Below are 55407 nucleotides of genomic sequence, written 5' to 3'. Positions count from 1 at the left end.
ACCTGCCGCCCCTGCGCGAACGCAGCGAAGACATCCTGACCCTGGCCGACCGCTTCCTGGCGCGCTTCGTGAAGGAATATGCGCGGCCGGCGCGCGGCTTCAGCGATGAAGCCCGTGAGGCACTGCTCAACTACCGCTGGCCGGGGAACATCCGTGAGCTGCGCAACGTGGTTGAGCGGGCCAGCATCATTTGCCCGCAGGAAAAAGTTGAGATCAGCCACCTCGGCATGGCCGAGCAGCCGACTAACAATGCCCCGCGTATCGGTGCGGCGTTGAGCCTGGATGAACTGGAAAAGGCGCATATCGGCGCCGTGCTGGCCACCAGCGACACCCTGGACCAGGCGGCCCGAACCCTTGGCATTGATGCGTCGACGCTGTATCGCAAACGCAAACAATACAACCTGTGAGCTGTAGCCTATGAAGCTTGCGATGACCCTGCGCACTCGGTTGTTCCTGAGTATTTCCGCGCTGATCACCGTCGCCCTGTTGGGGTTGCTGCTGGGGTTGGTGAGCGTCATGCAAATGGCCAAGACCCAGGAATCGTTGATTCGCAGCAACTTCATCACATTGGACCTGGGGCTCAAGCTTCGGCAGACCCTCGGCGACCAGTTGATGATCATGCTCAATGAACAGCCGAATACCGCTGCGCTGGAAGACTCCAAGCAACGCTATTTCGCCCTGTTGCAGCAAGGTATCGACCACGAACAAAAGGACGCGGTAACCAGCGGTTTTACCCAGGCCAAGACCAATTACCTGAGCTTTCTCGAGGCGTTCGATGAAAAGGAGAATGCTCCGCCGCAACTGCGCAACAACGACGAGCTCACCAAACGCTTCAACATCCTGCGCAACGGCCTGATCGCCGAGCACAAGAAAGCCCTGGATAACATCAACGATACCGAACACAAGTCCCGTGAACGTGCGCTGCTGATTGCCGGCCTGCTGGGCCTGGTCGGCCTGGCGGTGCTGATCATCGGTTTCGTTACCGCCCACGGTATCGCCCGACGCTTTGGCGGGCCGATCGAAGCGCTGGCCAAGGCCGCCGACAAGATCGGCCAGGGCAACTTCGAAGTCACGCTGCCCATTTCATCCGCAGCGGAAATGAACCTGCTGACCCGACGCTTCGGCATCATGGCCGAGGCGTTGCGCCAGCATCAGGCAACCAATGTCGATGAGCTGCTGGCCGGGCAACAACGCCTGCAGGCGGTGCTCGACAGCATCGACGACGGCCTGCTGATGATCGACCGCCAGGGTCGCCTGGAACACCTTAACCCGGTGGCACAACGTCAACTCGGCTGGGACGAGAATCGCCTGGGCCAAGGCCTTGGCGACGCCCTGGGCCGCCCGGAACTGGATGAACAGCTGCAGCTGGTACTGCGCGGCGGCAATCTGGAGCGCGCACCTGAAGACCTGGAAGTAGAGGTTGAGGGTGAGCTGCGCCTGCTGACGTACAGCCTGACGCCGGTCAGCCATACCCAGGGGCACATTCTGGGCGCGGTGATGGTGCTGCATGACGTTACCGAACAGCGTGCCTTTGAACGAGTACGCAGTGAGTTTGTGTTGCGCGCGTCCCATGAATTACGCACGCCGGTGACGGGCATGCACATGGCCTTCGGCTTGTTCCGGGAACGGGCGAAGTTTCCTGCGGAGTCGCGCGAAGCGGACCTGCTGGATACGGTCAACGAGGAAATGCAGCGCCTGATGCAGTTGATCAACGACTTGCTCAACTTCTCGCGCTACCAGAATGGCTTGCAGAAACTCACCCTGGGCCCGTGTGACATCAGCGACCTGCTCGAACATGCCCGCGCCCGCTTCGCGGAGCAGGCGAATGCGCAGAACATCGAGCTGCTGGTTGAGGAACAATCCCCGCTACCGAGGTTGCATGCCGATCGAGCGCAGCTGGAAAGGGTGCTCGACAATTTGCTGGGCAATGCCCTGCGGCACACAGCCGACGGTGGGCAGATCCGCTTGCAGGCGCGTCGTCATGGCGAACGGGTGATTGTCAGCGTTGAAGACAACGGTGAAGGCATTGCCTACGGCCAGCAGGGACGAATCTTCGAACCGTTTGTGCAGGTAGGCCGCAAGAAAGGCGGCGCCGGGCTGGGCCTGGCGCTGTGCAAGGAGATCGTGCAATTGCACGGTGGCCGCATGGGGGTGTATTCGCGGCCGGGGCAGGGGACGCAGTTCTACATGGCGTTGCCCCTGTAGGACCAACGCGCCAACCGTTATTGGTGATTCAACGCCCGCAGGATCGCAGCACTTTCGGCATCCGGCGTCCCATCAAACAGCGACGCCCGGAAATGCATCTGGAACGCGGCCACCACATGCCGCGTCGCCACATCCAGCTCGCCCGTCTGCGGCGTCGGATAGCCCAGCTTCGCCAACTCTTCCTGGAACCAGGTAATGCTCGGCAGATCGGCTGCGTACTGCACCTGGTAACGGGCCACCGCCTTGGCGTCCGGCCACATGCCCAGCCCTTCATCCGCCAGGCGCTTCCAGGGGAACAACGGCCCCGGGTCCAGCTTGCGCAGCGGGGCAATGTCGCTATGGCCGATGATGTTTCGCGGGTCGATGCCGTTGCGTTTGGTGATGTCCTTGAGCAGCACCACCAGCGACTGCACCTGCGCTTCGGAATAGGGATACCAGACGCGGCCCGTCGGCAAATCCCGATAACCCGGGTTCACGATCTCGATCCCGATGGAGCTGGAGTTGAGCCAGGTGCGGCCCATCCATTCACTTTCTCCGGCATGCCAGGCGCGCTGGCTTTCATCCACGAGCTTATAGATGGTGGCCGAGGCGTTATCACCGATCAGGTAATGACTGCTGACCTGGCCATGGGTCAACAGCGCCAGGGAGCGCTCAAGGGACGCCGAGGTGTAGTGCACGACGACAAACTGCACACGATTGTCGTGGTTCACCGAAGGATGACTGGTGTCCAGGCGAGGGCCGCTCGCGCAACCGGCGAGCAGGAGAAACAGAAAGGCAGAACACAGAAGTTTCATGGCAGCAAATAGTACGCTTAAGACGATAATGCAACAGTGTAACGTACCGTTTGCTGCCAGGCGGCCAAATGCGATGTTTTAAACAAAATGGAACATTTCCGGTCAGGCCGCCTGCACCTGATTACGCCCCGCCGCCTTGGCACGATATAACGCCTCGTCAGCGCGCTTGAGCGCCAGGTCACTGCGTTCTCCCGGCTGAAACTGCGCCATGCCCATGGACACCGTAATCGTCACCGGCTCGCCCTTGAAGTGAAACGGGCAGGCTTGGATGGCTGCACGCAGGGTTTCACCCACCGCCAACGCATCGGACAGCGACGAGTTGGGCATCAGCAGTACAAACTCTTCACCGCCAAAACGCGCGATGAAGTCGTTCGGCCGCAGGCGTTTGCGAAGCACCGTGGCGATGATTTTCAGCACCTTGTCGCCCGCCAGATGACCATAGCCGTCGTTGATGCGCTTGAAGTGATCGAGGTCCAGCATGGCCAGTGACAGGTTATTTCCACGCTGGTGCCAGGCGTTGACCTCCTGCTCCAGGCGCTCGCTCCAGGCCGCGCGGTTGGGTAGTGCGGTGAGCGGATCGATCAGGGCTTTCTGGCGCTGAACCTCAAGGTGTTCACGGTAGCCCTGAGCCTCTTGCTCCATATTGGCGACCCGTTCGGCCAGGCCCTTGAGCCGTGCAGCCACCTCCTGTTCGCGCTGGTCACGCTGGTGGCGGTGTTCATCCATGGTGCCCAGCAGCCCTTCGAGATGGCTCTCCAGCACGTGCTTGAGGCTGTCGAGGTCCGCGGCGTCCTGCATGCTGGTTTGCAAACCATCCACTTGTTCGCGGATCTGGGTATCCAGCTCCCTGGCCGCCGACCGGCTGTCGGCGTGGCCGTCACTGGCGACCTGCAGGTGCCCCTGGAACGCCTCGAGACGATCGTTGAGCTGCTTGAGGTAGGCTTCAAACTCGTGCTGGCCGCTGTCGGTGATCGCCAGCATCAACACCGCCAGGTCATCGAGGATCGGCAGCAATTCGTACCAGTTCAATCCGTGGGCCAGGCGTTCACGCATGGCTTCGGCCTGGGGCCGATGGCGCTCGGGCAGCGAGAGGTCTTCCAGTAAGCCGAGCAGGGTATCTTCGATGTGCTTGGCCACCGAACTGTAAGACGGCTCGGGGGTGTCGGGCAGGGCGTAGGCTTGATCCGCTTGCAGCTCGTCTGGGTTCGGCTCTGCCTGCTCGGGCGATTCTTGCGGTTCATCGGCCAGGACCGGGGGCAGGGAAAGACTGCCGATCTCTGTCCGCTCCGGCTCACGGGCCTGCACCTCTGGCACCTCGACCATGGCGGCAAGAGCACTCTCGAGCTCAACCTCCGCTTCGATCGGTTGCTCGGGTTCTGGCGTTTCGATAATCGTAGCGGGTGCCTCGACGACAGGCGCTGTGACCGCGACGGCCGGAACAACAGGCACTGCTTCGCTGACAGCGTCGGTAGCCTCTACTGGCGATACCGGCTCAGGGGGCGACTCGATGGGGGCCGGGACCTTCGGCTGCGGTTCAAAAGCCCGCAGCGCCTGGGCCAGTTCTGCCGATTGCGCCGGCGCTTCAACTTCACCCACCGGGCTGGGCTTTGGCGCAGCAGGCGCCGGAGAAGCCGGGCGGGATGGCGTGGGCGCTTCAACCTCCGGCGTGTCGATTGCGTCCTTGGTGCCAAACAGACGCTGCAACAGCCCCGGGCTCGAACGGCTGGTTTCGCCCTCCGGCTCCAGGTTACTCAGCGCCTGCCCCTGCAGGCCGCTCAGCTCGCTCAGCAACAGCGGGATCTCCCGCGCCTGGCCAACCCGACCGTCCAGCTGCTTGGCGAAAGCCTTCAGCGGGCGACTCACGTCCCGTGGCAAGGGCAGTTTCTGCAACTGAGTGACCAGGGCCGTCAACGCGCTGCCGATCTGGTCAACCCGGGTTTCGCGGCGCTGCTCCGAATCCAGCACGGCCTTTTCCAGGCGCGGCAGCAATGCAGCGAGGGCGGCGTCCATGTCGTCGGTGCGCACCACATCGCGCATTTCCTTCATGCATTGGTCAACCGCCCGGTCGGTCCCTTCTGCCGCCAGGGTGCTGCGCACCAGCCCTCGGCGCAGCAGGTCGAGGCGGGCGGCCCAGCGACGCTCGAGCTTTTCTTGTTGCTCGACGCTTTTAAGGTATTTCTCTTTCCAACGCTGGGCGTCGTCGCTCATGCAAGGGGTCCGCGAGGGCCGGGGCTCAACGCGGGCAATGCATCAGCCGTGAGCGAACCCGGCAGACGAATCTCTACCGCGACGGGCAGGTGATCGGAGATGGGCTGCGCCAGTACCTGCACACTTTCGAGTGTCAGGGTCGGGCTGAGCAGGATGTGATCAAGACAACGTTGCGGTCGCCAGCTGGGAAAGGTGGCTTCGACTTGCGGCGCCAGCAACCCAAGGTCGCGCAACGGGGAATTCTGTAGCAGGTCTGTGGCATGGGTGTTCATGTCACCCATCAGCACCTGGTGTTTGTAGCCGCCAATCAACTCACGGATGTAGGCCAACTGCATGGTTCGGGTTCGAGCCCCCAGTGCGAGGTGCATCATCACCACGACCAATGCTTCCGGCCCTTCGCCGAATCGTACGAGAATTGCACCGCGGCCTTTCGGGCCAGGCAACGGGTGGTCCTCGATCGCCCACGGTTTCAGACGGCTGAGCACACCATTGCTGTGCTGGCCGAGTTTGCCGAGGTTGCGATTGAGTTGTTGATACCAGTAGGGAAAGGCACCGAGTTGCGCAAGGTGTTCGACCTGGTTGATGTAGCCGGAACGCAGGCTGCCACCATCGGCCTCCTGCAGAGCTACCAGGTCGAAGTCACCCAGCAGGTCGCCGATCTTTTGCAGATTGCCGGCACGCCCATTGTGGGGCAGCAGGTGCTGCCAGCCACGGGTCAGGTAATGCCGGTATTTCTCGGTACTGATACCCACCTGGATATTGAAACTGAGCAGGCGCAACCGACTGTCAGCCGGCAGGCCCGTGGATTCCAGGTGATGTTCGTTGACCTTCGGGTCATGCAGGCCAACGACACGTTCAGTACCCCAGCGACGCATGACGGGCCCCTTACTTGGCTGCGCGCTCTTTGGCGATCAATTGGTCGGCCACGTTCAGCGCCTGCTCTTCGCCGCCGGCACTGCCGATGTCAAAGCGGTATTTGCCGTTGACGATCAGCGTCGGTACGCCTTGCACGCCGTATTTCTGGGCCAGTTCCTTGTATTGGGCCATCTTGCCCTTCACAGCGAACGAGTTGAATGTCTCCAGGAACTTGGTTTTGTCGACGCCTTGGGTGGCGACGAAATCGGCCATGTCTTCAGGCTTCACAAGGCGCTTGCCTTCTTTCTGGATGGCATTGAAGACAGCCGCGTGAACCTTGTGTTCTACACCCATGGTGTCCAGGGTAATGAACAGCTGGCCGTGGGCGTCCCATGGGCCGCCGAACAGGGCAGGAATACGTTTGAAGTTCACGTCCTCAGGCAGCTTCTCGACCCACGGATTGATGACTGGCTCAAAAGCGTAGCAATGCGGGCAGCCATACCAGAACAGCTCCACCACTTCGATCTTGCCCGGTACGGAAACCGGCACAGGATTGGCCAGCTCAACGTAGGTTTTACCGGCTTCAAGCGGCACATTATCGGCAGCTTGTGCGGTCATGCCGAAAAGGCTGGCAGTGACGAGAGCGGCGCTGAGGATCAGATTACGCATGCTTTACTCCTGGACAAATAAAGTCGCCTCACGCGACCTTTGTTGTGACAGGTCTACGCGGGCATGAGTTCGTTAGTGTAACGGCACCGGCCACAAAAAAGGGCAGCCTGGGCCACCCTTTTTATGCTTGCATCGACGGATTAATCGAGCGTTAACGTAGCCGGGGCACTTAGTGCAGGCCCTGGATGTATTGGGACACGGCTTCGATGTCCTTGTTGCTGAGTTTCGCGGCGATGCTCTGCATGATCTTGGTATCGCCGTCGTTGGTGCGATTGCCTTCGCGGAAGTCTGTCAGCTGTTTGCCGATGTACTGGGCATGCTGGCCGCTCAAGTGCGGGAAGCCAGCGGCAGCAAGGCCTGCGCCGTTAGGCGAGTGGCAGCCGAGGCAGGAAGGCATGCCTTTTTCCAGGTTGCCGCCGCGGAACAATTCTTCACCGCGGGCCACCAGTTTCGGATCAGCAGCTCCCACACTGCCTTTCTGGCTGGCAAAATACGCCGCGATATCCGCCAGGTCCTGATCGCTGAGGTTGGTCAACAAGCCGGTCATTTCCAGGACCGTACGCTTGCCGTCCTTGATGTCGTGCATCTGCTTGGTCAGGTAACGCTCACCCTGGCCGGCCAGTTTTGGAAAGTTAGGCGCCGGGCTATTACCGTCCGGTCCATGGCAAGCACCACATACGGCGGCTTTCGCCTGGCCAGCAGTGGCGTCGCCTGCGGCATGGGCAACACCGGTGATGCCCAGGGTCAACAGCAGACTCACGATCAGTTTGTTCATCAGCTAATCCAACTACGGCTAAGGGTTAAAGAGTTATGGACCGGGTTCACTCACCATCAACTGAATGACGGCATGGTAATCCTCGGTACTGCAGTCCATGCACAAACCACGCGGCGGCATCGCCTTGAAACCCTGGGTCACGTGTTGCACCAGCGTGTCCATACCTTGAGCCAATCTTGGCTTCCAGGCTGCCTGGTCACCCCGTCCAGGGGCGTTGGGCAGCTGTCCGGCATGGCAGGCCCCGCAAAAGCGGTTGTACACAGCCTCCGGTTCCTGTGTAGCCTGCGCACTGTAAAGTGGCATCAAGAAACCGAAGGCCAGCAGCCACTTGGTCATACATCGACCTTTTCAGGGTTTGAGAGCGTTTTGCGTTCTAATGCGCAATAAAGGTCTATCGCTCCCGTGAACTTCATCCTTCGCTGGGACAAAGCACACACAAAATCTGCGGCATTATATACTGGCGCTACTGAAACGGAAACGACACCGCTTGCCGCACCTATTCCCGGCACCGCCCACATCGGAAAACTCATGCAACTCAAGAATCCCATCCTCGGCCTGTGCCAACAGTCCACCTTCATGCTCAGCGCCGCCAAAGTCGACCAATGCCCCGATGACGAAGGCTTCGAAGTCGCATTCGCCGGCCGTTCCAACGCCGGCAAATCCAGCGCGCTGAACACCCTGACCCACGCCAGCCTGGCCCGCACCTCGAAAACCCCGGGGCGCACACAGCTCCTCAACTTCTTCAAGCTAGACGATGATCGGCGTCTGGTCGACCTGCCGGGCTACGGTTATGCAAAAGTACCTATCCCGCTGAAGCTGCACTGGCAGCGTCACCTCGAAGCGTATCTGGGTGGCCGGGAGAGTTTGAAGGGTTTGATTCTGATGATGGACATCCGTCATCCAATGACCGACTTCGACCTGTTGATGCTCGATTGGGCCGTCGCCAGCGGCATGCCGATGCACGTCCTGCTGACCAAGGCCGACAAACTGACCTACGGCGCAGCGAAAAACACCCTGCTCAAAGTGCAGGCAGAAATCCGAAAGGGTTGGGGTGATGCGGTGACTATCCAGTTGTTCTCGGCGCCAAAACGCATGGGCCTGGAAGATGCCTACACTGTATTGGCAGGTTGGATGGAACTGGCTGACAAGGGTTCGGAAGCCGCCGAGTAAAAACTCGGGGCAAAAAAAACCCCGGACTTCGTATGGGGAGGGGAAGTTCGGGGTCCAAGTTCCGGACCGCTAGGGCGGGGTCCAGATATCTGCCAACACTTAACACAACATAGGAGCATTGAAGGGCTTCACCACCCATTCAGTAACTCTGAGTAGCAATTCACGGGTTAAGTTCCGGCACGTTCAAAAAACTATTGGAAATAACCCGCCGCGTTTTCCGATCTAAAGCGCTGCCGCGGCATGATGCCGCGGCCCAGGCCCCAGGCTTAGTGCGCTTCGTCCCAGTTGTCGCCCACGCCGACGTCTACCACCAGCGGCACATCCAGCTTTGCCGCCTCGCTCATGTGTTCACGAATCCTCGCGCTGACTTCAGCCACCAGGTCCTCACGTACCTCCAGCACCAATTCATCGTGCACTTGAAGGATGACCTTGGCGTCCAGGCCCGAGTCCGTCAGCCAGTTGTCGACCTTGACCATGGCCTTCTTGATGATATCGGCCGCAGTGCCCTGCATCGGCGCGTTGATTGCCGTACGCTCGGCGCCAGCACGCTCCTGAGGCTTGTTGGAATTGATCTCCGGCAGGTACAGGCGGCGCCCGAACAGGGTTTCCACATAACCCTGATCAGCCGCCTGGGCACGGGTGCGCTCCATGTACTCGCGCACCCCCGGGTAACGGGCGAAGTACACATCGATGTAAGCCTTGGCAGTCTTGGTGTCGACGCCGATGTCCTTGCCCAGCTTTTGGGCGCCCATGCCGTAGATCAGGCCAAAGTTGATCGCCTTGGCACTGCGACGCTGATTGGACGTGACCTCAGCCAACTCAACCTTGAACACCTCGGCCGCCGTGGCGGTGTGCACGTCCAGGTCGTCGCGGAACGCATTCAGCAAGCCTTCGTCCTTGGACAAATGCGCCATGATGCGCAGCTCGATCTGCGAATAGTCCGCCGCCAGCAGCTTGTAGCCCTTGGGCGCGACAAATGCCTGGCGGATACGCCGGCCTTCAGCGGTACGCACCGGAATGTTCTGCAGGTTTGGATCGCTGGAGGACAGGCGCCCGGTTGCTGCTACGGCCTGGTGATAGGAGGTGTGCACGCGACCGGTGCGCGGGTTGATCTGCTCCGGCAAACGGTCGGTGTAGGTGCTTTTCAACTTGCTCATGCTGCGGTACTGCATCAGCACTTTCGGCAGTGGGTAGTCATCTTCAGCCAATTTGGCCAAGACTTCCTCGGCCGTCGAGGCCTGGCCCTTGCCGGTCTTCTTCAACACCGGCAACCCGAGTTTCTCGTAGAGAATCGCACCCAACTGCTTGGGCGAGCCCAGGTTGAATTCCTCGCCGGCGATTTCATACGCCTGGCGCTCGAGGTCTACCATCTTGTTGCCCAGCTCGATGCTCTGGATGCCCAGCAAGGCGGCATCCACCAGGGCGCCCTGACGCTCAATGCGCGCCAGCACGGGCACCAGCGGCATCTCGATGTCGGACAATACGCTGGCCAGGGAAGGAATAGCGGCAAGCTGCTTGTGCAGTTCCTGGTGCAAACGCAGGGTCACATCCGCGTCTTCCGCCGCGTAAGGGCCGGCTTGCTCCAGGGCAATCTGGTCAAAGGTCAGCTGCTTGGCGCCTTTGCCGGCGATGTCCTGGAAGCTGACGGTGTCGTGGTCCAGGTACTTCTTCGCCAGGCTGTCCATGTCGTGGCGCGTCGCCACGGAGTTCAGCACATAGGATTCAAGCATGGTGTCGAAGGCAATGCCGCGCACGGTGATGCCGTGTGCCGGGTCACCACCGATGGCGCAGTTGGCCAGGATGTTCATGTCGAACTTGGCGTGCTGGCCGACCTTGAGTTTTTCCGGGTCTTCGAGCAACGGCTTCAGGGCCAGCAGCACGGTGTCCCGATCCAGCTGTTCCGGCGCGCCGATGTAGGAGTGGGTCAGCGGAATGTAGGCTGCTTCATGGGCCTGCACGGCAAACGACACACCCACCAGTTGCGCTTTCTGGGCGTCGATCCCGGTGGTCTCGGTATCAAAGGCGAACAGCTTGGCGTCGTTGAGCTTCTTCAGCCAGACATCGAACTGGGCCTGGGTGAGGATGGTTTCGTACACCGGCTCCACAGAAACCGGCGCGACCACCTCAACCGCTGCCTCGGCGACCGCGGCCGAAGGAGCAGCGCTCAACTCGACGCGCTTGGCATCGCGTTGAATCTCGTCAATCCAGCTCTTGAACTCCAGCAGCGTGTACAGCTCCAGCAGCTTCTCGCGATCCGGCTCGATCAGGTGCAAATCATCCAGGCCCACGTCCAGCGGCACGTCGATCTTGATCGTTGCCAGCTCGTAGGACAGGAACGCACTCGCCTTATGCTCTTCCAGTTTGGCGACCAGGGTCTTGGCACCACGAATCGGCAAGGTCGGCACGATATCGAGCTGCTCGTAGAGCTCCTTCAAGCCGCCGTTGACGCCTACCAACAGGCCGGAAGCCGTCTTCGGACCAATGCCCGGAACGCCCGGGATGTTGTCGGACGAATCGCCCATCAACGCCAGGTAATCGATGATCTGCTCCGGAGCGACACCGAATTTCTCCTTCACGCCCTCAACGTCCATGGCGCTACCGGTCATGGTGTTGACCAAGGTAATGTGCCCGTCGACCAGCTGCGCCATGTCCTTGTCGCCGGTGGAAATCACCACCGGACGGTCGGCGGCCGCGCTGCTGCGGGCCAGGGTGCCGATCACGTCGTCCGCTTCGACGCCTTCGACGCACAGCAGCGGGAAGCCCAGGGCGATCACGCTCTGGTGCAGCGGCTCGATCTGCACGCGCATATCATCGGGCATGCTCGCGCGGTTGGCCTTGTATTCGGCGTACAGCTCATCGCGAAATGTCCCGCCCTTGGCGTCGAACACCACCGCGAACGGACTGTTCGGGTATTGCTTGCGCAGGCTTTTGAGCATGTTCAACACGCCCTTGACCGCGCCGGTAGGCAGGCCTTTGGAAGTGGTGAGCGGCGGCAGCGCGTGAAAGGCGCGGTACAGGTAAGAAGAACCGTCCACCAGGACGAGGGGGGCTTGGCTCATGAGCAGGATCAACCTTTTCGGCGGGTCAGGCGCTAGAATAGCCGGACCAATGACGACAAAGGGACAAGGTTATCATGCGTACAGTAAATCGCCTGTTGTTGACCGGCTTGATTGCACTCACTCCGATGGTGGCCATGGCGGCAGATACTGCCCCTTCGGGCGACCCGGAAGTCACCATTCGCACGGAAGGCGACAAGACCATTCAGGAATACCGCCAGAATGGTTTCCTGTACGCGATCAAGGTGACCCAGAAAGGCTTTCCGCCTTACTTCCTGGTGCGCGCGGACGGAACCGATGCGAACTTCATCCGCTCTGACCAGCCGGATATGCTGATCCCGTCATGGAAGATCTTCGAATGGAAATGATTTCTTAACTTTAATCGGCGCTGCTCCCCGCAGCGCCCGTAACGGCAGTTTTAACCATGTCTGTGTTCACCCCCCTGGCTCGGCCCGAGCTGGAAACCTTTCTTGCCCCTTACGGGCTCGGCCGCCTGCTTGATTTCCAGGGGATTGCCGCTGGTAGTGAAAACACCAATTTCTTCATCAGCCTGGAACAGGGCGAATTTGTCCTGACCCTGGTCGAACGCGGCCCCGTGCAGGAAATGCCGTTCTTCATCGAACTGCTGGACGTGCTCCATGACGCCGACCTGCCAGTGCCTTACGCCCTGCGTACCACCGACGGCGTGGCCTTGCGCGAGTTGGCGGGCAAACCGGCGCTGTTGCAACCGCGCCTGGCGGGCAAGCACATCAAGGACGCCAACGCCCAGCATTGCGTGCAAGTGGGCGAATTGCTCGGGCACCTGCACTTGGCCACCCAAGGCGAGAAGGTGTTGGAACGCAAGACCGATCGCGGGCTGGACTGGATGCTCAGCGAAGGCGCGCAACTGATTTCGCACCTCGACACAGAACAACAGCGCCTGCTGCAAGCCGCGCTGGATGAGATCGAGGCGCACAAGGCGCAGATCCTCACGCTGCCCCGGGCAAACATCCACGCCGACCTGTTTCGCGACAACGCGATGTTCGAAGGCACGCACCTGACCGGGCTGATCGACTTCTACAACGCCTGCTCGGGGCCGATGCTGTACGACGTGGCGATCGCCCTGAACGACTGGTGCTCGGACGCCGACGGCGTGATCGACGGCCAACGGGCGCGGGCGTTGCTGGGGGCTTATGCGGGCTTGCGGCCGTTCACCGCCAAGGAAGCAGAGCTGTGGCCGACCATGCTGCGTGTGGCCTGTGTGCGGTTCTGGCTGTCACGCCTGATTGCGGCGGAATCGTTCGCCGGGCAGGACGTGCTGATTCACGACCCGCGCGAGTTTCAGGTGCGCCTGGCGCAACGCCAGCAGGTCAAGACCCCGCTGCCGTTCGCGCTGTAAAGATCGTACGCGATCAAAATGTGGGAGCGGGCTTGCTCGCGAATGTGGAGTTTCAGTCACCAGATGCGCTGACTGATCCACCGCATTCGCGAGCAAGCCCGCTCCCACAGTGGTTATGCGGCGTCTGTCAGAGCGACTCCAGGCACCCAGCCAGGTCATTCCCCAGCTTCTCCAGCACCTGCTCATACCCCTGGGCGGAGGCCGGCGTGTAGCCGCCCAACGCATCCAGCTCCGCCAGCTTCACCGGCAAACCCGCCACCAGCGTTTCCGCAAGGCGCGGGCGCAACGGCGGCTCGCTGAACACACAAGTCTTGCCCACTTCCTGCAAACGCGTACGCATCGCTGCCACATGCTGGGCGCCCGGCTGCACTTCTGCGGCCACGCTGAACACTCCGGTGTGCTTGAGCCCGTAGGCATCTTCGAAGTAATCGAAGGCTTCATGGAACACGAAGTACGGCTTGCCGGCGACGTCCGCCATACGTGCCTTCAAGCGCGCGTCCAGTGCATCCATACGGCCATCAAAGGCCTTCACGTTGCTCTGGTAACGCTCGGCGTTCGCCGGGTCGGCAGCGCTGAGGTCCGCCGCCATGCGGTTCGCAATCACCCGGGCGTTGACCGTCGACAGCCACAAATGCGCATCCAGGCTGCCCGGGCGATGGTCATGATCATGTTCGTCGGCATCTTCAGCATGGGAGTGGCTATCTTCGGCGAACCGACGCAGTTTCATTCCCGGAAGGTCCTGCACCGCCACCGTCGGCAAGCTGCGGCCTTTCAAGACACGCGGCAGAAAGCTTTCCATGTCCGGGCCGATCCAATACAGCAGGTCCACCGACTGCACGCGCCGTACGTCGGAAGGGCGCAACGCATAGTTATGCGGCGAAGCGCCCGGCGGCAGCAATACCTCGGGAATCGCCACGCCATCCTGCACAGCAGCAGCAATCAGTTGTAACGGTTTGATACTGGTCAGCACCCGAACCTCCGCCTGAGCGGCACCGGCAAGCAGCAAACTGGTGACAAATACGACAAAAACGGGAAAAAGTCTGGACACGATGACCACTCAAGGAGGCAGGAACAGGTAACATAATAACGTCTCTCACAAATATCTGTCGCCGCTCATGCCTAAAACACCGCTTGCCAGCCGTCCCCATGACCACTCTCACTGCGTGCACAGCGCACTGTCAGAGGCCGACGCACTGTGCGCGCGCCAAGGGCTGCGCCTGACCGCCCTGCGTCGCCGGGTGCTGGAGCTGGTGTGGCAAAGCCACAAGCCGCTGGGTGCCTACGACATCCTCGGCGTGCTCAGCGAGCAGGACGGCCGCCGCGCCGCGCCGCCCACGGTGTACCGCGCGCTGGACTTCCTGCTGGACAACGGCCTGGTGCACCGCATCTCATCGCTCAACGCCTTTGTCGGCTGTAACCACCCGGAACACGCGCACCAGGGCCAGTTCCTGATTTGCCGCGAGTGCCACGCCGCCATCGAACTTGAGCAAAAAAGCATCAGCGACAGCATCATCAAGAGCGCCGGCGACGTCGGCTTCAAGGTCGAAGGGCAAACCGTCGAAGTCGTCGGTGTGTGCTCGGGCTGCCAGGGGGCTTGATGAGCACTGCGTTAATCCGCCTGGAGCAGGTCGGGGTCACGTTCGCCGGGCAAAACGTGCTGGACAACATCGCCCTGAGCGTCGAGCCAGGTCAGATCGTCACGCTGATCGGCCCCAACGGTGCCGGCAAGACCACCCTGGTGCGCGCCGTACTCGGCCTGCTCAAGCCCGACAGCGGCAGCGTGTGGCGCAAGCCGAGGCTGCGGGTCGGCTACATGCCGCAGAAGCTGCATGTGGACCCGACCTTGCCCCTCTCGGTGCTGCGCTTCCTGCGCCTGGTGCCCGGTGTCGACCGTGCCCGTGCACAGTCCGCCCTCAAGGAAGTGGGCGCCGAACAGGTGATCGACAGCCCGGTGCAAAGCATCTCCGGCGGCGAAATGCAGCGAGTGCTGCTGGCCCGCGCCCTGCTGCGCGAGCCGGAATTGCTGGTACTGGATGAACCCGTACAGGGCGTCGACGTCGCCGGCCAGGCCGAGCTGTACAGCCTGATCACCCGCCTGCGGGACCGCCATGGCTGCGGCGTGCTGATGGTCTCCCACGATCTGCACCTGGTGATGAGCACCACCGACCAGGTGGTGTGCCTCAATCGCCACGTGTGCTGCTCCGGCCACCCGGAACAGGTCAGCGGTGACCCGGCTTTCGTCGAGCTGTTCGGCAAGAACGCCCAGAGCCTGGCGATCTACCACCACCATCACGACCACGCCCATGACCTGCATGGCGCCGTAGTCGATGACTCCACCGCATCCCACACCCACGTTCATGGAGATAGCTGCAAGCATGGCTGATTTTCTGCTCTACGCCCTGCTGGCAGGCTTGGCTCTGGCGCTGGTGGCGGGCCCACTGGGCTCGTTCGTGGTCTGGCGGCGCATGGCCTATTTTGGCGACACCCTGTCCCACGCTGCGCTGCTGGGCGTGGCCATGGGATTTCTGCTGGATGTGAGCCCGACCATTGCCGTCACCGTCGGCTGCCTGCTGCTGGCTGTGCTGCTGGTGACCCTGCAACAGCGTCAGCCTCTGGCCTCCGATACCCTGCTGGGCATCCTGGCCCCAAGCACCTTGTCCCTGGGCCTGGTGGTGCTGAGCTTCATGCATGAAGTGCGCATCGACCTGATGGCCTACCTGTTCGGCGACCTGCTGGCGATCAGCCCCACCGACCTGGCGTGGATTCTAGGCGGCAGCGCGGCAGTGCTGGTGCTGCTGGTGACGCTGTGGCGCCCGCTGCTGGCGATCACCGTTCACGAAGAACTGGCCACCGTCGAAGGCTTGCCCGTGGCGGCGCTGCGCATGACCCTGATGCTGCTGATCGCCGTGGTGATCGCTGTCGCGATGAAGATTGTCGGCGTATTGTTGATCACATCGCTGCTGATCATCCCGGCTGCTGCGGCCCAGCGTCACGCCCGCTCGCCGGAGCAAATGGCGCTCGGCGCCAGCCTTCTGGGGATGCTCGCGGTGTGTGGTGGCCTGGCGCTGTCCTGGTTCAAGGACACCCCGGCCGGGCCGTCGATTGTGGTCACGGCGGCCGCCCTGTTTCTGCTGAGTTTTGTCCTGCCCCGTCGTGGGGTGTAGACTTGCTCGCTTTTTGCGCAATTAGAGAGTCGCAGGAATGAAGCTGTTCAACGCCCGTTATCTGCTCCTTGCCGCATTTTCCTTGCTGCTGGGCGCCTGCCAAAGCACCCCGCCCGCCGCCCCCCAGGCGCCGGACGCACGTGCTGCGGCCATCGCACAGCTGGAGCAAAACCTCGCCAGCAGTGAACTGGCCACCGCCGAAGACGAGCTGGCCGCCTTGCAGGCCCAGTCGCCCAACGACCCGGCGCTGGAGCCTTATCAGCGCCAACTGGCCGAAGCCTATTTGCAGCGCAGCCAGATCGTCCTGCAAAAGGGTGATGTCAACGCTGCCGCGACGGCCCTGAGCCGCGCACGGGCATTGATGCCCAAGGCTCCGGCGCTGACCGGTGGCGTCAACAGTGCGATCGCCCATGCCCGTAAAGTCGAACTGGACAAAGCCGAGGCCGCCCTGAAAGCCGCCGAAGCCAAGCCGCCGGCCAAGGTCATCGACCCGGCAGCGCCAAGCACTACGGTTGCGCTGAACCTCACCGATATCGAGGCGCTGCGCCATCAACTGGATGAGATCGCCACCGATGTGGTGAATTACCAGTGCGATGTGAGCATCCAGGCACCGCGCACCGAAGATTACCCATGGCTGGCCACGTTGCTGACCAAACGGGTGAAGCGCATCGATTCGGGGTATGACCTGAAGATTCACCGGCAGATCCTGAAGAAGGTTCCGGCGCAGGTCGTGCTGATTCCGCGTAAGACTGAATAACGCCATTCGCGAGCAAGCCCGCTCCCACATTTAACCGAGTTCCAACTTTGGAATGCGGTCAAATGTGGGAGCGGGCTTGCTCGCGAAAGCGATCTAACAAACAACCGATACCTTAAGCCGGAACAGCTTTAGCCTTCGGCTCCCGATCCCAGACCCGATGCTGGGCAATCGCCGCAAAGAACGCCTTAAACGCCTTCGCGTCGCCGCCCACAATCAAGCCCGCATCCGCCTCAAGCTTCAGCACATCCAGCAACTGCTTCGCCTCACCGGCCAGGGCAATTGCTTTCAAGTGCTTGTAGGCCTCCAGCAGGTAATGCAACGCCACACCATCAGCGCTCAACGCCTGAACCGACTTGGCGCCACCCGGCACAAACACCGCATCGAACGCCACCGAAGGCAAGCCTTCCATGGAAGCATCCACCGGCAGGCTCTTGCCATCCGCCGTCGTTACCGGCGCCGAGGTAGGCCCCAGCAACTTCGCATGCGCACCTGCGGCCTCAAGCGCCTTCTTCAAGGCATCAATCGCCGCACCATCAACACCGCTCGCCGCCAGAATCGCCACCTTGCGGGTCTTGATATCACCCGACAGCAAATTGGCCTGGCTCAACGCTGGCGAGCGTTCCGGAGACGTCTTGCGCTCTGGCACCGTACCTTTAGTCGGTGCTGGCAAGCCCAGGTTCTGCGCCACACGCTTGGCCAGTTCCAAGTCGATGTTGGCGAGGATCTCGTTCACCTGGCGAGCGCGAATAAACTCACGCTCCACCTTGCCCAGTTCAAAACTGTAGGCGGCGATGATGTGCTCCTGCTCGTGCTTGCTCATGCTGCGGAAAAACAAGCGCGCCTGGGAGAAGTGATCACCGAACGACTCGCTGCGCTCTCGGATCTTGTGGGCATCAATGCGCTCCGGATACGTCTCAAAACCACCGTCCTGCGCCGCAGGCGGAGTTTCTTTCGGCCAGCCGCCATCAATCGAGTTCGGCTCGTAGGACGCGCGGCCCTTGTCGATGGTGGTGCGGTGCATGGCATCGCGCTGGCCATTATGGAACGGCGCTACCGGACGGTTGATCGGCAACTCGTGAAAGTTCGGCCCGCCGAGTCGGCTGATCTGCGTATCGGTGTAGGAAAACAGACGGCCTTGCAGCAGCGGGTCATTGGAAAAGTCGATGCCCGGCACGATATGCCCCGGGCAGAACGCCACTTGCTCGGTCTCGGCAAAGTAGTTGTCCGGGTTGCGGTTGAGCACCATCTTGCCCAGCGGCGTGATAGGCACCAGCTCTTCGGGGATCAGCTTGGTCGGGTCGAGAATATCGAAGTCGAACTTATGCTCGTCTTCTTCGGCGATGATCTGCACGCCCAATTCCCATTCCGGGTAATCGCCACTTTCAATGGATTCCCACAGGTCACGACGGTGGAAGTCCGTGTCTTTGCCCGCCAGCTTCTGCGCCTCGTCCCACACCAGGGAGCAGGTGCCGACGGTAGGCCGCCAGTGGAATTTGACGAAGTTGGATTTGCCCTCGGCATTCACCAGGCGGAAGGTGTGCACGCCAAACCCCTGCATGGTTCGCAGGCTTTTCGGGATCGCCCGGTCAGACATGGCCCAGATCACCATGTGCGCCGACTCCGGCTGCAGCGAGACAAAATCCCAGAACGTATCGTGGGCTGAGCCGCCGGTAGGAATCTCGTTGTGGGGCTCAGGTTTTACCGCATGCACGAAGTCAGGAAACTTGATCGCGTCCTGAATGAAAAACACCGGCATGTTGTTACCCACCAAGTCGAAGTTGCCCTCGTCGGTGAAGAACTTCACGGCAAAGCCACGCACGTCACGCACGGTATCGCCGGAGCCGCGTGGGCCCTGAACCGTGGAAAAGCGCGCAAATACCGGGGTTTTATGTTCCGGGTTACGCAGGAACCCGGCCTTGGTCAGCGCCGAATGATTTTCATAGGTCTGGAAATAGCCGTGGGCACCGGTACCCCGGGCATGGACGATGCGTTCCGGGATCCGCTCATGGTCAAAGTGCGTGATTTTTTCACGCATGATGAAGTCTTCCAGCAGCGAAGGACCACGGGAGCCGACCTTCAAGCTGTTCTGGTTATCGGAAACCTTCACGCCCTGATTGGTGCGCAGCGCCTGGCCCGTCGCGTCGGAGCGGAATGTTTCCAGGCTTTGCAGCTTGGCGTTGGTGTTGCCACGGTCCAGAGTGTCGGTACCCGCAAGTTCGCTCTTGGGCGGGGTAACTGGCTTTTTAGTACTCATCAGACAAAAACTCCTCGTTTGCGTAGGCCAGAGCTATCCCCGGCTCTTCTTGAGCAAAACCCCAGGCACGGCACCTGGGAGTTTCGAGTTGCTTATGTAGTGACTGACACGGTTTTGTACCGTTCCTTTTTTATGACCTTTGATCGCGTTATTGCCAAATCGCTGGTCGGATGAGAAATAAATGCTAAGAAACGCTATACGGACAGGCTAAAATGCGCGCCCGGCTAACCGCTGATCCCTTTTTAATGCGCCCCACAAGGTTCGCTACGTGATCGAGTTTCATAACGTCCATAAAACCTACCGGGTCGCCGGTAAGGATATCCCCGCACTGCATCCCACCAACCTGCGCGTCGAAAATGGCCAGGTGTTTGGTCTGATCGGCCATTCCGGTGCGGGAAAAAGTACTTTGCTGCGTCTGATCAACCGCCTGGAGCAACCCAGCGGCGGCCAGATCAAGGTCGATGACGAAGAAGTCACCGCCCTCGACGCCAACGGCCTGCGCCGTTTCCGGCAACAGGTCGGGATGATCTTCCAGCACTTCAACCTGCTGGCATCCAAGACCGTTGCCGACAACGTGGCGCTGCCGCTGACCCTCGCGGGCGAACTTTCCCGCAAGGAAATCGACCTGCGCGTGGCCGAATTGCTGGCCCGGGTCGGCCTGTCCGACCATGCCAAGAAGTACCCGGCGCAGTTGTCGGGGGGCCAGAAGCAGCGCGTCGGCATCGCCCGCGCCCTGGCCACCAAGCCGAAAATCCTGCTGTGCGACGAAGCCACCAGCGCCCTCGACCCGCAGACCACGGCCTCGGTCCTGCAACTGCTGGCCGAGATCAACCGCGAGCTGAAGCTGACCATCGTGCTGATCACTCATGAAATGGACGTGATCCGCCGCGTGTGCGACCACGTGGCCGTGATGGACGCCGGCGTGATCGTCGAGCAAGGCACCGTCGCCGACGTATTCCTGCACCCCAAGCACCCGACCACCAAGCGCTTCGTGCAGGAATCCGAGCAAGTCGACGAAGGCGAACAGCGTGATGACTTCGCCCATGTACCGGGGCGCATCGTGCGACTGACGTTCCAGGGCGAAGCGACCTACGCGCCGCTGCTGGGTACCGTCGCCCGCGACACGGGTGTGGACTACAGCATCCTCGCCGGTCGTATCGACCGCATCAAAGACATTCCCTACGGGCAACTGACCCTCGCCGTCACCGGCGGTGACATGGAGGCCGCCTTCGCCGCCTTCACCGCGGCAGACGTCCATATGGAGGTGCTGCGCTAATGGAAATCCTCTTGAGCTTTTTCTCGAACATCGACTGGTCGGAAATCCTGCTCGCCACCGGCGACACCATGACCATGCTGTTCGGCTCGCTGCTGTTCACCGTATTGCTGGGCTTGCCGTTGGGCGTGCTGCTGTTCCTGTGCAGCCCGCGTCAGCTGTTCGAACAAAAGAATGTTTATGCGCTGTTGTCGCTGGTGGTGAACATCCTGCGTTCGCTGCCGTTCATTATCCTGTTGATCGTAATGATCCCGTTCACGGTGCTGATCACCGGCACCTCGCTGGGTGTTGCCGGTGCAATTCCGCCACTGGTGGTGGGTGCCACGCCGTTCTTTGCGCGCCTGGTGGAAACCGCGCTGCGTGAAGTGGACCGCGGGATTATCGAAGCGACCCAGGCCATGGGCGCGACCACTCGCCAGATCATTACCAACGCGTTGCTGCCCGAAGCCCGCCCCGGCATCTTCGCGGCGATTACGGTGACGGCGATTACACTGGTTTCCTACACGGCCATGGCCGGTGTAGTGGGCGCCGGTGGCCTGGGTGACTTGGCGATCCGCTTCGGTTATCAGCGCTTCCAGACCGACGTGATGGTGGTCACCGTGGTGCTGCTGCTGATCCTGGTACAAATTCTGCAAACCGTCGGCGACAAGCTGGTGGTGCACTTTTCTCGAAAATAACGGCTATTGCCGGCGTTAAGCCGGCCAATTCCCGAACAAGGAGCTTGTTGAATGAAAAAACTACTGGTTGCTTTCGCCGCCGTTGCCGCGTTCTCCGCCCACGCCGCCGAAACCCTCACCGTGGCCGCGTCCCCGGTGCCGCACGCTGAAATCCTCGAATTCGTGAAGCCGGCTCTGGCCAAGGAAGGCGTGGACCTGCAGGTCAAAGTCTTCACCGACTACGTTCAGCCAAACGTACAGGTGGCCGAAAAGCGCCTGGACGCCAACTTCTTCCAGCACCAGCCGTACCTGGATGAGTTCAACAAAGCCAAGGGCACTCATCTGGTGAGCGTTGGCGCTGTGCACCTGGAGCCTCTGGGCGCGTACTCCAGCAAGTACAAGAAGCTGGAAGACCTGCCAAGCGGCGCCAACGTCGTGATCCCGAACGACGCCACCAACGGCGGCCGTGCGCTGTTGCTGCTGGCCAAGCACAACCTGATCACCCTGAAGGACCCGACCAACATCCTGTCGACCATCAAGGACATCACTGAAAACCCGAAAGGTCTGAAATTCCGCGAACTGGAAGCCGCCACCCTGCCGCGCGTGCTGACCCAGGTCGACCTGGCGCTGATCAACACCAACTACGCCCTGGAAGCCAAGCTGGACCCGTCCAAGGACGCACTGGTGATTGAAGGCAACGACTCGCCTTACGTGAACATCCTGGTGACCCGCGAAGACAACAAGGATTCGGACGCGGTGAAGAAGCTGGTAGCAGCCCTGCACACCCCGGAAGTGAAAGCGTTCATTCTTGAGAAGTACAAAGGCGCGATCCTGCCGGCGTTCTGATCCAAGGCCGAAACCCCGATCGAAAAAGCGGACGCAGAGCGTCCAGTGCGGCATTCCCACGCAGAGCGTGGGAACGATCCAAACCAATGTGGGAGCGGGCTTGCTCGCGAAGGCGGTGGTTCAGTCGATACATCTGTTGACTGACACACCGCCTTCGCGAGCAAGCCCGCTCCCACATTTGATTTGTGTCGCTCAGAAAATGGTCGGCAGGCTTATTTACGCTGCAACAACCCCGGGAACTGCGCTACCAGCTTCTGGTTGTTCAACGGCGCCCGGATAAACCCGCGTTGCGTTCCATCCGGCCCGATCAGCGCAAGGTTGCCGCTGTGGTCGACGGTGTAGTTGGGCTTGCTGGTGTCTGCCGGAATAAACGGAATGCTCACCGCATTCGAAACCTTCTGCACATCGTCCACATTCGCACCGGTCAAGCCCTCGAACTGTGGATCGAAGTAGCCCAGGTACTGCTTGAGCTGCGCCGGTGTATCGCGGTTCGGGTCAACGCTGACCAAAATCACCTGCAACTTATCCACAACGTCCTTGGGCAGCTCGCTCTTGATCTGCCGCAGCTGGGCGAGGGTGGTCGGACAGATGTCCGGGCAGAAGGTGTAGCCGAAGAACAGCACGCTCCACTTGCCTTTCAGCTCGTTGACCACCACCGGCTGGCCGTCCTGGTTGGTCATGGTCACCGGTGGCAACTGACGGCTTTGCGGCAGCAGGATGATGCCGGCATCGATCAAGGCCGTCGGGTCGCCCTGGCCTTTGCCACTCAGGACTTTGTTGACGGTCAGGCCCATGATCAACGCGACAATGGCCACCAGAATGAAGACAGTTTTTTGAGTTCGAGTCATAGGTTCAACAATAGGTAATGGTCTACGAGCAGGGCGATAAACAGCATGAACAGGTACCCGATAGAGTACTTGAAGGTGTTGATCGCCGCGTGCGGCCGACTGCCACGGTACAGCACCCAGGCCCATTGCAGAAAGCGCCCGCCCAGAACCAGTGCGCACACCAGGTACAGCATGCCGCTCATGTGGATGACATAGGGCATCAGGCTGACCGCCAGCAAGGCGAAGGTGTAGAGCAGGATATGCACCTTGGTGTAGTGCTCGCCGTGGGTCACGGGCAGCATCGGGATGTCGGCCTTGGCGTATTCCTCCTTGCGGTGAATCGCCAGGGCCCAGAAGTGCGGCGGGGTCCAGGCGAAGATGATCAGCACCAGCAGCAACGGCTCGGCGCTGACGTGGCCAGTGACGGCAACCCAACCTAGCAACGGCGGCGCGGCGCCAGCCAGCCCACCGATGACGATGTTCTGCGGCGTCGCACGCTTGAGAAAACCGGTGTAGATCACCGCATAACCCAACAGCGAGGCCAGGGTCAGCCAGGCGGCCAGCGGATTGGTAAACGCCAGCAGCAGCGCCAGCCCGGCCACCGCCAGCACCATCGCAAAAACAAGCGCCGCCACAGGCGATACGCGCCCTTCCGCCAGCGGGCGTTTATGGGTGCGCGCCATCAAAGCATCGATGCGCCGGTCCACCACATGGTTGACCGCCGCCGCGCCGCCGGCACACAGCGCGATCCCCAGGTTGCCGAAAATCAGCACCGGCCACGGTACCCCGGCGCGGGTGGCGAGGAACATGCCCACCAGCGAGGTGATGAGCATCAGCACCACCACTTTTGGCTTGGTCAGCTCCAGATAGTCACGCCAGATCGCCTGGCTGTGACGCTCGCTGATCAAGGTCGCCATGGCATCTCTCCTTTAATGGTTATGAGGCCCGACACATGTTTACGCGGGCTGAAGCGCCAGCCGAACGGCAACTGATGTCGCACCCGAACCAGGCTGGTGCGGGCGTGGTAATTGACCAGCACCAGCGTCAGCAGCAACGCCGCGCCGCCGGCGTTATGCGCGACCGCAACCGGCAGCGGCAGGTGGAAGTACACGTTACTCAGGCCCAGGCAGAGTTGCGCCGCCAGGGCGATCAGCAGCAGGCCCGCCAGGCGGGTCATGCCGACCACCTTGAGCTGCCAGGCCAGGCCCAGCAACACGACAGTGACCAGCAGCGCGCCAATCCGGTGGGTGAGGTGAATCGCCGTGCGCGCATCACTGTCCAGTTGCCCGCCGAGGTAATTGGGGCCGATATGCTGGGTCAGGTGAAAGCCATTGGCGAAATCCGCCGCCGGCCACCATTGCCCGTGACAGGTCGGCAGGTCGATACACGCCACGGCTGCGTAGTTGGAGCTGACCCATCCACCCAGCGCGATCTGGCCGATCACCAGCACCAGCCCGGCCGTGGCCCAATACTGCAAACGCCTGGGCACGATCAGCGCCGGCAATACGCCGGACAATCGCAGCGTCAGTAAGAACAGCAGGCTCAACGTCGCAAACCCGCCCAATAAATGCCCGGTGACCACTTGCGGCCAGAGCTTCAGCGTCACCGTCCACATGCCAAACGCTGCCTGGGCGAACACCACCGCCAACAGGAACAACGGCAGTTTCAACGGCTGGCCCGGATGATGCCGATGGGTCCAGGCGCGCGCCGCCAGCAGCACGATCAACAGCCCGAGGGTGCCGGCGAAGTAACGGTGGGTCATCTCGTTCCAGCCCTTGTCCGCCTCGACCGGCGTGTCCGGGTAATGCAGTTCGGCATGGGCCAGCTGGGCTTCGCTTTTCGGCACGCTGATAAAGCCATAGCAACCCGGCCAGTCCGGGCAACCAAGACCCGCGTGGGTGAGGCGGGTATAGGCGCCCAGCAGCACCACGATCAGGGCCAGCAGGGTGGCAAACAGCGCGAGGCGAAATCCAGGTTTGGCCATGACGGTGTCCTTATCCGATGTTCGACAGTTTCAGCAGCAGGCGCAGGTCGTTGAGCAGGTCCTTGCCCTTGACCCGGGCGTCGTAGCGCAGCACCAGGTTGCCGTGGGGGTCGACGATCCACAGCTGGGCATCGCCGCTGCCTTGGGCGGCGGCGTCTTTGTTGAAGGTCGACAGGTCCAGGGAATAGCGTTGCAGTTGCGGGTATTCGGCCTTGAGTTTGGCGTCATACGCGGTGCTGACCGGCTGCGCACTGGCCAGGGCGTGGCTGGCGCGGGAGGCATCACGGCCCAGGCCGATCTGGAGTTGGCGTGCGAGGTACACCAGTTGCTGGCAGTCGGCGGCGCAGGCGGTGGGCGCGGTGACCAGCAGTTGCCAGCGGTCTTCGTCAGCCTGCACGCCAATGTCGGCACGGGTCTGGCCATTGCCGATCATCTCGCCGTGGTAACTGCGGCTGTCCGGCACCCAGAACTGCAATTTGTACATAAAGGTGGCGAGCACCATCGGGCCGACCACCATCAGCAGGATCAGGATCAGTTGCCAACGGCCCTTGCGCCGATTGGGCGCTGCCGGCGTGTCAGACATGTTGAGTGGATTCATGGCCGCTCCCATGGCGCTTCTCCTTTTTTGTGTTGTGCCATCCGAGGTAGAGGTAAAGGCCGAACAGCGCCACCGCCATGGCGAACCACTGCACGGCGTAGCCCAGGTGTTTTTCCGGGCCCATGGCGACCACGGGCCAGCTGGTTTCGTAGGTGGCCGGGCCCGCTTCAGCCCGCACTTCATAGGCGAATCCGCTGCGACCCAACTCGGTCCACAGCGCTGCGGGATGCAGCGCGGTCAACAATCGTGGCCACTGTGCGCCCGCCGGATCGGCATGCAACTGGAAGGTCTCGCCAGGCGCCACATAGACCCAGGCGTCGAGATTCAACAGTTGTTCGGGAGTGGTGAAAACCGGCGGTGCACGGCGGTCCGGCCAGGGCAGCCAGCCACGATTGAGCAACAGCCACTCGCCGCTGGCCTGATCATGGAAAGGTTGCAGTAGCTCCACACCGACCTTGCCGTCGCGAAAGCGGTTATCCAGCAACACGCTGTGCTCGGCATCGAACTGCCCGCGCAAATGCACACGACGGAACGCCGGATCTTCGGTGGCCTGCAGTTGCGTACTGCTCATGGGCTCGGCAGCGCGGCGCTCGGCGTAAGTGTCCAGCAGCGCCTGTTTTTCGTGACCGCGAGACAGCTGCCAAAAGCCGAGAAATACCAGTAACGGCAGCAGCACGAGTACCACCAGCGTCGGCGCAATACCGGGGCGAAAGGGTTTCATGGCATTGCCGCAGAGGTCGGTGCTGCGCTGGCTATACTGAATCTCATTGCTCGCCCCCTCCAAAAAAGAGCCCCGGAGCCCACCATGCTCAAAGCAGCCATTGCCCTGATGCTGATTGCTACCGTCGTGAGCCTGTTCAGTGGCTTGTTCTTCTTGGTCAAGGACGAGGGCAACTCCAACCGCCTCGTCACTGCCTTGACCGTGCGTGTGGTGCTGGCCGTGATCACCCTGGGGTTGATCACCTGGGGTTTCTTCAGCGGCCAACTGGTATCTCATGCGCCCTGGTGAAACACCTCAAAGAACGTAAACGAAGAAAAACAGCCCGATCCACACCACGTCCACAAAGTGCCAATACCAACTGGCCGCCTCGAACCCGAACTGGTGTTCGTTGTTGAAATGCCCCTTCAGGATGCGCATCAGCATCACAAACAAAATGATCGTGCCGATGGTCACGTGGGCACCGTGGAAGCCGGTGAGCATGAAGAAGGTCGCGCCGTACACGCCGGAACCCAGGGTCAGGCCCAACTCCTTATAGGCATGGATGTATTCCTCGGCCTGGAACCCGAGAAACGCCCAACCCAGCAACACGGTGATCGCCAGCCAGATCTTCAGTGCGCCGCGATGGCCTTTGCGCAAGGCATGGTGGGCGATAGTGATGGTCACGCTGGAGCTGACCAGCAAGATCGTGTTGATCAGCGGCAAGCCCCACGGGCTGATGGTGCCCTTGGGCGCCGGAAACATTTTCGGGTCAGGATTGTTCAGCAGCGGCCAGGCAAATTCGAAGTTCGGCCACAGCATGTGCGCGATGCCCTTGTGGCCTTCGCCCGCCAGCCACGGCGCCGACATGTGCCGCACATAAAACAGCGCACCGAAAAACGCGATGAAGAACATCACTTCGGAAAAGATGAACCAGGTCATGCCCCAGCGAAAGGAGCGGTCCATCTGCGAACTGTACAAACCGGCGCGACTTTCCTTGATCACCGCGCCGAACCAGCCAAACATCATGTAGGCCAGCAGCAAACCACCGACGAAAAAGATCAGCGGGCCGTGGGATTCCGGGCGTGCGGCCTTCAAATCGTTGAACCAGGTCGCCAATCCGAACACCGTGATCAGCATCCCCAACGTAGCAATTATGGGCCATTTGCTTTGCGCTGGTACGTAGTACGTATCATGAGTCGACATGTATTCGTTCTCCTAATCGAGCCCGCAAGCAACGCCTAGCCGCCGGTATGGACAGCCACGGGCGGTTGGCGCGCGGTGATATCGAACAGCGTGTACGCCAGGGTCAAATGCTTCACATCCTTGGGCATGTCGCGGTCGACAATGAAGCGCACCGGCATCTCTATGCGCTGACCTGGCTGTAGCACTTGCTGGGTGAAGCAAAAACACTCGGTCTTGTGGAAGTACATCGCCGCCTCGGCCGGCGAAATGCTCGGCACCGCCTGGGCGGTCATCGCCTTGTCGGTGGGGTTGTAGGCCACGAACAGCATCTCGGTGACTGCGCCGGGATTGACCACCACCTCGTCGGCCTTGGAGTGGAATTCCCAGACCATATCGATGGCATTGGTGGACAGGAACTGCACCCGCACCTGCCGCGTCGGGTCCACCACCTGCTCGCCTTCGTACTGCCCGGCGGTCTTGCCATTGATGCCGAACGCCTTGCACATCACGTCGTAGATCGGCACCAGGGCAAACCCGAAGGCGAACATCGCCACCACCAGGATCAGCAGGCGCGTGACCAGGCGCTTGATAGGCACGGACTCAAGCATGGCGGCCACCTGCGAATGAATGTTCTGCGAATGGCCTTTCTGTGGGAGCTGGGTTGCCTGCGATGCTGGCAACTCGGTCTTTCAGGTACACCGAAGTGATGCCATCGCAGGCAAGCCAGCTCCCACAGGATAGGGAGGTGTTCATTTGACCTCCGGTGGCGTGGTGAAGGTGTGGTACGGCGCGGGCGAAGGAATGCTCCACTCCAGCCCTTCGGCGCCATCCCACGGCTTGGCCGGCGCAGGCGGGCCGCCACGGATGCACTTGATGACGATGAACAGGAAGAAGATCTGCGTCGCGCCAAAGGTGAAGGCACCGATGGAAGAGACCATGTTGAAGTCGGCGAACTGCAGGTTGTAGTCCGGCACCCGACGCGGCATGCCGGCAAGCCCTACGAAGTGCATCGGGAAGAACGCCATGTTCATCCCCACGAACGACAGCCAGAAGTGCAGCTTGCCCAGGGTTTCGTCGTACATGTGGCCGGTCCATTTCGGCAGCCAGTAGTAGGCCGAGGCGAAGATCCCGAAGATCGCCCCAGGCACCAGTACGTAATGGAAGTGCGCCACCACGAAGTAGGTGTCGTGGTACTGGAAGTCCGCCGGGGCGATGGCCAGCATCAGCCCGGAGAAACCGCCGATGGTGAACAGAATCACGAAGGCCACCGCGAACAGCATCGGCGTCTCGAAGGTCAGCGAGCCTTGCCACATGGTGCTGACCCAGTTGAACACTTTCACGCCCGTGGGCACCGCGATCAGCAGCGTGGCGTACATGAAGAACAGCTCGCCCACCAGCGGGATGCCCACCACGAACATGTGGTGCGCCCACACGATGAACGACAGGAACGCGATGCTCGCCGTGGCGTACACCATCGAGGTGTAGCCGAACAGCGGCTTGCGCGAGAAGGTCGGGATGATCGAGCTGACGGCACCGAACGCCGGCAGGATCATGATGTACACCTCGGGGTGGCCGAAGAACCAGAACACATGCTGGAACAGCACCGGGTCACCGCCACCGGCGGCACTGAAGAAGCTGGTGCCGAAGTGGATGTCCATCAGCATCATGGTCACGCAGCCCGCCAGCACCGGCATCACCGCGATCAGCAGGAAGGCTGTGATCAGCCAGGTCCAGACGAACAGCGGCATTTTCATCAACGTCATGCCGGGAGCGCGCAGGTTGAGGATGGTGGCGACCACGTTGATCGCGCCCATGATCGAACTGATGCCCATCAAGTGGATGGCGAAGATGAAGAACGTCACGCTTTCCGGCGCGTAGGTGGTGGAGAGCGGGGCGTAGAAGGTCCAGCCGAAGTTCGGCCCGCCGCCGGGCATGAACAGGGTGGAAACCAGCATCAGGAACGCCGCCGGCAACAGCCAGAAACTGAAGTTGTTCATGCGCGGCAGGGCCATGTCGGGCGCGCCGATCATCAACGGGATCATCCAGTTGGCCAGGCCGACAAACGCTGGCATCACCGCACCGAACACCATCACCAGGCCGTGCATGGTGGTCATCTGATTGAAGAACGCCGGCTCGACGATCTGCAAACCCGGCTGGAACAGCTCGGCACGGATCACCATGGCAAACGAGCCACCAAGCAGGAACATGCAGAAGCTGAACCACAGGTACATCGTGCCGATGTCTTTGTGGTTGGTGGTCAGTACCCAACGCATCAGGCCCTTGGCGGGGCCGTGAGCGTGGTCACCGGCATGACCGTGGTCATCGATCACAGCGCTCATGGCCTTTCTCCTGCGAACGAGTGGGCGGGACGGTTCAGGGAATATGCAATGAAGGAAGTCATTTGCTTTCCGCCTGTTTCAGAGCCAGCACGTCTTTAGGCGTGACCATGTCGCCTTTGTTGTTGCCCCAGGCGTTACGTTCATAGGTCACGACCGCCGCGATATCGACTTCCGACAGTTGCTTGCCGAACGCCGCCATGGCGGTGCCGGGCTTGCCGAAATACACGCGGTGCAGGTGGTCTTCCTTGGGCCCGGTGGCAATCGGCGAGCCCTTGAGCGCCGGGAACATCGGCGGCAGGCCCTGGCCTTCGGCCTGGTGACAGGCGACGCAGGTGGTGTGGTAGATCTTGTCGCCACGGGCCACCAGCTCATCCAGGGTCCATTCCTTGGAGGTCAGCTCCTTGAGCTTGGCCGCCTCTTCCTTACGCTCGCCGAGCCAGGTGTCGTAGTCGGCCTTGGATTTGACCTCCACCACGATGGGCATGAAGCCGTGGTCCTTGCCGCACAGTTCGGCGCACTGGCCGCGATAGATGCCGGGCTTTTCGATGCGGGTCCAGGCCTCGTTGACGAAGCCGGGAATCGCATCACGCTTCACCGCAAACGCCGGCACCCACCAGGAGTGAATCACGTCCGCAGCGGTCACCAGGAAACGCACCTTGGCACCCACCGGCAGCACCAGCGGCTGGTCGACTTCCAACAGGTAATGCTCGCCTTTGACGGCCTGGTTATGGATCTGCTCGGCGGGCGTGGCCAGGTTGCTGAAGAACTCGACATCCTGGCCCAGGTATTTGTAATGCCACTTCCACTGGTAGCCGGTGACCTGGATATCGATATCCGACTCAGTGCTGTCGTAGATGTTGATCAGCGTCTTGGTGGCCGGAATGGCCATCGCCACCAGGATCAGCAAGGGCACCACGGTCCAGAGAATCTCCACCGTCGTACTCTCGTGGAACTTGGCTGCCACCTGTCCCGTGGAGCGCCGGTGAACGATCATCGACCAGAACATCGCGCCAAACACGACGATGCCAATCGCCACACAAATCCAGAAAATGGTCATGTGCAGGTCAAACACGGCGTGACTGACTTCAGTGGCCCCTGGCGCCATATTCGTTGTCCAGGCGGCTTGCGCCTGGCCGAATACTGACCACAACAGGAGGCCCATCCAAACATGTGGATGTCGCGTCATTGCGGGTTCCCCTTATCATTCTTGTTATCCCGCCGGTTTGCACCTGCGGCCAAGGGAGCGGCTTCCATACTGCTTACAACCGCCAGGCCTTGCCTGCTCATGCAGTCGGGCGTCATCAGCTAATTGCGTACAAAATCGAGTATAGACAGCGACCGCCACCCCGCAATGTGATCGGGCAAATGAACGAAAATGAGGAAACGGACCACACAACAGGACCGGTGGCGCGCGTTATCCGACGAACGATGGCAATTTGATATAACGCCAGCGCATAACCATGAAATAATTATGACAAATGCGTCTTAGGCTCTCGTATAAACGAGCTACCTTATGCTCTCCCTATTTCCTACGCCTGCATCACTGGAGCTTTCATGAACACCGCCGCATTGCGCGAGCAGATTTCCCGTGCCCATCAACACGAATCCAGCACTGGCCAGCTTGCTCAGCAGCTGGAAGTTCAGTTACCGCACCTGCACCCGGCGATTTCCGTGCCTGACGTCGACGCCAAGGGCGTGATGACGCGTTTTGTAAGCGCCTACATCGACCAGGTCCCCGATCTGCTGGACGCGGCCAACGATGTCGCCCGCGAAGCCGGTATTGAAAGCCAGATCAAACCGGTGCTGAAAATCGCCGAGCATTTCTTCCTGCAGCCGCCGGCGATCCTGGCCGGGCATGAAGGCCTGGACGGTTTGCTGGATGAGGCTTACCTGGCGCATCGCCTGGTGGAAGAGGTCAACGATCTGTATATCAAGCACTTCGGCCAGCCGTTGATTCCGCTGGATACCACTGTGGCGAACGTGATTGCCCACCAATTGATCGGCGAGGTGTTTGCCAATCAGCTGGATGAGGCGGTGCACCACGCGGTGGATGAGATGCTTAACGAGGAGAGTTTTGCGCTGGAGTCGGTCGAAGCCTACCGCGACAAGCTCAAGAGCCCGGACACGGAAGCGGCTTGGAAGCGCTGGCCGTGCCTGTCGCGGCAGTTGGGCGTGGGTCTTGAGCTGGACCAGCCAGCTTAGATTTGCCGGCTTGCAAAGATCCAATGTGGGAGCGGGCTTGCTCGCGAAAGCGGTGTATCAGAAACACATTCAGTGACTGACACTGCGCCTTCGCGAGCAAGCCCGCTCCCACATTTTGATCCGGTTTCGTCAGCCAACAGACGGCGCCGAGCCTATTCCGGTCGTCGTTCTTACCCGTCCTTCCAACCTGCGCTTCAACCCCCGCGCCTCGATCATCAGCTTCGAGCCCTTGGCCGCATTGGCCCGACCCCATTCCTCCAATAGCTCAAGGCAGGAGTGGTCGATATAACTCAGGTTACTGAGCGGCACATGCAAGGTGGTCCCGGCGGGTACCGTCGACAGCACCTGGGTCAATGCAGGCACCTTGAGAAAGGTCCCGGCCCCCGTCAATCGCAGCTCCATCTCGCCCTCCTGCGGCAGGTCGATCAGGCTTATCTTCAAGCGTGAGGCCTTGAACGCCAGCTTCACCAGCGTCACCCCGAAGCCCACCAACACACCCGTCAGCAGGTCGGTAAAGATGATCGCCAGCGCCGTCGCCGCGTAGGTAAACATCGGCATTCGCCCGTAGCGCGCCAGGCCACGAAACGCCTTCATGTCCACGAGCTTGATCCCGGTGTACACCAGCACACCCGCCAGGCTTGCCACCGGAATGCTTTGCAGCACACTGGACAGCAACAGCACGAACGCCAGCAGCCACAAGCCGTGGAACATCGCCGACAAACGCGTGGTAGCGCCGGCCTGGACGTTGGCCGAACTGCGCACGATCACACCGGTCATCGGCAGGGCGCCGACCAGGCCACACAGCATGTTGCCCACACCTTGTGCCGACAATTCCTTGTCGAAGTCGGAACGCTGGCCACTGTGCATACGGTCGACTGCCGCCGCCGAAAGCAGCGTTTCAGCGCTGGCGATAAATGCCACGGCGAAGGCCGCGATCAACAGATTGGGATCCGCCAGGTTCAACAGGTCGCTGGGGCGCAGCCAATCGATGGCATCCGCGAGATTTTCCGGCACCTCCACCCGCTTGACCTGCAACGCCAGCACCAGGCTGGTGGCTGTCGCCAGACCCACGCCGAGCAGGGCGCCGGGGACGAAGCGCAGCTTTTGCGGGCGGAACTTGTCCCACAGCCACATCACCATAATCGTCGACAGCCCGAGCAAACCGGCCTGCCAGCCGAGCCCGCCGCCCAATGTGGGGATCGCCTGGATCAGTGCCGCAGGGAAGCCGGCGAGGTTATCCAGCCCCGAGGGCTTTGGCACACCGTCGAGCATCACGTGTACCTGCGACAGGACAATCAGCACCCCGATCCCCGCCAGCATCCCGTACACCACTGCAGGCGCAGTCACGCGAAACCAGCAGCCCAGGCGCAAACGCCCAGCCACCAATTGCAGGAAGCCCGCCAGCAACAGGATCGGCCCGAGCATGGCCATGCCATGCTGGCGAACCAGCTCGAACACCAACACCGCCAAACCTGCCGCCGGACCGCTGACTTGCAACGGCGACCCCGCCAGCCAACCGACCACCAGGCCACCGATGATCCCGGTGATCAAGCCTTTGGCCGGAGGCATTCCGGACGCGATGGCGATCCCCATGCACAGCGGCAGGGCGACCAGAAACACAACCACGGAAGCCAGCAGCTCCCGTGGCAGCACAGCTTTCAATTGAGCAGCACGCATAATGACTCTCCCGAGGCATTCGCCGGGCGTGGCAAAGCCTGGCTGCTCGAATGGCAGCCATCGCGTTACCCGACAGGGGATTGTTTTAGAAGCGCGCTTTAGGCGTCGCGGATGGAATCGGCTGGGTACCGTTCAAGGGCAGGAACGCTGCCTGATCCGCATCGTAGGCCCTGATTTCGCTGGTCTCGATGTCGTAGACCCAGCCATGGATAAACAAATGCCCGTTGGCCATGCGCGAGGCCACGGAGGGATGAGTGCGCAGGTGCTGCAGTTGGGCGATCACGTTTTCTTCGGTCAGCACGTGCATGCTTTCGTGTTCGTTGGCGCAATCGCAGTTGTCCTGGACCATGGTCTTGGCGACCTCGGCGTGGCGCAGCCAGGCCTTTACCGTGGGCATTTTTTCCAGGCTTTGGGGGTTGAGCACCGCGCGCATGGCGCCGCAGTCGGAGTGGCCGCAAATGATGATGTGCTGCACACCAAGGGCCAGTACGGCGTACTCGATAGCCGTGGAAACACCGCCGTTCATCTGCCCATAAGGGGGCACGACGTTACCGACGTTACGGGTCACGAACAAATCCCCAGGGGAGCTTTGGGTGATCAGCTCGGGAACGATGCGCGAGTCGGCACAGGTAATGAACATCGCCCGCGGGCTCTGGGCCGTGGCGAGTTTTTTGAAGAGCTCTTCCTGCTGGGGGAAGATCTCGTTATGGAAATGCAAAAAGCCTTCAACGATGTGCTGCAGCGCTGCATCGGCGGATTCCGCCTCGTGAGGGGCTGAAGCCGACGCAGCCAACGGCTGTTTATCCTTGTCACTCATAATTCATCCTCTTGGTTGGAGCAGGGGAGTTTTCCAGTGCGGCCGGCGCCCGAACTGAAACGCCGACTCATTAGTCACTCGATGAACAAGGTACCCGCCGAAACTTAACTCAAACTGAATGAACCGCTCTAGATCAGGGCTTTCAGTGATATCAAAACGCGACTATTGCTACAGAAAAGTACGCTTATCCAGCAGTTTACAATAAAGCCATCTGTCTGCCCGGCGGACAAAACGCCGTGCAGTCCAGATTAAACCCTTCCCGTCGGTTGAGCCCCAATCGTTTGATCGCCTTGGCGAAACGTTGCGCCAGCAAATCGGCAAACGGCCCTTCGCCACGCATGCGTACACCGAAGCGGCTGTCGTAGACCTCACCGCCGCGCACCTGCCGCACCAGGCTCATCACATGGGCCGCGCGCTGCGGGTAATGGGCCGCCAGCCATTCCTCAAACAGCGGCGCCACCTCCAGAGGCAAACGCAGCATCATGTACGCCGCGCTCTGTGCCCCCGCGGCATGAGCTTCGGCCAGCAGGCTTTCCAGCTCGCTGTCGTTGATCATCGGGATCATCGGCGAACACAACACGCCTACCGGTATCCCCGCCTCACGCATCACCCGGATCGCCCGCAGCCGGGCCTTGGGTGCAGCCGTGCGCGGTTCGAGGATGCGCTTGAGTTCGTCGTCCAGGCTGGTGAGGCTGATCATCACCGCCACCAGCCGCTGCTGCGCCAACTCGGTCAGCAGGTCGAGGTCCCGCAGGATCAGCGAGCCCTTGGTAATGATCGTCACCGGATGACGGTAGCGCAGCAGAACTTCGAGGGTTTGCCGGGTGATCTTGTACTCGCGCTCGATGGGCTGGTACGGGTCGGTGTTGGAGCCCAGGTTGATCGGCGCGCAGGTGTAGCCCGGTTTCGACAGTTGCTGCTCAAGCACGTCGGCGGCGTTGGTCTTGGCGATCAGCTTGGTTTCGAAGTCCAGCCCCGGCGACAGGTCCCAATACGCGTGGCTGGGCCGCGCATAGCAGTAGATACAACCATGCTCGCAGCCGCGATACGGGTTGATCGCCCGGTCAAACGGGATATCCGGCGAGCTGTTGCGGGTAATGATGGTTTTCGCGGTTTCGATACGGACTTCGGTGCCCTGGGTCTGTGGCACTTCCTGATACCAACCGTCGTCTTCCGCCACGCTGACGGTGGGCGCAAAACGGTTGTGCAGGTTGGTGGCCGTGCCGCGCCCGCGAGGCGGCAAAGGGACATTCATAGTCAGACCTCATAAACTGTATCCATATACAGTATTCGAGAAGATCGCTTTTCACCAGCACCACTGGGCGGCGCGGTCTAGCATCGACCTTCGCACGAACGGAATGACACCTTCCTACATGTAACCAAACAAGAAATAAATCGCGACATATGTGACATGGATAAAGTTATTAACACATCGCTATGATCACAACTTAACTCATTACCACCTACAGGATATTTATGTCTCAGGATGAACTACGCTTTACATGCGAAGACTTTGAAAAAGATAACAGCCCGGAAGTATTAATGGAGCGCTTTACCGACGGTAAACTGTCCTACGCCATGTATGCCTCTTCCTCCAACAGGGACGGGCACTACGACACCACCTCCACCACCACCGACCTGGATAACGACGGCGACTTCGATGAACAGGACAAGACCATCTTCCTGAACATGGCGAATAGCTTTGTAAAAACCTGCGCCCCTCGATAATTAATCGGCTAGTTGCCAGGCTTATATATAAAACTATAAACCTGGCAACTGACACTACTTCTCTGAAGTTTGATCAGCTTCGGTAGTTACTGCATCTTTTCGCAAGTCTTTCACTTGCGAAGCCTTTACAGGCTCTCCCTTATTACCCCAACTGCCCCGAACGAAACTGACCACATCCGCCACTTCCTGATCCGACAGCCGCCAGGCAAACGCCGGCATGGTGAAAGTCGAAGGTGCCGTATGCGTCGCCGGCAACGTGCCGCCGTTCAACACGATGTTGATCAACGAGGTCGCATCCGCCGTCTGTAGCACCGGGTTGCCCGCCAGCGCCGGGAACACGCGGGTGTAGCCGTGGCCGTCGGTACGGTGGCACGCCGCGCAGTTGTCGATGTACACCGAGGCACCCGGCTTGCTGTCATCACCCTTCCACAGCGCATCGGCGACCTGCTTTTCGTATTGGTGCGGCTGATCCTTGGGATCCACCGCCGGCAAGCTCTTGAGGTAACGGGCGATAGCCGTCAGATCCTCTTCCGACATGTACTGCATGCTGTGGACCACAACGTCGCTCATGCCGCCAAACACCGCGCTGCGATCACTGCGCCCGGTCTTGAGGAATTGCACCAGTTGGTCCTCGCTCCAGCTACCCAGGCCGTCCTTGTGGTCGCCCCGCAGGCTTTTGGCAATCCAGCCTTCCAGCGGCGCACTGCCGGACAGGAAAGCGCTGCCATCCGACGCACTCAGGGATTTTTCCTGCATGGTCAGGGCCCGTGGTGTGTGGCAAGCGCCGCAGTGGCCGAGGCCTTCCACCAGATACGCGCCACGGCTGATCACCGGATCGGCGCCCGCCTGGGCCTGGTAGTCCTCGACCTTGGGCGCAAACATCCAGCGCCATCCGGCCAACGGCCAGCGCATGCTCAACGGCCAGGGAATGTCGCTGTCCTTGTTCACCTGCGCCACCGGCTCCACGCCCTTCATGAAGTACGCGTACAGCGCCTGCATGTCGCTTTCGCTGACCCGCGCGTAGGACGGGTAGGGCATCGCCGGGTAAAGCGTACTACCGTTCTTGGCGACGCCATGGCGCACGGCCTGGTCGAAGTCTTCGAAGCTGTAGTCGCCCAGGCCGGTTTTGTCCGGGGTGATGTTGGTGGAGTAGATGGTGCCGATCGGGGTTTCCATCGGCAGGCCACCGGCGAACGGCTTGCCGCCCTTGGCGGTGTGGCAGGCCACGCAGTCACCGGCGCGAGCCAGGTATTCACCCTGTTTGACCAGATCGGTTTCAGCCGCACTCACCGAGCAGCTGCTGAACAAAGCCAGGGACGCGATAACAAATGCTTTCATGGTCATCGCTCCTTATGCCTGAACCAGTGGGCCGGGGTTTTTCAGGTACTGCTCGCGAATTGCCCGCGCCGACCAGTAGGTCAATGCCGCCACCAGGCCCGTAGGGTTGTAGCCCAAGCCTTGTGGGAACGCGGAAGCGCCCGGGACAAACACGTTGTGTACGTCCCAGCACTGCAGGTAGCGGTTCAAGGCACTGGTTTTCGGGTCGGTGCCCATGATCGCGCCACCGTTGAGGTGGGTGGTCTGGTAAGACGCGGTGTTGAAGTGCTCGCCCACCTTTTTGCCCAGCAAGGCAATCGCCTTGGGGTTCATCGCTTCGGCGATCTTGCTCATTTTTTCGACCATGAAGCGGTTCATCTTGATGTCGTTTTCCTGCCAGTCGAAGGTCATGCGCAGCAGCGGCAGGCCGTAGGCATCGCGGTAAACCGGGTCCAGGTCGAGGTAGTTGCCACGGTAGGATTGGTGGGCGCCATGGGCATCCATCGACACCTGGTGAGTGTAGTAATCAGCCGTGGCGCGCTTCCACGCACTGCCCCAGGCCGGCGTGCCCGGCGGGTTGGAGGTGCCCGCAATCGGCCGGCTGCCCGCCTGGTTGACCCACATCGGCGAGCCGCCCACAAAGCCGTGCGGCCCATGGTCGAAGTTGTCGGCGTTGAAGTCATCGACCGCCACGCCATTGCCGCCGGCACCGATGAAGTTGTTGGTGTGCACGTCCTTGTCGAAGAACGCCTTGATGGTGGCCATGTTCTGGTAGGCGAAGTTGCGGCCCACCACGCCCTCACCGGAGATCGGGTCGTAGGGTTTGCCGATGCCCGACAGCAGCATCAGGCGCACGTTGTTGAACTGGAAGGAACCGAGGATCACCAGGTCCGCCGGCTGCTCGCATTCCCGCCCCTGGGCGTCGACATACGTCACGCCGGTCGCCTTGCTCCTGGTGCTGTCGAGATTGACCTTCAGCACGTGGGAATTGGGCCGCAGTTCGAACTTGGGTTCCTGGCGCAAGGCCGGCAGGATGTTCACGTTCGGCGAAGCCTTGGAATACATGTAGCAGACATAACCGCTGCAGAAGCCGCAGAAGTTGCACGGGCCCATCTGGGCGCCGTAAGGGTTGGTGTACGGCCCCGATGTATTCGCGGAAGGCAGGTTGTAGGGCTTGTACCCCACGGCCGTGGCGGCCTTCTGGAACAGCTGTGCAGAGACGGTGTTCTTCTGCGATTCCAGCGGGAAGTGATTGGAGCGATCCGGTGCGTAAGGGTTGCCGCCCTTGCCTTCGCCCACCAACTGGCCCTTCACCGTCCAGGCTTGCCCGGAGGTGCCGAAGACTTTTTCGGCATAGTCGAAGAATGGTTCCAGCTCTTCATAGCTGACGCCGAAATCCTGGATGGTCATGTCCTTGGGAATGAAGTTTTTCCCGTAGCGCTCTTCGTAATGGCTGCGCATGCGCAACTCGATCGGGTCCACCCGAAAGTGCACGCCGGACCAGTGCAGGCCTGCACCGCCGACACCGTTGCCAGGCAGGAAAGCGCCCAGTTGGCGGTTGGGCATCGCCACGTCATTCACGCTATGGCGAATGGTCACGGTTTCCTTGGAGATGTCCTGGAAGAGCTTTTTACGCACGCTGTAGGTCAGTTCGTCGATGACCTGGGGATAGTTGCCGTCCGGGTAGGTGTCCTGCATCGGGCCGCGCTCCAGCGCTACCACGTTGAGGCCTGCTTCCGTCAGCTCCTTGGCCATGATCGCGCCGGTCCAGCCGAAGCCGACAATCACTGCATCCACTTTCTTCATGATGGTCGCCACGTTTACGCCCTCTCGCCACGGATCGAAACAGCCGGGAAGGGGTATTGCTCGTTGCGTTCAACCCAATCCATGAAATCGGCGCGGGCGCCGGGGAAGCCGATCATGGTCCAGCCGACCATGCCTTTGTTGCCACCGTGGACCGGGTCGCAAAAGAACCCTTCCTTGGTGTTTTGCAGCAACAGATTGAAGAAAATCTTCGGCGGGACGCTGTCGAACTGCGCGTCGCCGGCCTCCAGGCGCTGCAACAACTTTTCCTGGGTAGCGCTGTCTTGCTCGGCAAATAGCTTACCGTTCATCGCTTTCGACCAGGCATCCGTGGCAGCGATGCCCAGGCGATAGATCTCCTTGGGCACCAATTTGCTCTGCCAGCCCATTTCAGGCGGCGCGTCGGCATTGAACGGGCCTTGCATGAACCACAGGGCACCCGCCGCGTACGGCGTGTTCATCTGACGGTCGATGTATTCCGGCGCGCCGGCTTCCAGGGCGCCTGGGCCCTGGTCGTCCGCCGGGATCAGGCGCGCAACGGCCGCGTTGATAAAGGCCCATTCCTCGCCAGTGAAATAGCTCGGCTCATAGGCCTTGCTGCTGACGGGCGCCTTCTCCGGGCTGGCTTGAGCCGGTTCGGGAACCGCCATCAGCATCGAACCGCCCAGGCCCGTGCTGGCGACAGTGACCACGGGGATCAAGGTCAAGGATTTGCGTAAAAACTCACGCCGGGGGTTGTCTTGATCTTGATCAGACATGGTGGCACCTCATCATGTGGTCACGGATTTATCAGCCGCTTCGAGGAACGACTTATAGTTTTGGCAGTAAATGGGATCCAAAGGACCCAAGGGGATAGAACACAGCAGCAATCAATAGTTACAAAGGATAGCAGGCTAAGGATTGGGGAAAATCGTTTCAGCGCGAAAAAATCTGCCCGGAGCCGGCTTATTCACGATTCTTTGACGAGTACCTCACACGGCATTGACCCCCTGTAGGCGAATCTGGGCCCCATCAGCCCCTTCCCTATTCGGTTACATCGCGCATGTTCAAGAATCAATTGCTGCCTGCCGTCAGCCTCGTGTTCATGGCGCTGTTCACCACCGCACCGTCCCAGGCCGAAGAGCTCACGCCCATTCGTTCGTTGGAATGGGCCCAGCCGGTGGGCAATCAATACAACCTGTATCAAATGACGCCCACGCTCTATCGCAGCGCGCTGCCGGATAGCGGTGCTGTTCCTGTATTGGAAAAGCTCAAGATCGGTACGGTGATCAACTTTCTGCCCGAGTCCGATGCCAAGTGGCTGAAATCACCCGGTATCAACCAGGTGCAATTGTCCTATCGCACCAACCATGTCGATGACGCCGATGTGCTCGCAGCGTTGCGTGCGATTCAGGATGCCGAAGCCAACGGCCCGGTGCTGATGCACTGCAAACACGGCTCCGACCGCACTGGCCTGGTGGCGGCGATGTATCGGGTGGTGATTCAGGGATGGAGCAAGGAAGATGCGCTGAACGAAATGACCTTGGGCGGCTTTGGCGCCAGTAGCGGCTTCAAGGACGGTGTTCGCTACATGATGAGGGCCGATGTCGACAAGTTACGCACCGCACTGGCCAACGGCGAATGCAGCACCAGCGCCTTTGCGCTGTGCTCGATGAAAAGCTGGCTGAATACCGCGGAAAACGCCAAAGACCCGGCCGAGGAAAAAACCGCCTGGGTGGTCGCTCCCTGAGCCATCAACCCAGGGAGCGCTTCACGATCAGTCTTTCTTCAGCTTCGGATTAGGGAAGAACTGCACCGCTTGCACCTTGGGGTCCGGTGCTTTCAACGCCGACGTATTGACCCGCGTACCCAATTCCTTGGGCACTGACAGACCTTGTTCATTCAGCGTGTCGGAATAGCCGCAAGCCACGCATTCGCGGTGCGGAACATCGTCCTCGCTCCACATCATCAACTTGTCCGGCTCGCTGCACGCCGGGCAGACTGCCCCGGCGATAAAGCGTTTTTTGGTTTTCACAGGTGCTTCACTCATGCTGCCGCGTCCTCACTCAGGCCGCTGTGGCGCAAGAGTGCGTCAATCGACGGCGCCCGTCCGCGGAAATCGACGAACAGCACCATCGGTGCCTGGGAACCGCCACGGGCCAGGATCGCCTCGCGGAACGCTCGGCCAGTCTCGGCATTGAGTACGCCATCTTCTTCGAACTTGGAAAAGGCATCGGCCGACAGCACTTCCGCCCACTTGTAGCTGTAGTAACCCGCGGCGTAACCGCCAGCGAAGATATGCGCGAAGCTGTTGGGGAAGCGGTTGTAGGCGGGCGGACGCATCACCGACACCTCATCACGCACACCTTCCAGCACCTGCAGCACGCTGCGGCCATCGCCGTGGGTGGCGTGCAGCTCGAAGTCGAACAGCGAGAACTCCAACTGGCGAACCATCATCAGGCCGGACTGGAAGTTCTTCGCCGCGAGCATTTTTTCCAGCAGGTCCTGAGGCAGCGGCTCACCGGTTTCATAGTGACCGGAAATCAGCGCCAGGCCTTCCGGCTCCCAGCACCAGTTCTCCATGAACTGGCTCGGCAACTCCACCGCATCCCAGGCCACGCCGTTGATGCCGGACACGCCGGCGTGCTCGACACGGGTCAACAGGTGGTGCAGGCCGTGGCCGAATTCGTGGAACAGCGTGGTCACTTCATTGTGGGTCAGCAGGGCAGGCTTGCCGCTGTCGGCCGGGGTGAAGTTGCACACCAGGTTGGCCACCGGGCTTTGCAGCACGCCATCAACCGTGCGGCGACGGTCACGGGCGCCGTCCATCCAGGCACCCCCACGCTTGTTGGCGCGGGCATACAGGTCGAAGAAGAAGCGGCCGACGTGCTGGCCGTTTTCCTTGATTTCGAACAGGCGAACATCCGGGTGCCAGGTGTCGAAGCCTTTCTGCTCGGCGATCTCGATGCCATACAGGCGTTGCACGATGGCGAACAGGCCGCTGAGTACCTTGTCGATCGGGAAGTAGGCGCGCAGGGCTTCCTGGGAAACGCTGTAACGCTGCTCACGCAGTTTTTCGCCGTAGAAACCGCTGTCCCAGCTTTGCAGGTCCGCGCAGCCTTGTTCGGCGGCATAGGCCTTGAGCTGTTGCAGGTCCTGGGTGGCAAACGGCTTGCTGCGCTTGGCCAGGTCACGCAGGAAGCTCAGCACCTGGTCGCTGGACTCGGCCATTTTGGTGGCCAGGCTCAGCTCGGAGAACGAGGCGAAGCCCAGCAGTTGCGCCAGCTCCTGACGCAGGTCGAGGATCTGTTCCATGACCGGGCCATTATCATTCTGACCGGCATTCGGGCCTTGGTCCGACGCGCGGGTGCAGTAGGCTGCGTAGATTTCTTCACGCAGGGCGCGGTCGTGGGCGTAGGTCATCACCGCGTAGTAGCTTGGGAATTCCAGGGTGATCAGCCAGCCGTCGAGGCCCTTGGCCTGGGCAGCCGCAGCCATTTGCGCCTTGGAGGAATCGGTCAGGCCGGCAAGGGTTGCTTCGTCAGTGACGTGCTTGGTCCAGGCCTGGGTGGCATCGAGCAATTGGTTGGAGAACTTGCTGCCCAGTTCGGAGAGCTTGCTCTGCACTTCGGCATAACGCTTTTGCTGCTCAGGCGGCAAATCGATACCCGACAGACGGAAGTCCCGCAGGGAGTGTTCCAGAATCGTTTTTTGCGCCACGTCGAAGCCGGCGGCTTCCGGGCTGTTGGCCAGGGCGTCGAAGGCCTGGAACAACTCGCGGTTCTGGCCCATCTCGGTGGAGTAGGCGCTCAGTGCCGGCAGGCACGCCTCGTAGGCTTCTCGCAGTTCGGCGCTGTTGCACACGGCATTCAGGTGGCTGACCGGGCTCCAGGCGGCACCCAGGCGGTCATTGAGTTCGTCCATGGCCAGGACCAGCCCGGCCCAGGTCGGATTTTTACCCTGGCTTTGCAGGATGCCTTCGATGGCGACGCGGTTGTCGGCGAGGATCTGTTCAATGGCCGGCTGTACGTGCTCGGCACGGATCGCCGAGAACGGCGGCAGGTCGTAGGACTGCAGAAGAGGGTTGTTCGCGCTCACGGTTGGCACCTTGGCTGAAGAAACATGTAAGAACAAAGATGGGGCCATCTTAATTACAATCAACGCCCACCGCAGCTATCAGCAGAAGAGAGAGAGCCTATCGTGACCCTTCGCACCTACCAGAATCACACGCCGGCCCTGGCCGCCGGGGCTTTCGTCGATGCATCGGCGGTGGTGATCGGCGACGTCGAAATCGGCACCGACAGCTCGGTATGGCCGCTGACGGTGATCCGCGGCGACATGCACCGCATCCGCATCGGTGCGCGCACCAGCGTGCAGGACGGCTGCGTGCTGCACATTACCCACGCAGGCCCCTTCAATCCTGATGGTTTCCCGCTGCTGATCGGCGACGATGTGACCATTGCCCACAAGGTCATGCTGCATGGCTGCACGGTAGGCAGCCGGGTCCTGATCGGCATGGGCAGCATTGTGATGGACGGCGCCGTGGTGGAAGACGAGGTGATCATCGGCGCCGGCAGCCTGGTGCCGCCGGGCAAGAAACTTGAAAGCGGTTTTTTGTATGTTGGCAGCCCGGTTAAACAAATCCGCCCGCTGACTGACAAGGAACGCGCATTTTTCACCTACAGCGCCGCGAACTACGTAAAGCTCAAAGACCTGCACCTGGCCGAAGGCTTCGACCAATGACAAGGACACCCATGCATTACCAGACCGTTTTGTTCGACCTCGATGGCACCCTCACCGACCCGCGCGAAGGCATCACCCGCTCGATCCAGTACGCCCTCGCCAAACTGGGGATCGATGAGCCGGACCTGACCAAACTTGAGCACTTCATCGGCCCGCCGCTGCTGCAAGCGTTCATGCAGTTTTATGACTTCGACGAAGCCAAGGCCTGGGAGGCGGTGAATTTCTACCGCGAGCGCTTCAAGGTCACCGGCCTGTACGAAAACCGCGTGTTCGACGGCGTGATGCCGCTGCTTGAGGAATTGAATGGCCAGGGCCGCCAGCTGTATGTGGCCACGTCCAAGCCTTGGGTATTTGCCCGGGAAATCGCCCGGCATTTTGATTTCGCCAAGCACTTCAAGGTGATCTACGGCAGCGAGCTGGACGGCACCCGCACCAACAAGGTCGAGCTGATTGCCCACCTGATGGCGCAAGAAAGCCTGGACCCGGCCAGCACCTTGATGATTGGCGACCGCAAGCACGACCTGATCGGGGCCCGCAGCAATGGGCTGGATTCGGCGGCGGTGGGTTATGGGTTTGGCAGCCATGAAGAGCTGAGTGCCGAGGCGCCGACCTGGCATTTTGAAACATTGGCCGAGCTGCATCAGGCGTTTTTGCAACGGCCTTGAATGCGCTATCGCAGGCAAGCCAGCTCCCACATTTGATCACGGTCGGCCAAGACAACTCAGTCAAATGTGGGAGCCGGGCTTGCCCGCGATGAGGCCCTACCGGCCAACCACTTGCCCGGATCCCTCCAACGCCCTCAGGGCCGCCTTGCGCTGATCCACCGGCAACCCGCCCAGCTTCTCCACCGCGACAAAAAACCTCGCCCAATCCCCGCCTTCCTGCCGGAACAGTGCGGCGAACGCCGGTACCCCCTGGTCATACAGGCCAAACGGCAGCAACCTTGCGTTGTTCATCGGCAGGTTGACCCAGGCGTCATAACGCTTGTCGCCACCCCACTGGCTATCGCGCATGTGCCGGTAGTCACTGCGCAGGCGCTCGAATTCAGCGGCCTTGGCCTGGCGCATGGCATCTGCCGCCAGCGGCTGCGCATACAACTGCTCCAGGCGTTTGCGGGTATCGAGCACCAGCCGGGTGAACTGGTCGCGCTGTTTCAGCGCCGACTCGCTGGCAGGCGGCAAGCCTTGGGCGGCGCGCCATTGCCGGGTACCTTCCTGCTCGACGAAGGTGGCGTACGACTCGTTGAACTCGGTGTCGTCCTTCACATAAAACCGCTGGTGCGCCAGCTCATGAAAAATCAGCGTGGCCAGGCGCTCGTCCCCCCAGCTCATCATCGAACTCATGATCGGGTCGTTGAACCAGCCGAGGGTGGAATAGGCCTCCACGCCGCCAATCGACACATCCATCCCTTGCTGCTTCAACAAAGCCGCCTGGCCGCGTGCGGCGCCCTGGTTGTAGTAGCCGCGATAGGCCACGCAACCGGCAATCGGGAAGCAGTGGGTTTGCGGGGACAGGGAAAATTCAGGCGTGGCGAACACGTTCCAGACCACGTAAGGACGGCCGATATCGGCATACAGCCGGTAACTCTGGTTATCCGGCAGGTGCAGGTGTTCGCTGGCGAAGGTGCGGGCTTTCTGCGATTGCGCCAAGTGCTCGCGCAGCACCTGTGGCCGGGACGGGTCGGCGACGACCGCGGAGACCGGCTCCCGGGCACGCAGCAATTGCCATTGGCCGTCTGCCAGTTGGCTGTAATAACTGACGCTGGAACAGCCACTGAGCAACAGCAGCATCAAGCCGGGAAGCAAACGCCTGACCATTAAAACCTCTCGCCGGTAACCATCCCGCCAGACTATCTCGCCTGTGGGGAATTTTTCCATGGCGTGGCGTGTTTATACTCATAGGGAGCGTGCTGCCGAACGCAGCCGTTCAAAAAACCATTCCTACAGTTGAGTGCTTAACATGCGTCAGCTACTGCTTCCCGTCGCCGCGATTTTTCTCAGTGCCTGTGCGTCGACGCCACTACCGCCGGTTGATCCACACCAGGCCTGGGTCGACTTCGCTACCCCGACACCCGGCGCCAAGCTGGTAATGGCGCAACGCCTGGACGGGAAAAACCTGAACGACGGGCGCTTCTTCCAGGTGCCGCCTGGCAGCCATGAGCTGATGGTACGTTTTGATTTCGAGGTGCCTACCGGCGGCAGTTTCGGCGGGTTTGGCCAAACCACTGACCGTACCTGCTTCATGACCCTGCAATACGACCGTTTCGAGGCGGGCCAGCGCTATCGCCTGGAAGGGCGCTCACTGGGCTACAACCCGAATATCCGGCTGTACAACAAAGCGGGTCAATTGCTGGCCGAAGAACGTAGCGTCAACTGCATCTGATCAGTCGTTGTTCTTCTGGTAGACGATGGCTTTGGTGCCATTCTCACAGCTGCCGACAACCATGGCGCTGTCGTGCTTGTCAGCTTCTTCCTTGGTGACGATTTCGAGGGTGTAGGACGGAACGGCATTCGCCTGGATTTTGACCTCGATCTCCTTCCTGAGCTCTTCACAATCTTTTGGCGCCGCCAGCGCCGACGTGGCCAGTGCACAGCAGATAACCGCCAAGGCAATACGTTTCATGTGTGAAGCTCCCTGAATGCACGCGCACGGGTGTGCGCTGAGTCTGCAATCGGCTATTCGACCATACCTGAACGTGTAGGAGCGAGCTTGCTCGCGAAAAACGTCAACGATAACGCGTGCCGCCTGGAAGAGCGCGGCGCCTTTGAGCGCTTCGCGAGCAAGCTCGCTCCTACAAGGGTCGATCAATTAACGAGGGTGCCATCCAGGGTAATGGTTGCATTCAGTACCTTGGACACGGGGCATCCTTCCTTGGCCTTTTTGCTCAGCTCATCGAACTGCGCCTGGCTGGCGCCCGGGATCTTCGCCTTGAGGGTCAGGTGCACGGCAGTAATCGCAAAGCCACCGTCCACTTGGTCCAGGGTCACTTCGGCCTGGGTGTCGATGCTGTCGGCCTTGAGCCCGGCATCGCCGAGAATCATGGAAAACGCCATGGAGAAACAACCGGCATGGGCTGCGCCGATCAGTTCTTCAGGGTTGGTGCCCTTGCCACCTTCGAAACGGGCCTTGAAGCCGTAAGGCGCTTCACGCAGAACGCCGGTTTCGGTGGAAATGGAACCCAGGCCAGTCTTCAGGTCGCCTTCCCAATGCGCGGATGCTTTTTTAACAATACTCATAGCGGTCTCCTCGAACGGTGGTTTTGCGTCAGTAAGGGTTCTGAGGATAGACGCCACGGCAAAGTTCATCTTGTCGGAGAAACCTAGCGATTAAGTAGGAAATTTCACCATCGCTATTGAATCTCGGGTATATGCCCTCATTGCATAGGACATGCACATGAAGCGGCAGGTTTTGGTTCGTCTAAGAAGCCTGCGCCCCCATTGGAGAAGCAGGCTTATGAAATCGCTGTCCGACGTAAAGTTCTCGACCCTCGACCTCGTGCCCGTGCGCGCCAACGGCAGCCCGGCGCAGTCGCTGCGCAATTCCCTGGACCTGGCCCAGCACGTGGAAAAATTCGGCTACAACCGTTTCTGGGTCGCCGAACACCACAATATGGACGGCATCGCCAGCTCGGCGACCTCGGTATTGCTGGGTTACCTGGCCGGTGGCACCTCGACGATCCGTGTCGGTTCCGGTGGCGTGATGCTGCCCAACCACGCACCGTTGGTGATCGCCGAGCAGTTCGGCACCCTGGAAAGCCTGTACCCGGGCCGCATCGACCTGGGCCTTGGCCGCGCACCGGGTTCCGACCAGATGACCGCCCGCGCGCTGCGCCGTGAACGCTCCGGCAGCGCCGATGATTTCCCGGAAGACGTGGCAGAACTGATGGCCTACCTTGGCCCGCGCACCCCGGACCAGCGCGTGATCGCCGTACCCGGCACGGGCACCAATGTGCCTGTGTGGCTGCTGGGCTCCAGCCTGTTCAGTGCGCAGCTGGCAGGCGAGCGCGGTTTGCCTTACGCCTTTGCCTCACATTTCGCACCGCGCCTGATGCATGAAGCGATTCGCGTCTATCGCAACCACTTCAAGCCTTCGGCCGTGCTGGACAAGCCCTACGTGATGCTCGGCATCCCGCTGGTGGCCGCCGACACCGATGAGCAAGCCGATTACCTGGCCACCTCGGTGTACCAGCGAATTCTCGCTTTGATGCGTGGGCAAAGCCTGGTGCAGCGCCCGCCGGTCAAAACCATGGACGGCCTGTGGCTGCCCCATGAGAAAGACGCCGTGGGCAGTTTCCTCGGCCTGGCCATGGTGGGCAGCCCGCAGAAGATCCGCGCCAAGCTGGAAGTGCTGGTGGAGCAGACCGGCGCGGATGAGCTGATCTTCACCTGTGACCTGTACGAGCATGCCGACCGGATTCATTCCTACGAGCTGCTGGCGCAGGTCATGAAGGGCTGAATCCAGGAGTGAGGCGGGACGCAGAGCATCCCAGGCTTCATTCCCACGCGGAGCGAGGGATCGCAGGCATAAAAAAACCGACGCACTCGCGTCGGTTTTTTACGTCTGCAACACGGGATCACCCGCGCTTGTAGGCGATTTCCTTGGTACCGGCTTCACAGCTGCCGACAACCGTGTGGTCACTAGGTGCAGCACCTTTGTCCACGATTTCCAGGGAGTAGCCCGAAGCGCCTTTAGCGTCGATTTTCGCCGCAATCTCGCTTTTCAGCTCTTCACAAGGCTTGCCCGCCGCCAGGGCCGTGCCCGCAATGCTCAACAAACCTACCGCCAACAAAAAGTTCTTCATCCGTCACTTCCTTGGGTTGATCGAAAGGAAGCACGCCGACGCTCGTCACGTCGACGTGCCTAAAGGTTGTAGCGGAGTTTATGGCAATCGGCCAGCGCGCAAGTTCAACCGGCTCAATCAACTACTGGCAATTCGGAACCCTACCTTGAGGGTGACCTGGAAATGCGCAGCCTTGCCGTCCTTGATGTGGCCACGGGTCTCGGTCACTTCAAACCACTCCAAGTGCTTGATGCTCTTGCTGGCTTCAGCCAGGGCATTGTTGATGGCCTCCTCGATGCTGGTCGCGGAAGAGCCCACCAGTTCGACTTTCTTGTAGGTGTGATGATCACTCATAAGTTTTTCTCCTGGGGTCGTTAATCAAGACTAGCAGTGAATTCTCGTACTGCTTCTGGCGGCTATTGCGATGTGAAAGTTCAGATTTACTGCACTTTCTGAAACCGCCGCAGTCGGAAACAACACACGCCACTCAATCACTCCAGGAGAGCCCACATGGCCAACACCTCTTTACGCAAAGCGTCATTGGAAAGCATGGAAGCCGAGATTTCGAGCCTGCTCAAATCTTTGGAAAGCCTCAAGGACGATGCGTCTGACGAGTCGCGCAAAACCCTGAAGGCCCTGAAAAGCAATGCCGAGAACGCCCTCAAGCATTCCCGCCACCTGATCAGCGATGCCTACGAAGAAAGCAAAGTCAAAATCCGCGAAACCGGTGTTGCAACACGGGACTACGCGCAAGAGCATCCATGGACTACCGCCGGTGTTGCCGTCGGCGCGCTGGGTCTGCTGGCGGCTTACTTGCTGTGCAAACGCGGCGACTAAACGTCTTGGCGCGCAAGCTCAGCCTTGAGCCACTGCGCCAGTTGCCCGGCGCGCCCATCTGCGGCGCGCTTGGGTAGCCACAACGCCAGTTGCGCCGGGGTTTCACTGAAACCCCACGGCGCAACCAGGCGACCCGCTCGCAGGTCCTCTGCCACCAGCGGCTCAGGCGCAATTGCTACCCCCAGCCCGGCCACCGCCGCCTCCAGCAAATAATACAAATGCTCAAACCCCTGACCGTACTTCAACGCGCCAGCGTCGATCCCATGGTGCTGCGCCCAGCTGGGCCAGGCTTGCGGGCGTGAGGTAGTGTGCAACAGGGCCTCATTCAGCAGCGCCTCGGGAGGCGCCTGGCGCAATCGCTCGTAATGGGCAAAACGCGGGCTCATGACCGGGCCGATGCGTTCGCTGGCCAATTCGTACACCTGCATATCCGCCGGCCATGGAGGTTCGGCGAACACCAGCAGCGCGTCCAGGCCGGGGCGGCGTGGGTCAAGATCGCCTTCACCCGCCGACAGATGCAGGCGCAAATCCGGCAACTCGGCGTTCAGGCGCCCCAGACGCGGAATAAACCAGCGCGCCAGCAGGCTGCCGGAGCAGCCGAGCACAAACGGCGCATCGGCACTGCTTTGCGTGAGCTCGGCGCAGGTGTCCCTCAGTCGCTCGAAGGCCTCGAAACTCGCATCCCGCAGACGAATGCCGGCATCTGTGAGTTTGAGGCCGCGCCCGTCCTTGGCGAACAGGCTGACGCCGAGGTGTTCTTCCAACACCTTGAGCTGCCGGCTGACCGCACCATGGGTCACGTGCAGTTGCTCAGCGGCCTGGCTAACGCTGTTCAGGCGCGCAGTCGCCTCAAAAGCGCGCAAGGCATTCAGCGGTGGGAGGTCTCGGCTCATCTGTGAGTTTTCCTGACAGGTTGTGGCGATCTTATCGGTTTTCACGGGGAAGCGTCAGGGGTAGAGTGACCGTCATTGCCTCTTACACATTTTCTACCTGGAGCGTCCCATGACTCAGACCCAGACCGATTTACGCAACGGCCCGGATGCCAATGGCCTGTTTGGTTCGTTCGGCGGCCGCTACGTGGCGGAAACCCTGATGCCGTTGATCCTTGACCTGGCCCGCGAATACGAAGCGGCCAAGATCGATCCGGCCTTCAACGAAGAACTGGCCTACTTCCAGCGCGACTACGTCGGACGCCCAAGCCCGCTGTACTTCGCCGAGCGCCTGACCGAGTTCTGCGGTGGCGCCAAGATCTACCTCAAGCGCGAAGAGCTGAACCACACCGGCGCCCACAAGATCAATAACTGCATCGGCCAGATCCTGCTGGCGCGGCGCATGGGTAAAAAACGCATCATCGCCGAGACCGGCGCCGGCATGCACGGTGTGGCCACTGCCACCGTCGCCGCGCGTTTCGGCCTGCAATGCGTGATCTACATGGGCACCACCGACATCGAGCGCCAGCAGGCCAACGTATTTCGCATGAAGCTGCTGGGCGCTGAAGTGATCCCGGTAGTCGCCGGTACCGGCACCCTGAAAGACGCGATGAACGAAGCGCTGCGTGACTGGGTCACCAACGTCGACAGCACCTTCTACCTGATCGGCACCGTGGCCGGCCCGCACCCGTACCCGGCGATGGTTCGCGACTTCCAGGCCGTGATCGGCAAGGAAACCCGTACCCAGCTGCAGGCCCAGGAAGGCCGTCTGCCCGACAGCCTGGTGGCGTGCATCGGCGGCGGTTCCAATGCCATGGGCCTGTTCCATCCGTTCCTGGATGACACCAGCGTCGAAATCATCGGCGTTGAAGCGGCCGGCTACGGCATCGAGACCGGCAAACACGCGGCCAGCCTCAACGGCGGCGTACCGGGTGTGCTCCACGGCAACCGTACCTTCCTGTTGCAGGACGACGATGGCCAGATCATCGACGCCCACTCGATCTCCGCGGGCCTCGACTACCCGGGCATCGGCCCTGAACACGCCTGGTTGCACGACATCGGCCGCGTCCAGTACACCTCGGTGACCGACGACGAAGCCCTCGACGCCTTTCACAAATGCTGCCGCCTGGAAGGGATTATTCCTGCACTGGAAAGCGCCCACGCCTTGGCCGAAGTGTTCAAGCGCGCGCCGACCTTGCCGAAAGATCACCTGATGGTGGTCAACCTGTCCGGCCGTGGCGACAAAGACATGCAAACCGTGATGCACCACATGGAACAGTCCAAGCAGGAGAAACACTAAATGAGCCGCCTGCAAACACGTTTTGCGCAACTGAAAGAACAAAACCGCGCCGCCCTGGTGACCTTCGTCACCGCTGGCGACCCGGGCTATGACACCTCGCTGGCGATCCTCAAGGGCTTGCCGGCGGCCGGCGCCGATGTGATCGAACTGGGCATGCCGTTCACTGACCCGATGGCTGACGGCCCGGCCATTCAACTGGCCAACATCCGCGCGCTGACCGCCAAGCAGAACCTCACGAAAACCCTGCAAATGGTTCGCGAGTTCCGCGAGGGCAACAGCGACACGCCGCTGGTGCTGATGGGCTACTTCAACCCGATCCACATGTACGGCGTGCCACGCTTCATCAGCGATGCGAAAGAAGCCGGCGTCGACGGCCTGATCGTGGTCGACATGCCGCCGGAACATAACGGCGAGCTGTGCGACCCGGCCCAGGCTGCCGGTATCGACTTTATCCGCCTGACCACGCCGACCACCGACGACGCGCGCCTGCCGACCGTGCTCAACGGCAGCTCAGGGTTTGTGTACTACGTGTCGGTGGCCGGTGTGACCGGTGCCGGTGCCGCGACCCTGGAACACGTCGAAGAGGCCGTGACCCGTCTGCGTCGGCATACCGACCTGCCGATCAGCATCGGTTTCGGCATCCGCACCCCGGAGCAGGCCGCTGCAATCGCCCGCCTGGCAGACGGTGTGGTGGTGGGGTCGGCACTGATCGACCACATCGCCAACGCCAGCAATGATCAACAGGCCATCGACGGTGTATTGACCCTGTGCTCGGCGCTGTCGGAAGGTGTACGCAACGCCCGTAAGTAAGCGGCTCGTAAGCGGTAGGTAAAGTTCCTGATACAGAGGAATCATGCTGGCAAATCAGCACCTAAGCTAACAAGACCAAGGGATTTCGAACTCGGTTCGAAATCCCTTTTTTGTTCGTGCAGTACTGAGGAAACAGCCACATGAAAATCCCCAAACGTTTGATTGCAGGTGTAGGCGTGCTGGTGCTTGGCGCCAGCGCCCTGGTCCAAGCTGCGCCCTATGATCAGGGTGGCGGACCTGACCGTGGTGGCCCACAGGGCCAGCACGATCAACGTGGCGATGACCATCGCGGGCCGCAGGACAACCACCGTGGTGGGCCGCCTCAGGACTTTGGTCCTGTGAGACAGGTCATCCGCGACAACCATGGCGACTTCCGCCGTGGCGCGCCGCCGCCTCCCGGCATCCACCTGGTGCGCGGCCAGCGCCTGCCGCCAAACTACTATGGTGAGCGTCTGGACCCACGGGCGCTGGGCCATCTGCCGCAATACCCTGGTTATGAATGGCGCCGTTCGGGTGGGGACATCGTCTTGATCGCCGTTGGCACCAGCATCGTGTATCAGATTCTGGATGGCGCGCTGTACTAGAGCCGCACTGCTTTTTTGGTGAGGGAGCTTGCTCCCGCTGGGCTGCGCAGCGGCCCCAAAATCCTGGGAGCGCTGCGCACTCCAGCGGGAGCAAGCTCCCTCGCCACAGCAAGCTCCCTCGCCGCAGTAGTCGCCTAAATCTCGATACGCTCGACCTTGCCGACCAGCAAGATGTAGGACAACGCCCCCAACAACGCCAGCACCGCAATGTACGTAATCGCCGGTGCAAACGAATCTCCTGTCGCCAGAAAGCCAATCACGATCGGCGTGGTAATCGCCGACAGATTGCCGATGAAGTTGAACACCCCTCCGGTCAGCCCCAGCAGCCTTGCCGGCGCCAGGGTCGACACCAGCGACCAGGTGATCGACGCCAGGCCATTGCCGAAAAACGCCACCGCCAGAAACGCAATCACCCACGCCGTGGAATCAACAAAGTTGGCGCCGATGATCGCCGTGGAAATCAACAGCCCGCCAATGATCGGCAACTTGCGCGCAAACCCCACGGACGCTCCCCGGCGAATCAGCCAATCGGAAAACAGCCCCGAACACAGCACCCCGACAAACGCCGCCAGAAACGGCAGCGACGCCAGCAGGCCGGACTTGATGAAGTCCATGCCGCGATATTTCACCAGGTAGGTCGGAAACCACGTCAGGAAAAACCACAACGTGGAATTCAGGCAGAACTGCCCCAGGTAGATCCCCCACAGTTTGCGCTTGCTCAACACGATGCCGAGGTCGACCCAGCTGAACGGCGCCTTGGCCGCCTGCGCCTGGATGTCCACCAACCCGCCGCCTTCGCGGATCAGCTCGATTTCCGCCGCATTCGCGCCTTTGAAATCCCGTGGCTCGCGGTACACCGCGTACCAGATCAACGCCCACACAATGCCCACGCCGCCGGTGGCGACAAACACCATGTGCCAGCCAAAGGTGTGTTGCAGCCAGGCCAACACCGGCGTGAGAAACGCCAGCCCGACAAACTGCCCGGAGGTATAAACACCAATCGCCGTGGCCCGCTCACGCTCAGGGAACCAGGTGGTCACCACGCGGCTGTTGATCGGGTAAGCCGGGGCTTCCAGGGCACCGACCGCCATGCGCAACACGAACAGCGCGATGAAGCTGGCGGCGAAACCGAGCATCACCGTGGCCACCGACCACAGCAGCAGGGCGACGCTGTAGAGAATGCGCGGCGGCACCCGGTCCACCAGCCAGCCGCCGGGAATCTGCATGGCCGCGTAGGTCCAGCCGAACGCGGAGAAGATCAGCCCGACATGCACCGGGTCGATCCCCAGCTCGCTGGTCAGGGCCGGAGCGGCAATCGACAGGTTGCTGCGGTCCAGGTAGTTGATCACCACGGTGATGAACAGCAGCACCATGATGAAGAAACGCTTTCGGCTGGGCGTGACTAAAGAAGCCTGCCCGGTGAAGGACTCGGATTGCATGGGGGTTGCCTCTTCTTATGGTTATTGAGGACAGGTCTTACTGAAGAAACCGAATCAAATGTGGGAGCGGGCTTGCTCGCGAAAGCGGTCTACCAGCAGCGGAGGTGTTGACTGACACTCCGCCTTCGCGAGCAAGCCCGCTCCCACATTGATCGGGTTTTCATCTCAAATTCGCGGTGTTTACCACTCCGCGAAGCTGCCGTCGGCATGCCGCCAGATCGGATTGCGCCAGCGATGCCCGATGGCCGCGCGTTCGATCACGTATTCCTCGTTGATCTCGATGCCCAGGCCTGGCCCGTTGGGGATTTTCACAAAGCCCTGGTCGTAGTCGAAAACACCCGGATCGCGCACGTAATCCAGCAGGTCATTGCTCTCGTTGTAGTGAATGCCCAGGCTCTGTTCCTGGATGAACGCGTTGTAGCAAACCGCATCCAGCTGCAGGCACGCTGCCAGGGCAATCGGGCCGAGCGGGCAGTGCAGGGCAAGGGCCACGTCGTAGGCTTCGGCCATGTTGGCAATCTTGCGGGTTTCGGTGATACCGCCGGCGTGGGAAGCATCCGGCTGGATGATGTCGACGTAGCCTTCGCTGAGCACGCGCTTGAAGTCCCAGCGCGAGAACAGGCGCTCGCCGAGGGCAATCGGGGTGCTGGTGAGCGGCGCCAGCTCTTTCAGCGCTTCGTAGTTTTCGCTGAGCACCGGCTCTTCGATAAACATCAGTTTGTAGGGGTCGAGTTCCTTCATCAGCACCTTGGCCATGGGTTTGTGCACCCGG

58 protein-coding genes (2 of these 58 running past the window's edge) are annotated in these 55407 nt (G+C 60.9%); 24 read left to right on the top strand and 34 right to left on the bottom strand.

Annotated elements, in window-relative coordinates; translation table 11 throughout:
* On the top strand, positions 1–407 hold the 3' portion of the coding sequence (gene algB, locus HX869_RS07900) for a sigma-54-dependent response regulator transcription factor AlgB (protein ID WP_003214793.1). 940 nt of this gene lie to the left of the window's left edge; only the last 407 of its 1347 coding nucleotides appear in the window; its start codon lies off the left edge, out of view; its stop codon occupies positions 405–407.
* 10 nt (positions 408–417) lie between these two features.
* Positions 418–2205 (top strand): KinB sensor domain-containing domain, encoded by a 1788-nt coding sequence (locus tag HX869_RS07895; RefSeq protein WP_008439641.1) that lies wholly within the window; start codon positions 418–420, stop codon positions 2203–2205.
* A gap of 17 nt (positions 2206–2222) precedes the next feature.
* Here the strand turns inward: HX869_RS07895 and HX869_RS07890 are convergent, their stop codons facing one another.
* The 6 genes from HX869_RS07890 to HX869_RS07865 form a co-directional block, all read right to left on the bottom strand.
* A complete protein-coding gene (locus HX869_RS07890) occupies positions 2223–2999 on the bottom strand; it encodes an N-acetylmuramoyl-L-alanine amidase (RefSeq protein WP_008439640.1) in 777 nt (258 codons plus the stop codon).
* Positions 3000–3101: 102 nt separating this feature from the next.
* Complete coding sequence (locus tag HX869_RS07885) at positions 3102–5207, bottom strand: GGDEF domain-containing protein (RefSeq protein WP_178902950.1); 2106 nt, start codon at positions 5205–5207, stop codon at positions 3102–3104.
* A complete protein-coding gene (locus HX869_RS07880; RefSeq protein WP_087694547.1) occupies positions 5204–6082 on the bottom strand; it encodes an endonuclease/exonuclease/phosphatase family protein in 879 nt (292 codons plus the stop codon). The genes HX869_RS07885 and HX869_RS07880 overlap by 4 nt, the downstream gene beginning before the upstream one ends.
* 10 nt (positions 6083–6092) lie before the next feature.
* The gene (locus HX869_RS07875; RefSeq protein WP_087694548.1) at positions 6093–6731 is read right to left on the bottom strand and encodes a thiol:disulfide interchange protein DsbA/DsbL; all 639 of its coding nucleotides are present in this window, start codon (positions 6729–6731) and stop codon (positions 6093–6095) included.
* A gap of 169 nt (positions 6732–6900) precedes the next feature.
* Positions 6901–7506 (bottom strand): cytochrome c4, encoded by a 606-nt coding sequence (locus tag HX869_RS07870; RefSeq protein WP_003214807.1) that lies wholly within the window; start codon positions 7504–7506, stop codon positions 6901–6903.
* A 33-nt stretch (positions 7507–7539) separates the two neighbouring features.
* A complete protein-coding gene (locus HX869_RS07865; RefSeq protein WP_003214809.1) occupies positions 7540–7842 on the bottom strand; it encodes a cytochrome c5 family protein in 303 nt (100 codons plus the stop codon).
* A 192-nt stretch (positions 7843–8034) separates the two neighbouring features.
* Here HX869_RS07865 and yihA point away from each other — a divergent pair, with 192 nt between their 5' ends.
* On the top strand, positions 8035–8676 hold the full coding sequence (gene yihA, locus HX869_RS07860) for a ribosome biogenesis GTP-binding protein YihA/YsxC (protein WP_003214811.1): 642 nt from the start codon (positions 8035–8037) through the stop codon (positions 8674–8676).
* A gap of 266 nt (positions 8677–8942) precedes the next feature.
* On the opposite strand, the gene polA is transcribed toward yihA, so the two are convergent.
* Entirely contained in the window at positions 8943–11735 is a 2793-nt protein-coding gene (polA, locus tag HX869_RS07855) for a DNA polymerase I (protein WP_178902949.1), read from the bottom strand.
* Between the two features lie 74 nt (positions 11736–11809).
* On the opposite strand from polA, the gene HX869_RS07850 reads away from it, so the two are divergent.
* On the top strand, positions 11810–12100 hold the full coding sequence (locus HX869_RS07850; protein ID WP_003214814.1) for a DUF2782 domain-containing protein: 291 nt from the start codon (positions 11810–11812) through the stop codon (positions 12098–12100).
* A 56-nt stretch (positions 12101–12156) separates the two neighbouring features.
* Positions 12157–13110 (top strand): homoserine kinase, encoded by a 954-nt coding sequence (locus HX869_RS07845; RefSeq protein WP_008439633.1) that lies wholly within the window; start codon positions 12157–12159, stop codon positions 13108–13110.
* Positions 13111–13237: 127 nt separating this feature from the next.
* On the opposite strand, the gene HX869_RS07840 is transcribed toward HX869_RS07845, so the two are convergent.
* The gene (locus HX869_RS07840; protein ID WP_008439631.1) at positions 13238–14167 is read right to left on the bottom strand and encodes a zinc ABC transporter substrate-binding protein; all 930 of its coding nucleotides are present in this window, start codon (positions 14165–14167) and stop codon (positions 13238–13240) included.
* Between the two features lie 58 nt (positions 14168–14225).
* Between HX869_RS07840 and HX869_RS07835 the strand changes: the two genes are divergently transcribed.
* Genes HX869_RS07835 through HX869_RS07820 form a run of 4 tightly spaced genes read left to right on the top strand, consistent with a single transcriptional unit; the run spans position 14226 to position 17031 of the window.
* Positions 14226–14708 carry a Fur family transcriptional regulator gene (locus HX869_RS07835; RefSeq protein ID WP_003214819.1) on the top strand — a complete coding sequence of 161 codons (483 nt, stop codon included), beginning with the start codon at positions 14226–14228 and terminating at the stop codon, positions 14706–14708.
* On the top strand, positions 14708–15493 hold the full coding sequence (gene znuC, locus HX869_RS07830; protein WP_008439630.1) for a zinc ABC transporter ATP-binding protein ZnuC: 786 nt from the start codon (positions 14708–14710) through the stop codon (positions 15491–15493). The genes HX869_RS07835 and znuC overlap by 1 nt, the downstream gene beginning before the upstream one ends.
* Positions 15486–16274, top strand: a complete 789-nt coding sequence (gene znuB, locus HX869_RS07825; protein WP_003214823.1) for a zinc ABC transporter permease subunit ZnuB — start codon at positions 15486–15488, stop codon at positions 16272–16274. Before znuC ends, znuB begins: the two co-directional genes overlap by 8 nt.
* Before the next feature lie 37 nt (positions 16275–16311).
* Entirely contained in the window at positions 16312–17031 is a 720-nt protein-coding gene (locus HX869_RS07820) for a PA5502 family lipoprotein (protein ID WP_003214825.1), read from the top strand.
* Between the two features lie 112 nt (positions 17032–17143).
* On the opposite strand, the gene katE is transcribed toward HX869_RS07820, so the two are convergent.
* Positions 17144–19285: a catalase HPII gene (katE, locus tag HX869_RS07815; protein WP_178902948.1), complete on the bottom strand. Its 2142-nt coding sequence runs from the start codon at positions 19283–19285 to the stop codon at positions 17144–17146.
* Between the two features lie 268 nt (positions 19286–19553).
* Here katE and HX869_RS07810 point away from each other — a divergent pair, with 268 nt between their 5' ends.
* The 3 genes from HX869_RS07810 to HX869_RS07800 are packed head-to-tail and all read left to right on the top strand — an operon-like array spanning position 19554 to position 22060.
* The gene (locus tag HX869_RS07810; protein WP_003214829.1) at positions 19554–20561 is read left to right on the top strand and encodes a methionine ABC transporter ATP-binding protein; all 1008 of its coding nucleotides are present in this window, start codon (positions 19554–19556) and stop codon (positions 20559–20561) included.
* A complete protein-coding gene (locus HX869_RS07805) occupies positions 20561–21235 on the top strand; it encodes a methionine ABC transporter permease (RefSeq protein WP_003214831.1) in 675 nt (224 codons plus the stop codon). The genes HX869_RS07810 and HX869_RS07805 overlap by 1 nt, the downstream gene beginning before the upstream one ends.
* A 51-nt stretch (positions 21236–21286) precedes the next feature.
* On the top strand, positions 21287–22060 hold the full coding sequence (locus HX869_RS07800) for a MetQ/NlpA family ABC transporter substrate-binding protein (RefSeq protein ID WP_003214835.1): 774 nt from the start codon (positions 21287–21289) through the stop codon (positions 22058–22060).
* A gap of 212 nt (positions 22061–22272) precedes the next feature.
* On the opposite strand, the gene HX869_RS07795 is transcribed toward HX869_RS07800, so the two are convergent.
* From HX869_RS07795 to HX869_RS07775, 5 genes are read right to left on the bottom strand one after another with little or no spacing between them, the layout of a single operon-like run.
* Entirely contained in the window at positions 22273–22908 is a 636-nt protein-coding gene (locus tag HX869_RS07795; RefSeq protein ID WP_003214837.1) for an SCO family protein, read from the bottom strand.
* Positions 22905–23804: a heme o synthase gene (cyoE, locus tag HX869_RS07790; protein ID WP_003214839.1), complete on the bottom strand. Its 900-nt coding sequence runs from the start codon at positions 23802–23804 to the stop codon at positions 22905–22907. Before cyoE ends, HX869_RS07795 begins: the two co-directional genes overlap by 4 nt.
* A complete protein-coding gene (locus HX869_RS07785) occupies positions 23792–24871 on the bottom strand; it encodes a heme A synthase (RefSeq protein WP_087694554.1) in 1080 nt (359 codons plus the stop codon). Before HX869_RS07785 ends, cyoE begins: the two co-directional genes overlap by 13 nt.
* Positions 24872–24881: 10 nt before the next feature.
* On the bottom strand, positions 24882–25481 hold the full coding sequence (locus HX869_RS07780) for a hypothetical protein (RefSeq protein WP_023659276.1): 600 nt from the start codon (positions 25479–25481) through the stop codon (positions 24882–24884).
* A complete protein-coding gene (locus HX869_RS07775; RefSeq protein WP_177122400.1) occupies positions 25447–26190 on the bottom strand; it encodes an SURF1 family protein in 744 nt (247 codons plus the stop codon). The genes HX869_RS07780 and HX869_RS07775 overlap by 35 nt, the downstream gene beginning before the upstream one ends.
* A gap of 84 nt (positions 26191–26274) precedes the next feature.
* On the opposite strand from HX869_RS07775, the gene HX869_RS07770 reads away from it, so the two are divergent.
* Positions 26275–26478: a twin transmembrane helix small protein gene (locus HX869_RS07770; RefSeq protein ID WP_010168612.1), complete on the top strand. Its 204-nt coding sequence runs from the start codon at positions 26275–26277 to the stop codon at positions 26476–26478.
* Positions 26479–26484: 6 nt separating this feature from the next.
* Here the strand turns inward: HX869_RS07770 and HX869_RS07765 are convergent, their stop codons facing one another.
* From HX869_RS07765 to coxB, 4 genes are all read right to left on the bottom strand, one after another.
* Complete coding sequence (locus HX869_RS07765; protein WP_003214849.1) at positions 26485–27372, bottom strand: cytochrome c oxidase subunit 3; 888 nt, start codon at positions 27370–27372, stop codon at positions 26485–26487.
* Between the two features lie 35 nt (positions 27373–27407).
* Positions 27408–27959 carry a cytochrome c oxidase assembly protein gene (locus tag HX869_RS07760; protein ID WP_102367829.1) on the bottom strand — a complete coding sequence of 184 codons (552 nt, stop codon included), beginning with the start codon at positions 27957–27959 and terminating at the stop codon, positions 27408–27410.
* A 141-nt stretch (positions 27960–28100) separates the two neighbouring features.
* Positions 28101–29690: a cytochrome c oxidase subunit I gene (gene ctaD, locus HX869_RS07755; RefSeq protein WP_008439614.1), complete on the bottom strand. Its 1590-nt coding sequence runs from the start codon at positions 29688–29690 to the stop codon at positions 28101–28103.
* 58 nt (positions 29691–29748) lie between these two features.
* The gene (gene coxB / locus HX869_RS07750) at positions 29749–30876 is read right to left on the bottom strand and encodes a cytochrome c oxidase subunit II (RefSeq protein ID WP_003214854.1); all 1128 of its coding nucleotides are present in this window, start codon (positions 30874–30876) and stop codon (positions 29749–29751) included.
* Positions 30877–31244: 368 nt separating this feature from the next.
* Here coxB and HX869_RS07745 point away from each other — a divergent pair, with 368 nt between their 5' ends.
* A complete protein-coding gene (locus HX869_RS07745) occupies positions 31245–31892 on the top strand; it encodes a hypothetical protein (RefSeq protein ID WP_178902947.1) in 648 nt (215 codons plus the stop codon).
* A gap of 129 nt (positions 31893–32021) precedes the next feature.
* On the opposite strand, the gene HX869_RS07740 is transcribed toward HX869_RS07745, so the two are convergent.
* From HX869_RS07740 to HX869_RS07730, 3 genes are all read right to left on the bottom strand, one after another.
* Entirely contained in the window at positions 32022–33569 is a 1548-nt protein-coding gene (locus HX869_RS07740; protein WP_178902946.1) for a SulP family inorganic anion transporter, read from the bottom strand.
* Positions 33570–33654: 85 nt separating this feature from the next.
* Entirely contained in the window at positions 33655–34386 is a 732-nt protein-coding gene (locus HX869_RS07735; protein ID WP_076013306.1) for a carbonic anhydrase, read from the bottom strand.
* A gap of 196 nt (positions 34387–34582) precedes the next feature.
* Positions 34583–35641 (bottom strand): PA0069 family radical SAM protein, encoded by a 1059-nt coding sequence (locus HX869_RS07730; RefSeq protein WP_003214861.1) that lies wholly within the window; start codon positions 35639–35641, stop codon positions 34583–34585.
* Positions 35642–35928: 287 nt separating this feature from the next.
* Here HX869_RS07730 and HX869_RS07725 point away from each other — a divergent pair, with 287 nt between their 5' ends.
* Positions 35929–36114, top strand: a complete 186-nt coding sequence (locus HX869_RS07725; protein WP_173406106.1) for a hypothetical protein — start codon at positions 35929–35931, stop codon at positions 36112–36114.
* A 54-nt stretch (positions 36115–36168) separates the two neighbouring features.
* Here HX869_RS07725 and HX869_RS07720 read toward each other — a convergent pair whose 3' ends face one another.
* Genes HX869_RS07720 through HX869_RS07710 form a run of 3 tightly spaced genes read right to left on the bottom strand, consistent with a single transcriptional unit; the run spans position 36169 to position 39992 of the window.
* Positions 36169–37452, bottom strand: coding sequence for a cytochrome c (locus HX869_RS07720; protein ID WP_178902945.1), 1284 nt, complete (start codon positions 37450–37452; stop codon positions 36169–36171).
* 12 nt (positions 37453–37464) lie between these two features.
* Positions 37465–39249: a GMC family oxidoreductase gene (locus HX869_RS07715; protein ID WP_003214867.1), complete on the bottom strand. Its 1785-nt coding sequence runs from the start codon at positions 39247–39249 to the stop codon at positions 37465–37467.
* A 2-nt stretch (positions 39250–39251) separates the two neighbouring features.
* Positions 39252–39992, bottom strand: a complete 741-nt coding sequence (locus HX869_RS07710) for a gluconate 2-dehydrogenase subunit 3 family protein (RefSeq protein WP_177028118.1) — start codon at positions 39990–39992, stop codon at positions 39252–39254.
* A gap of 284 nt (positions 39993–40276) precedes the next feature.
* On the opposite strand from HX869_RS07710, the gene HX869_RS07705 reads away from it, so the two are divergent.
* Positions 40277–40963 carry a tyrosine-protein phosphatase gene (locus HX869_RS07705; RefSeq protein ID WP_177022430.1) on the top strand — a complete coding sequence of 229 codons (687 nt, stop codon included), beginning with the start codon at positions 40277–40279 and terminating at the stop codon, positions 40961–40963.
* A 27-nt stretch (positions 40964–40990) separates the two neighbouring features.
* Here HX869_RS07705 and HX869_RS07700 read toward each other — a convergent pair whose 3' ends face one another.
* Together HX869_RS07700 and prlC are read right to left on the bottom strand one after the other, a co-directional pair.
* A complete protein-coding gene (locus tag HX869_RS07700; protein ID WP_003214872.1) occupies positions 40991–41263 on the bottom strand; it encodes a YheV family putative zinc ribbon protein in 273 nt (90 codons plus the stop codon).
* A complete protein-coding gene (gene prlC, locus HX869_RS07695) occupies positions 41260–43359 on the bottom strand; it encodes an oligopeptidase A (protein ID WP_173406107.1) in 2100 nt (699 codons plus the stop codon). Before prlC ends, HX869_RS07700 begins: the two co-directional genes overlap by 4 nt.
* Positions 43360–43413: 54 nt before the next feature.
* On the opposite strand from prlC, the gene HX869_RS07690 reads away from it, so the two are divergent.
* Both HX869_RS07690 and HX869_RS07685 read left to right on the top strand, forming a co-directional pair.
* On the top strand, positions 43414–43956 hold the full coding sequence (locus HX869_RS07690) for a gamma carbonic anhydrase family protein (RefSeq protein WP_087694561.1): 543 nt from the start codon (positions 43414–43416) through the stop codon (positions 43954–43956).
* An 11-nt stretch (positions 43957–43967) separates the two neighbouring features.
* The gene (locus HX869_RS07685) at positions 43968–44621 is read left to right on the top strand and encodes an HAD family hydrolase (protein WP_178902944.1); all 654 of its coding nucleotides are present in this window, start codon (positions 43968–43970) and stop codon (positions 44619–44621) included.
* A 96-nt stretch (positions 44622–44717) separates the two neighbouring features.
* Here the strand turns inward: HX869_RS07685 and HX869_RS07680 are convergent, their stop codons facing one another.
* On the bottom strand, positions 44718–45773 hold the full coding sequence (locus HX869_RS07680) for an aminopeptidase (protein WP_178902943.1): 1056 nt from the start codon (positions 45771–45773) through the stop codon (positions 44718–44720).
* Positions 45774–45915: 142 nt separating this feature from the next.
* On the opposite strand from HX869_RS07680, the gene HX869_RS07675 reads away from it, so the two are divergent.
* On the top strand, positions 45916–46338 hold the full coding sequence (locus tag HX869_RS07675) for a hypothetical protein (RefSeq protein ID WP_032899915.1): 423 nt from the start codon (positions 45916–45918) through the stop codon (positions 46336–46338).
* On the opposite strand, the gene HX869_RS07670 is transcribed toward HX869_RS07675, so the two are convergent.
* Together HX869_RS07670 and HX869_RS07665 are read right to left on the bottom strand one after the other, a co-directional pair.
* Positions 46339–46578 (bottom strand): DUF1161 domain-containing protein, encoded by a 240-nt coding sequence (locus tag HX869_RS07670; protein ID WP_003214887.1) that lies wholly within the window; start codon positions 46576–46578, stop codon positions 46339–46341.
* A gap of 182 nt (positions 46579–46760) precedes the next feature.
* Positions 46761–47192: an OsmC family protein gene (locus HX869_RS07665; protein WP_003214889.1), complete on the bottom strand. Its 432-nt coding sequence runs from the start codon at positions 47190–47192 to the stop codon at positions 46761–46763.
* A gap of 217 nt (positions 47193–47409) precedes the next feature.
* Here HX869_RS07665 and HX869_RS07660 point away from each other — a divergent pair, with 217 nt between their 5' ends.
* Positions 47410–48411: an LLM class flavin-dependent oxidoreductase gene (locus HX869_RS07660; protein ID WP_087694564.1), complete on the top strand. Its 1002-nt coding sequence runs from the start codon at positions 47410–47412 to the stop codon at positions 48409–48411.
* A 118-nt stretch (positions 48412–48529) separates the two neighbouring features.
* Here the strand turns inward: HX869_RS07660 and HX869_RS07655 are convergent, their stop codons facing one another.
* Entirely contained in the window at positions 48530–48757 is a 228-nt protein-coding gene (locus HX869_RS07655) for a DUF1161 domain-containing protein (RefSeq protein ID WP_003214893.1), read from the bottom strand.
* A gap of 117 nt (positions 48758–48874) precedes the next feature.
* On the bottom strand, positions 48875–49090 hold the full coding sequence (locus HX869_RS07650; RefSeq protein ID WP_008439585.1) for a dodecin: 216 nt from the start codon (positions 49088–49090) through the stop codon (positions 48875–48877).
* A gap of 156 nt (positions 49091–49246) precedes the next feature.
* Here HX869_RS07650 and HX869_RS07645 point away from each other — a divergent pair, with 156 nt between their 5' ends.
* On the top strand, positions 49247–49573 hold the full coding sequence (locus HX869_RS07645; RefSeq protein ID WP_003170746.1) for a YqjD family protein: 327 nt from the start codon (positions 49247–49249) through the stop codon (positions 49571–49573).
* Here HX869_RS07645 and HX869_RS07640 read toward each other — a convergent pair.
* Entirely contained in the window at positions 49570–50466 is an 897-nt protein-coding gene (locus HX869_RS07640) for a LysR family transcriptional regulator (RefSeq protein ID WP_102367816.1), read from the bottom strand. The genes HX869_RS07645 and HX869_RS07640 overlap by 4 nt on opposite strands.
* Positions 50467–50575: 109 nt before the next feature.
* Here HX869_RS07640 and trpB point away from each other — a divergent pair, with 109 nt between their 5' ends.
* The 3 genes from trpB (at position 50576) to HX869_RS07625 (ending at position 53196) form a co-directional block, all read left to right on the top strand.
* Positions 50576–51802, top strand: a complete 1227-nt coding sequence (trpB, locus tag HX869_RS07635) for a tryptophan synthase subunit beta (RefSeq protein WP_003214899.1) — start codon at positions 50576–50578, stop codon at positions 51800–51802.
* Positions 51803–52612 (top strand): tryptophan synthase subunit alpha, encoded by an 810-nt coding sequence (trpA, locus tag HX869_RS07630; protein WP_003214901.1) that lies wholly within the window; start codon positions 51803–51805, stop codon positions 52610–52612.
* Positions 52613–52752: 140 nt separating this feature from the next.
* Positions 52753–53196: an anti-virulence regulator CigR family protein gene (locus tag HX869_RS07625; RefSeq protein ID WP_003214903.1), complete on the top strand. Its 444-nt coding sequence runs from the start codon at positions 52753–52755 to the stop codon at positions 53194–53196.
* 134 nt (positions 53197–53330) lie between these two features.
* Here HX869_RS07625 and HX869_RS07620 read toward each other — a convergent pair whose 3' ends face one another.
* Together HX869_RS07620 and dgoD are read right to left on the bottom strand one after the other, a co-directional pair.
* Positions 53331–54635, bottom strand: a complete 1305-nt coding sequence (locus HX869_RS07620) for an MFS transporter (RefSeq protein ID WP_003213647.1) — start codon at positions 54633–54635, stop codon at positions 53331–53333.
* A 180-nt stretch (positions 54636–54815) separates the two neighbouring features.
* Positions 54816–55407: the 3' portion of a galactonate dehydratase gene (dgoD, locus tag HX869_RS07615; protein WP_003213645.1), read on the bottom strand. Its footprint extends 557 nt past the window's final position; the window shows 592 of its 1149 coding nt (coding positions 558–1149); its start codon lies beyond the right edge, outside the window — the gene reads right to left on this strand; its stop codon occupies positions 54816–54818.

It is taken from the genome of Pseudomonas sp. P7779 (assembly GCF_013386315.1).
Classification (GTDB): Bacteria; Pseudomonadota; Gammaproteobacteria; order Pseudomonadales; family Pseudomonadaceae; genus Aquipseudomonas.
This window is presented reverse-complemented; position numbering and strand designations above follow the sequence as displayed.

Coding starts and splice junctions, on each gene's coding strand:
- ctaD (WP_008439614.1), bottom strand. CDS start 29,690: ATGAGCGCTGTGATCGATGACCACGGTCATGCCGGTGACCACGCTCAC.
- HX869_RS07710 (WP_177028118.1), bottom strand. CDS start 39,992: ATGTCTGATCAAGATCAAGACAACCCCCGGCGTGAGTTTTTACGCAAA.
- HX869_RS07670 (WP_003214887.1), bottom strand. CDS start 46,578: ATGAAACGTATTGCCTTGGCGGTTATCTGCTGTGCACTGGCCACGTCG.
- HX869_RS07870 (WP_003214807.1), bottom strand. CDS start 7,506: ATGAACAAACTGATCGTGAGTCTGCTGTTGACCCTGGGCATCACCGGT.
- coxB (WP_003214854.1), bottom strand. CDS start 30,876: ATGACGCGACATCCACATGTTTGGATGGGCCTCCTGTTGTGGTCAGTA.
- HX869_RS07625 (WP_003214903.1), top strand. CDS start 52,753: ATGAAAATCCCCAAACGTTTGATTGCAGGTGTAGGCGTGCTGGTGCTT.
- HX869_RS07675 (WP_032899915.1), top strand. CDS start 45,916: ATGCGTCAGCTACTGCTTCCCGTCGCCGCGATTTTTCTCAGTGCCTGT.
- HX869_RS07895 (WP_008439641.1), top strand. CDS start 418: ATGAAGCTTGCGATGACCCTGCGCACTCGGTTGTTCCTGAGTATTTCC.
- HX869_RS07835 (WP_003214819.1), top strand. CDS start 14,226: ATGCCTAAAACACCGCTTGCCAGCCGTCCCCATGACCACTCTCACTGC.
- HX869_RS07770 (WP_010168612.1), top strand. CDS start 26,275: ATGCTCAAAGCAGCCATTGCCCTGATGCTGATTGCTACCGTCGTGAGC.
- HX869_RS07795 (WP_003214837.1), bottom strand. CDS start 22,908: ATGACTCGAACTCAAAAAACTGTCTTCATTCTGGTGGCCATTGTCGCG.
- HX869_RS07730 (WP_003214861.1), bottom strand. CDS start 35,641: ATGAATGTCCCTTTGCCGCCTCGCGGGCGCGGCACGGCCACCAACCTG.
- prlC (WP_173406107.1), bottom strand. CDS start 43,359: ATGGCCCCATCTTTGTTCTTACATGTTTCTTCAGCCAAGGTGCCAACC.
- HX869_RS07650 (WP_008439585.1), bottom strand. CDS start 49,090: ATGAGTGATCATCACACCTACAAGAAAGTCGAACTGGTGGGCTCTTCC.
- HX869_RS07850 (WP_003214814.1), top strand. CDS start 11,810: ATGCGTACAGTAAATCGCCTGTTGTTGACCGGCTTGATTGCACTCACT.
- HX869_RS07760 (WP_102367829.1), bottom strand. CDS start 27,959: ATGCTTGAGTCCGTGCCTATCAAGCGCCTGGTCACGCGCCTGCTGATC.
- znuC (WP_008439630.1), top strand. CDS start 14,708: ATGAGCACTGCGTTAATCCGCCTGGAGCAGGTCGGGGTCACGTTCGCC.
- HX869_RS07680 (WP_178902943.1), bottom strand. CDS start 45,773: ATGGTCAGGCGTTTGCTTCCCGGCTTGATGCTGCTGTTGCTCAGTGGC.
- HX869_RS07620 (WP_003213647.1), bottom strand. CDS start 54,635: ATGCAATCCGAGTCCTTCACCGGGCAGGCTTCTTTAGTCACGCCCAGC.
- trpB (WP_003214899.1), top strand. CDS start 50,576: ATGACTCAGACCCAGACCGATTTACGCAACGGCCCGGATGCCAATGGC.
- HX869_RS07720 (WP_178902945.1), bottom strand. CDS start 37,452: ATGAAAGCATTTGTTATCGCGTCCCTGGCTTTGTTCAGCAGCTGCTCG.
- znuB (WP_003214823.1), top strand. CDS start 15,486: ATGGCTGATTTTCTGCTCTACGCCCTGCTGGCAGGCTTGGCTCTGGCG.
- HX869_RS07820 (WP_003214825.1), top strand. CDS start 16,312: ATGAAGCTGTTCAACGCCCGTTATCTGCTCCTTGCCGCATTTTCCTTG.
- HX869_RS07780 (WP_023659276.1), bottom strand. CDS start 25,481: ATGGGAGCGGCCATGAATCCACTCAACATGTCTGACACGCCGGCAGCG.
- HX869_RS07890 (WP_008439640.1), bottom strand. CDS start 2,999: ATGAAACTTCTGTGTTCTGCCTTTCTGTTTCTCCTGCTCGCCGGTTGC.
- HX869_RS07665 (WP_003214889.1), bottom strand. CDS start 47,192: ATGAGTATTGTTAAAAAAGCATCCGCGCATTGGGAAGGCGACCTGAAG.
- HX869_RS07725 (WP_173406106.1), top strand. CDS start 35,929: ATGGAGCGCTTTACCGACGGTAAACTGTCCTACGCCATGTATGCCTCT.
- HX869_RS07640 (WP_102367816.1), bottom strand. CDS start 50,466: ATGAGCCGAGACCTCCCACCGCTGAATGCCTTGCGCGCTTTTGAGGCG.
- HX869_RS07705 (WP_177022430.1), top strand. CDS start 40,277: ATGTTCAAGAATCAATTGCTGCCTGCCGTCAGCCTCGTGTTCATGGCG.
- HX869_RS07645 (WP_003170746.1), top strand. CDS start 49,247: ATGGCCAACACCTCTTTACGCAAAGCGTCATTGGAAAGCATGGAAGCC.
- HX869_RS07800 (WP_003214835.1), top strand. CDS start 21,287: ATGAAAAAACTACTGGTTGCTTTCGCCGCCGTTGCCGCGTTCTCCGCC.
- HX869_RS07685 (WP_178902944.1), top strand. CDS start 43,968: ATGCATTACCAGACCGTTTTGTTCGACCTCGATGGCACCCTCACCGAC.
- trpA (WP_003214901.1), top strand. CDS start 51,803: ATGAGCCGCCTGCAAACACGTTTTGCGCAACTGAAAGAACAAAACCGC.
- cyoE (WP_003214839.1), bottom strand. CDS start 23,804: ATGGCGACCTTGATCAGCGAGCGTCACAGCCAGGCGATCTGGCGTGAC.
- HX869_RS07880 (WP_087694547.1), bottom strand. CDS start 6,082: ATGCGTCGCTGGGGTACTGAACGTGTCGTTGGCCTGCATGACCCGAAG.
- katE (WP_178902948.1), bottom strand. CDS start 19,285: ATGAGTACTAAAAAGCCAGTTACCCCGCCCAAGAGCGAACTTGCGGGT.
- HX869_RS07875 (WP_087694548.1), bottom strand. CDS start 6,731: ATGCGTAATCTGATCCTCAGCGCCGCTCTCGTCACTGCCAGCCTTTTC.
- HX869_RS07785 (WP_087694554.1), bottom strand. CDS start 24,871: ATGGCCAAACCTGGATTTCGCCTCGCGCTGTTTGCCACCCTGCTGGCC.
- HX869_RS07655 (WP_003214893.1), bottom strand. CDS start 48,757: ATGAAGAACTTTTTGTTGGCGGTAGGTTTGTTGAGCATTGCGGGCACG.
- HX869_RS07845 (WP_008439633.1), top strand. CDS start 12,157: ATGTCTGTGTTCACCCCCCTGGCTCGGCCCGAGCTGGAAACCTTTCTT.
- HX869_RS07660 (WP_087694564.1), top strand. CDS start 47,410: ATGAAATCGCTGTCCGACGTAAAGTTCTCGACCCTCGACCTCGTGCCC.
- HX869_RS07805 (WP_003214831.1), top strand. CDS start 20,561: ATGGAAATCCTCTTGAGCTTTTTCTCGAACATCGACTGGTCGGAAATC.
- HX869_RS07740 (WP_178902946.1), bottom strand. CDS start 33,569: ATGCGTGCTGCTCAATTGAAAGCTGTGCTGCCACGGGAGCTGCTGGCT.
- HX869_RS07735 (WP_076013306.1), bottom strand. CDS start 34,386: ATGAGTGACAAGGATAAACAGCCGTTGGCTGCGTCGGCTTCAGCCCCT.
- HX869_RS07775 (WP_177122400.1), bottom strand. CDS start 26,190: ATGAAACCCTTTCGCCCCGGTATTGCGCCGACGCTGGTGGTACTCGTG.
- HX869_RS07765 (WP_003214849.1), bottom strand. CDS start 27,372: ATGTCGACTCATGATACGTACTACGTACCAGCGCAAAGCAAATGGCCC.
- HX869_RS07865 (WP_003214809.1), bottom strand. CDS start 7,842: ATGACCAAGTGGCTGCTGGCCTTCGGTTTCTTGATGCCACTTTACAGT.
- HX869_RS07700 (WP_003214872.1), bottom strand. CDS start 41,263: ATGAGTGAAGCACCTGTGAAAACCAAAAAACGCTTTATCGCCGGGGCA.
- yihA (WP_003214811.1), top strand. CDS start 8,035: ATGCAACTCAAGAATCCCATCCTCGGCCTGTGCCAACAGTCCACCTTC.
- polA (WP_178902949.1), bottom strand. CDS start 11,735: ATGAGCCAAGCCCCCCTCGTCCTGGTGGACGGTTCTTCTTACCTGTAC.
- HX869_RS07885 (WP_178902950.1), bottom strand. CDS start 5,207: ATGAGCGACGACGCCCAGCGTTGGAAAGAGAAATACCTTAAAAGCGTC.
- HX869_RS07745 (WP_178902947.1), top strand. CDS start 31,245: ATGAACACCGCCGCATTGCGCGAGCAGATTTCCCGTGCCCATCAACAC.